Annotated in this window: 57 protein-coding genes (1 of these 57 only partly in view); 42 read left to right on the top strand and 15 right to left on the bottom strand. The window is 50.9% G+C overall.

Annotated features, from left to right (window positions below):
* A protein-coding gene (locus tag NFU03_RS11505) for an NUDIX hydrolase (protein WP_251638823.1) crosses the window boundary here: on the bottom strand, positions 1–265 show its 5' portion. The gene continues 167 nt to the left of window position 1, outside the view; 265 of the gene's 432 nt are visible here — the first part of the coding sequence; its start codon is at positions 263–265; its stop codon lies beyond the left edge, outside the window.
* A 323-nt stretch (positions 266–588) separates the two neighbouring features.
* Here NFU03_RS11505 and NFU03_RS11500 point away from each other — a divergent pair, with 323 nt between their 5' ends.
* The 11 genes from NFU03_RS11500 to NFU03_RS11455 all read left to right on the top strand — a co-directional run bounded on the left by NFU03_RS11500 (position 589) and on the right by NFU03_RS11455 (position 12,960).
* Entirely contained in the window at positions 589–1,938 is a 1,350-nt protein-coding gene (locus NFU03_RS11500) for a cytochrome ubiquinol oxidase subunit I (protein WP_251638821.1), read from the top strand.
* Positions 1,935–2,960, top strand: coding sequence for a cytochrome d ubiquinol oxidase subunit II (locus NFU03_RS11495; RefSeq protein WP_251638820.1), 1,026 nt, complete (start codon positions 1,935–1,937; stop codon positions 2,958–2,960). Before NFU03_RS11500 ends, NFU03_RS11495 begins: the two co-directional genes overlap by 4 nt.
* 12 nt (positions 2,961–2,972) lie before the next feature.
* Positions 2,973–3,092, top strand: a complete 120-nt coding sequence (gene cydS / locus NFU03_RS15785; RefSeq protein ID WP_398290270.1) for a cytochrome bd oxidase small subunit CydS family protein — start codon at positions 2,973–2,975, stop codon at positions 3,090–3,092.
* Positions 3,093–3,389: 297 nt separating this feature from the next.
* Positions 3,390–4,787: a 23S rRNA (uracil(1939)-C(5))-methyltransferase RlmD gene (gene rlmD, locus NFU03_RS11490; RefSeq protein ID WP_251638819.1), complete on the top strand. Its 1,398-nt coding sequence runs from the start codon at positions 3,390–3,392 to the stop codon at positions 4,785–4,787.
* Between the two features lie 297 nt (positions 4,788–5,084).
* Positions 5,085–5,486 carry an RrF2 family transcriptional regulator gene (locus NFU03_RS11485; protein WP_251638818.1) on the top strand — a complete coding sequence of 134 codons (402 nt, stop codon included), beginning with the start codon at positions 5,085–5,087 and terminating at the stop codon, positions 5,484–5,486.
* A gap of 91 nt (positions 5,487–5,577) precedes the next feature.
* Positions 5,578–6,150 (top strand): class I SAM-dependent methyltransferase, encoded by a 573-nt coding sequence (locus tag NFU03_RS11480; protein ID WP_251638817.1) that lies wholly within the window; start codon positions 5,578–5,580, stop codon positions 6,148–6,150.
* Positions 6,151–6,534: 384 nt separating this feature from the next.
* Complete coding sequence (locus tag NFU03_RS11475) at positions 6,535–8,805, top strand: ATP-binding cassette domain-containing protein (protein WP_251638816.1); 2,271 nt, start codon at positions 6,535–6,537, stop codon at positions 8,803–8,805.
* 249 nt (positions 8,806–9,054) lie between these two features.
* Positions 9,055–10,047 carry a DNA/RNA non-specific endonuclease gene (locus NFU03_RS11470; RefSeq protein ID WP_251638815.1) on the top strand — a complete coding sequence of 331 codons (993 nt, stop codon included), beginning with the start codon at positions 9,055–9,057 and terminating at the stop codon, positions 10,045–10,047.
* Positions 10,048–10,142: 95 nt separating this feature from the next.
* Positions 10,143–10,589: a GNAT family N-acetyltransferase gene (locus tag NFU03_RS11465; protein WP_251638813.1), complete on the top strand. Its 447-nt coding sequence runs from the start codon at positions 10,143–10,145 to the stop codon at positions 10,587–10,589.
* Between the two features lie 200 nt (positions 10,590–10,789).
* A complete protein-coding gene (locus tag NFU03_RS11460) occupies positions 10,790–12,265 on the top strand; it encodes a BCCT family transporter (RefSeq protein WP_251638811.1) in 1,476 nt (491 codons plus the stop codon).
* Positions 12,266–12,303: 38 nt separating this feature from the next.
* Positions 12,304–12,960: a hypothetical protein gene (locus NFU03_RS11455; protein ID WP_251638809.1), complete on the top strand. Its 657-nt coding sequence runs from the start codon at positions 12,304–12,306 to the stop codon at positions 12,958–12,960.
* A gap of 181 nt (positions 12,961–13,141) precedes the next feature.
* Here the strand turns inward: NFU03_RS11455 and NFU03_RS11450 are convergent, their stop codons facing one another.
* Genes NFU03_RS11450 through NFU03_RS11435 form a run of 4 tightly spaced genes read right to left on the bottom strand, consistent with a single transcriptional unit; the run spans position 13,142 to position 15,228 of the window.
* The gene (locus NFU03_RS11450) at positions 13,142–13,903 is read right to left on the bottom strand and encodes an STAS domain-containing protein (RefSeq protein WP_251638807.1); all 762 of its coding nucleotides are present in this window, start codon (positions 13,901–13,903) and stop codon (positions 13,142–13,144) included.
* The gene (locus tag NFU03_RS11445) at positions 13,890–14,552 is read right to left on the bottom strand and encodes a cobalamin B12-binding domain-containing protein (protein WP_251638806.1); all 663 of its coding nucleotides are present in this window, start codon (positions 14,550–14,552) and stop codon (positions 13,890–13,892) included. The genes NFU03_RS11450 and NFU03_RS11445 overlap by 14 nt, the downstream gene beginning before the upstream one ends.
* Positions 14,549–14,923 carry a hypothetical protein gene (locus tag NFU03_RS11440; RefSeq protein ID WP_251638804.1) on the bottom strand — a complete coding sequence of 125 codons (375 nt, stop codon included), beginning with the start codon at positions 14,921–14,923 and terminating at the stop codon, positions 14,549–14,551. Before NFU03_RS11440 ends, NFU03_RS11445 begins: the two co-directional genes overlap by 4 nt.
* Complete coding sequence (locus tag NFU03_RS11435; protein ID WP_251638802.1) at positions 14,923–15,228, bottom strand: antibiotic biosynthesis monooxygenase family protein; 306 nt, start codon at positions 15,226–15,228, stop codon at positions 14,923–14,925. The genes NFU03_RS11440 and NFU03_RS11435 overlap by 1 nt, the downstream gene beginning before the upstream one ends.
* A 222-nt stretch (positions 15,229–15,450) precedes the next feature.
* Here NFU03_RS11435 and NFU03_RS11430 point away from each other — a divergent pair, with 222 nt between their 5' ends.
* Positions 15,451–15,993 (top strand): DUF4256 domain-containing protein, encoded by a 543-nt coding sequence (locus tag NFU03_RS11430; protein WP_251638800.1) that lies wholly within the window; start codon positions 15,451–15,453, stop codon positions 15,991–15,993.
* Positions 15,994–16,036: 43 nt separating this feature from the next.
* Positions 16,037–16,672, top strand: coding sequence for an NUDIX hydrolase (locus NFU03_RS11425; protein WP_251638798.1), 636 nt, complete (start codon positions 16,037–16,039; stop codon positions 16,670–16,672).
* 62 nt (positions 16,673–16,734) lie between these two features.
* Here NFU03_RS11425 and NFU03_RS11420 read toward each other — a convergent pair whose 3' ends face one another.
* Complete coding sequence (locus tag NFU03_RS11420) at positions 16,735–17,649, bottom strand: D-alanyl-D-alanine carboxypeptidase family protein (protein WP_251638796.1); 915 nt, start codon at positions 17,647–17,649, stop codon at positions 16,735–16,737.
* Positions 17,650–17,830: 181 nt separating this feature from the next.
* Between NFU03_RS11420 and NFU03_RS11415 the strand changes: the two genes are divergently transcribed.
* Complete coding sequence (locus NFU03_RS11415; protein ID WP_251638794.1) at positions 17,831–18,331, top strand: LURP-one-related/scramblase family protein; 501 nt, start codon at positions 17,831–17,833, stop codon at positions 18,329–18,331.
* Positions 18,332–18,344: 13 nt separating this feature from the next.
* Complete coding sequence (locus NFU03_RS11410; RefSeq protein WP_251638792.1) at positions 18,345–18,548, top strand: transcription initiation factor TFIIIB; 204 nt, start codon at positions 18,345–18,347, stop codon at positions 18,546–18,548.
* Between the two features lie 480 nt (positions 18,549–19,028).
* Here NFU03_RS11410 and NFU03_RS11405 read toward each other — a convergent pair whose 3' ends face one another.
* From NFU03_RS11405 to NFU03_RS15780, 4 genes are all read right to left on the bottom strand, one after another.
* A complete protein-coding gene (locus tag NFU03_RS11405) occupies positions 19,029–20,645 on the bottom strand; it encodes a thiamine pyrophosphate-binding protein (protein ID WP_251638790.1) in 1,617 nt (538 codons plus the stop codon).
* A gap of 235 nt (positions 20,646–20,880) precedes the next feature.
* Positions 20,881–21,867, bottom strand: a complete 987-nt coding sequence (locus NFU03_RS11400; protein ID WP_251638788.1) for a bile acid:sodium symporter family protein — start codon at positions 21,865–21,867, stop codon at positions 20,881–20,883.
* Positions 21,868–22,076: 209 nt separating this feature from the next.
* Entirely contained in the window at positions 22,077–22,427 is a 351-nt protein-coding gene (locus tag NFU03_RS11395) for a hypothetical protein (protein WP_251638785.1), read from the bottom strand.
* A gap of 21 nt (positions 22,428–22,448) precedes the next feature.
* Positions 22,449–22,700 carry a DUF6036 family nucleotidyltransferase gene (locus NFU03_RS15780; protein WP_398290262.1) on the bottom strand — a complete coding sequence of 84 codons (252 nt, stop codon included), beginning with the start codon at positions 22,698–22,700 and terminating at the stop codon, positions 22,449–22,451.
* 90 nt (positions 22,701–22,790) lie between these two features.
* Between NFU03_RS15780 and NFU03_RS11390 the strand changes: the two genes are divergently transcribed.
* From NFU03_RS11390 to NFU03_RS11370, 5 genes are all read left to right on the top strand, one after another.
* Positions 22,791–23,210: a very short patch repair endonuclease gene (locus tag NFU03_RS11390; protein ID WP_251638783.1), complete on the top strand. Its 420-nt coding sequence runs from the start codon at positions 22,791–22,793 to the stop codon at positions 23,208–23,210.
* An 85-nt stretch (positions 23,211–23,295) separates the two neighbouring features.
* Positions 23,296–24,558: a DNA (cytosine-5-)-methyltransferase gene (dcm, locus tag NFU03_RS11385; protein WP_251638781.1), complete on the top strand. Its 1,263-nt coding sequence runs from the start codon at positions 23,296–23,298 to the stop codon at positions 24,556–24,558.
* A gap of 68 nt (positions 24,559–24,626) precedes the next feature.
* The gene (locus NFU03_RS11380) at positions 24,627–26,015 is read left to right on the top strand and encodes a Sau3AI family type II restriction endonuclease (RefSeq protein ID WP_251638780.1); all 1,389 of its coding nucleotides are present in this window, start codon (positions 24,627–24,629) and stop codon (positions 26,013–26,015) included.
* A gap of 169 nt (positions 26,016–26,184) precedes the next feature.
* Positions 26,185–27,300, top strand: a complete 1,116-nt coding sequence (ald, locus tag NFU03_RS11375; protein ID WP_251638779.1) for an alanine dehydrogenase — start codon at positions 26,185–26,187, stop codon at positions 27,298–27,300.
* 846 nt (positions 27,301–28,146) lie between these two features.
* Positions 28,147–29,370, top strand: coding sequence for a DNA cytosine methyltransferase (locus NFU03_RS11370; RefSeq protein ID WP_251638778.1), 1,224 nt, complete (start codon positions 28,147–28,149; stop codon positions 29,368–29,370).
* 17 nt (positions 29,371–29,387) lie between these two features.
* Here NFU03_RS11370 and NFU03_RS11365 read toward each other — a convergent pair whose 3' ends face one another.
* The gene (locus NFU03_RS11365) at positions 29,388–31,310 is read right to left on the bottom strand and encodes a Shedu anti-phage system protein SduA domain-containing protein (RefSeq protein WP_251638777.1); all 1,923 of its coding nucleotides are present in this window, start codon (positions 31,308–31,310) and stop codon (positions 29,388–29,390) included.
* Positions 31,311–32,380: 1,070 nt separating this feature from the next.
* Between NFU03_RS11365 and NFU03_RS11360 the strand changes: the two genes are divergently transcribed.
* From NFU03_RS11360 to NFU03_RS11330, 7 genes are all read left to right on the top strand, one after another.
* A complete protein-coding gene (locus tag NFU03_RS11360; RefSeq protein ID WP_251638776.1) occupies positions 32,381–32,542 on the top strand; it encodes a hypothetical protein in 162 nt (53 codons plus the stop codon).
* A 465-nt stretch (positions 32,543–33,007) separates the two neighbouring features.
* Positions 33,008–33,163, top strand: a complete 156-nt coding sequence (locus tag NFU03_RS11355) for a hypothetical protein (RefSeq protein ID WP_251638775.1) — start codon at positions 33,008–33,010, stop codon at positions 33,161–33,163.
* A gap of 309 nt (positions 33,164–33,472) precedes the next feature.
* Complete coding sequence (locus NFU03_RS11350; protein WP_251638774.1) at positions 33,473–34,540, top strand: DUF4236 domain-containing protein; 1,068 nt, start codon at positions 33,473–33,475, stop codon at positions 34,538–34,540.
* A gap of 48 nt (positions 34,541–34,588) precedes the next feature.
* Positions 34,589–34,789, top strand: coding sequence for a hypothetical protein (locus tag NFU03_RS11345; protein ID WP_251638772.1), 201 nt, complete (start codon positions 34,589–34,591; stop codon positions 34,787–34,789).
* 169 nt (positions 34,790–34,958) lie between these two features.
* Positions 34,959–35,105, top strand: a complete 147-nt coding sequence (locus NFU03_RS11340) for a hypothetical protein (protein WP_251638770.1) — start codon at positions 34,959–34,961, stop codon at positions 35,103–35,105.
* Positions 35,105–35,506 (top strand): type II toxin-antitoxin system death-on-curing family toxin, encoded by a 402-nt coding sequence (locus NFU03_RS11335; protein ID WP_251638769.1) that lies wholly within the window; start codon positions 35,105–35,107, stop codon positions 35,504–35,506. Before NFU03_RS11340 ends, NFU03_RS11335 begins: the two co-directional genes overlap by 1 nt.
* Positions 35,507–35,642: 136 nt before the next feature.
* Entirely contained in the window at positions 35,643–36,329 is a 687-nt protein-coding gene (locus NFU03_RS11330; protein ID WP_251638767.1) for a response regulator transcription factor, read from the top strand.
* Positions 36,330–36,409: 80 nt separating this feature from the next.
* On the opposite strand, the gene NFU03_RS11325 is transcribed toward NFU03_RS11330, so the two are convergent.
* Positions 36,410–37,603 (bottom strand): chromate transporter, encoded by a 1,194-nt coding sequence (locus tag NFU03_RS11325; RefSeq protein ID WP_251638764.1) that lies wholly within the window; start codon positions 37,601–37,603, stop codon positions 36,410–36,412.
* A gap of 414 nt (positions 37,604–38,017) precedes the next feature.
* On the opposite strand from NFU03_RS11325, the gene NFU03_RS11320 reads away from it, so the two are divergent.
* The 5 genes from NFU03_RS11320 to NFU03_RS11300 all read left to right on the top strand — a co-directional run bounded on the left by NFU03_RS11320 (position 38,018) and on the right by NFU03_RS11300 (position 41,969).
* A complete protein-coding gene (locus tag NFU03_RS11320) occupies positions 38,018–38,932 on the top strand; it encodes an ATP-binding cassette domain-containing protein (protein WP_251638763.1) in 915 nt (304 codons plus the stop codon).
* Positions 38,929–39,678, top strand: a complete 750-nt coding sequence (locus tag NFU03_RS11315; protein ID WP_251638761.1) for an ABC transporter permease — start codon at positions 38,929–38,931, stop codon at positions 39,676–39,678. The genes NFU03_RS11320 and NFU03_RS11315 overlap by 4 nt, the downstream gene beginning before the upstream one ends.
* A gap of 16 nt (positions 39,679–39,694) precedes the next feature.
* Positions 39,695–40,603 (top strand): sensor histidine kinase, encoded by a 909-nt coding sequence (locus tag NFU03_RS11310; protein ID WP_251638759.1) that lies wholly within the window; start codon positions 39,695–39,697, stop codon positions 40,601–40,603.
* 305 nt (positions 40,604–40,908) lie between these two features.
* Entirely contained in the window at positions 40,909–41,592 is a 684-nt protein-coding gene (locus tag NFU03_RS11305) for a YhfC family glutamic-type intramembrane protease (RefSeq protein ID WP_251638756.1), read from the top strand.
* Positions 41,589–41,969, top strand: coding sequence for a DUF3887 domain-containing protein (locus NFU03_RS11300; RefSeq protein WP_251638754.1), 381 nt, complete (start codon positions 41,589–41,591; stop codon positions 41,967–41,969). The genes NFU03_RS11305 and NFU03_RS11300 overlap by 4 nt, the downstream gene beginning before the upstream one ends.
* A 91-nt stretch (positions 41,970–42,060) precedes the next feature.
* On the opposite strand, the gene NFU03_RS11295 is transcribed toward NFU03_RS11300, so the two are convergent.
* The gene (locus NFU03_RS11295) at positions 42,061–43,206 is read right to left on the bottom strand and encodes a glycosyl hydrolase family 18 protein (protein ID WP_251638752.1); all 1,146 of its coding nucleotides are present in this window, start codon (positions 43,204–43,206) and stop codon (positions 42,061–42,063) included.
* A 370-nt stretch (positions 43,207–43,576) separates the two neighbouring features.
* Between NFU03_RS11295 and NFU03_RS11290 the strand changes: the two genes are divergently transcribed.
* The 10 genes from NFU03_RS11290 (at position 43,577) to NFU03_RS11245 (ending at position 55,095) form a co-directional block, all read left to right on the top strand.
* Positions 43,577–43,777, top strand: coding sequence for a cold-shock protein (locus tag NFU03_RS11290; RefSeq protein ID WP_251638750.1), 201 nt, complete (start codon positions 43,577–43,579; stop codon positions 43,775–43,777).
* Positions 43,778–44,147: 370 nt separating this feature from the next.
* Entirely contained in the window at positions 44,148–44,768 is a 621-nt protein-coding gene (locus NFU03_RS11285) for a hypothetical protein (protein ID WP_251638748.1), read from the top strand.
* A gap of 166 nt (positions 44,769–44,934) precedes the next feature.
* Complete coding sequence (locus NFU03_RS11280; RefSeq protein ID WP_251638746.1) at positions 44,935–45,492, top strand: sigma-70 family RNA polymerase sigma factor; 558 nt, start codon at positions 44,935–44,937, stop codon at positions 45,490–45,492.
* Positions 45,489–46,523: a DUF4179 domain-containing protein gene (locus NFU03_RS11275; protein WP_251638745.1), complete on the top strand. Its 1,035-nt coding sequence runs from the start codon at positions 45,489–45,491 to the stop codon at positions 46,521–46,523. The genes NFU03_RS11280 and NFU03_RS11275 overlap by 4 nt, the downstream gene beginning before the upstream one ends.
* A gap of 402 nt (positions 46,524–46,925) precedes the next feature.
* The gene (locus NFU03_RS11270) at positions 46,926–48,572 is read left to right on the top strand and encodes a serine hydrolase domain-containing protein (RefSeq protein WP_251638743.1); all 1,647 of its coding nucleotides are present in this window, start codon (positions 46,926–46,928) and stop codon (positions 48,570–48,572) included.
* A gap of 15 nt (positions 48,573–48,587) precedes the next feature.
* Positions 48,588–50,705, top strand: coding sequence for a glycoside hydrolase family 3 protein (locus NFU03_RS11265; RefSeq protein WP_251638741.1), 2,118 nt, complete (start codon positions 48,588–48,590; stop codon positions 50,703–50,705).
* 14 nt (positions 50,706–50,719) lie between these two features.
* Positions 50,720–51,979, top strand: a complete 1,260-nt coding sequence (locus NFU03_RS11260) for an exo-beta-N-acetylmuramidase NamZ family protein (protein ID WP_251638739.1) — start codon at positions 50,720–50,722, stop codon at positions 51,977–51,979.
* A gap of 265 nt (positions 51,980–52,244) precedes the next feature.
* A complete protein-coding gene (locus tag NFU03_RS11255; RefSeq protein WP_251638737.1) occupies positions 52,245–53,516 on the top strand; it encodes a RidA family protein in 1,272 nt (423 codons plus the stop codon).
* Between the two features lie 173 nt (positions 53,517–53,689).
* The gene (locus tag NFU03_RS11250; RefSeq protein ID WP_251638735.1) at positions 53,690–54,406 is read left to right on the top strand and encodes a dihydropteridine reductase; all 717 of its coding nucleotides are present in this window, start codon (positions 53,690–53,692) and stop codon (positions 54,404–54,406) included.
* Between the two features lie 233 nt (positions 54,407–54,639).
* Positions 54,640–55,095: a cupin domain-containing protein gene (locus tag NFU03_RS11245; protein WP_398290248.1), complete on the top strand. Its 456-nt coding sequence runs from the start codon at positions 54,640–54,642 to the stop codon at positions 55,093–55,095.
* Positions 55,096–55,202: 107 nt separating this feature from the next.
* Here NFU03_RS11245 and NFU03_RS11240 read toward each other — a convergent pair whose 3' ends face one another.
* Together NFU03_RS11240 and NFU03_RS11235 are read right to left on the bottom strand one after the other, a co-directional pair.
* The gene (locus tag NFU03_RS11240; RefSeq protein ID WP_251638733.1) at positions 55,203–56,228 is read right to left on the bottom strand and encodes a DUF4097 family beta strand repeat-containing protein; all 1,026 of its coding nucleotides are present in this window, start codon (positions 56,226–56,228) and stop codon (positions 55,203–55,205) included.
* On the bottom strand, positions 56,221–56,544 hold the full coding sequence (locus NFU03_RS11235; protein ID WP_251638732.1) for a PadR family transcriptional regulator: 324 nt from the start codon (positions 56,542–56,544) through the stop codon (positions 56,221–56,223). Before NFU03_RS11235 ends, NFU03_RS11240 begins: the two co-directional genes overlap by 8 nt.
* Positions 56,545–56,761 lie beyond the last annotated feature (217 nt).

The raw sequence follows: 56,761 nt of genomic DNA, 5'->3' as shown, positions 1-56,761 counted from the left end.
TCCGCTCCAATACTTCATCCTTATCTTTCGGGAAGAAATTGGTCTTATGCAGCTTGCCGCAAAGGACGAGCTCGTCGCGCTGGATGCCTGATTCCTCTTCGATCTCGCGATACAGCGCGTCGATCAGCAGCTCATCGCGCTCGATCGTCCCGCCGGGTACTTGGAGACCGGCTTCCGGGTAGTCCCTGTGTTCGAACACAAGAAGGTCCCGGTCCTCTTCTTCGCCGCGTGTAATATAGGCAAGTACTTTCCGTTTTAATTTCATTGTGCTCACCTCGCTTAATTGTACTAGTATACCATTCAATTCGAAATTATTCAATCATTTCGCAAACCAGTTGTACGAATTTCGTCAATTCTATATACCCGATCAGGGATATTTTAATCGTAAATAGGGAAACCACTAAGTGTAACCGGAGTTTTGACCGAAATCAGTGAAGATAGGAAGTGGCCGGATGTACAAAAAACAAGAAAAGGTTCTCATGTGGCTGGCGTTCGGTGTCGCAGGTATCATGCTCCTGTCCATACTCGGCCGCCTGTTCAGCTGAGGGCACCGGACTCATTGCATAACGACTTAAGGAGGCAGCTCAAATGGGAAACGAAGAAGCTGTATTTTTCTCTCGGGTACTGACGGAAACGACACTGTCCTTCCACATCATCTACGCCACGATCGGCGTCGGTGTCCCGCTCATGATCATGATTGCCCAGTGGGTGGGCATTAAAAAGAACGACGAGCACTACATCCTGCTCGCCCGCAGATGGGCGCGCGGATTCGTCATCACGGTGGCGGTCGGCGTCGTCACCGGGACAGCGATCGGACTGCAGCTGTCCTTATTATGGCCGAACTTCATGGAACTAGCCGGAAACGTCATCGCCCTGCCGCTGTTCATGGAAACATTCGCCTTTTTCTTCGAAGCGATTTTTCTCGGCATCTATTTGTATACGTGGGACCGTTTCGAAAACCAGAAGAAACACTTGCTGCTGCTGATTCCCGTCGCGCTCGGCGCTGCGTTCTCGGCGGTGTTCATCACGATCGTCAACGCGTTCATGAACGCGCCGCGCGGATTTGACATCGTCAACGGCGAACTCGTCAATATCAGTCCGCTGCTCGCGATGTTCAACCCGGCGATGCCGACAAAAGTGGCGCACGTCGTCGTGACGGCGTTCATGACTGCCGCGTTCCTGCTGGCAGCGATTGCAGCATTCCGCCTGCTGCGCGGCTCGGATCATGTCTATCACAAGAAAGCGCTTCTGCTGACGATGAAAGTCGGGTTCATATTCTCGATCGGGGCTGCCGTCATCGGCGACTTCTCCGGCAAATATCTCGCCGAGTACCAGCCGGAAAAACTGGCGGCTGCAGAATGGCACTTTGAAACGACCGACAAAGCGGAGCTGATCCTGCTCGGGGTGCTTGACGAAAACAACGAAGCGAAGTACGCCATCAAGATTCCGTACGGTCTGTCGGTCTTGGCTGCGAACAATCCGTTCGCGGAAGTGACCGGGCTCGACCAGTTCCCGGAAGATGAAGTGCCGCCGCTCTACATCCACTACCTGTTCAACTTCATGGTGTTCATCGGCATGTGGATGGCGTTCCTGTCAGGCGTATTCCTGCTCGGGAAATGGCGCAACTGGACATTCACTTCGACGAAATGGTTCCGCTGGCTCATCGTGCTCGGCGGTCCGCTGTCCGTCCTCGCCATCGAACTCGGCTGGTGGTTCGCCGAAGTCGGCCGGCAGCCGTGGATCCTCCGTGACATCATGAAAGTGTCGGAAGCCGCGACGACGAGCGGCCAGGTCGACCTCATGCTCATCCTGTTCTGCCTGCTCTACCTCGTGCTAGGTGTCGGCAGCATTGTCGTCCTGCGACGCATGTTCCACCGCAATCCGGTGGAGAAAGAACTGGAAGACCGCCATGCGATGAAAGGACGTGATGTGCGATGAACCTTGAAATCCTTGGGATCACCGTATTATGGACCTTCCTGTTCGGCTATATAATGGTCGGTGCGATCGATTTCGGCGCAGGCTTCTTCAACGCCTACAGCCGGATCACCGGGAAAGAGCGTATCCTCACGCGTGTCATCCAGCGGTATTTGTCGCCCGTCTGGGAAATAACGAACGTCTTTCTCGTGTTCTTCTTCGTCGGGATCATCGGGTTCTTCCCGAAAACGGCGTTCTATTACGGGACGACGCTCCTTGTACCGGTCAGTTTCGGTGTGATCCTGCTGGCGATCCGCGGTTCCTATTATGCGTTTGAGACGTACGGGGCGAGGGGCCACAAAGGCTATTCGTTCATGTACGGATTGGCGGGTCTGCTCATTCCGGCGTCGCTGTCGATCGTGCTGACCATCTCGGAAGGCGGGTTCATTGAAATGGTCGACGGCAATCCGGTGCTCGACTACTGGAAACTGTTCACGAGCCCGCTGACATGGTCGATCGTCGTCCTGAGCCTGTCCGCAACGCTCTACATTTCCGCCGTGTTCCTGACGTGGTACGCGAACAAAGCGGGGGATGCTGACGCAACGAGTCTGCTCCGCCGCTACGCGCTCACGTGGGCGGTTCCGACGATGATCGCAGCGGGCGGCATCATCGTGGAATTGCGGAAATACCAGCCGGAACACTACAATAACATCCAGACGTTCTGGCCGATGTTCCTGATCTCACTCCTGCTGTTCGTCGGGACGGTTTACCTGCTGTTCACGAAACGGCAGTACGGCTGGGCGTTCGCCATGCTCGCGGGACAGTTCGCGTTCGCCTTCTATGGATATGGCGCCTCGCATTATCCATACTTGCTGTATCCGTACTTGACGATCTACGACAGCTTCACGAACCCGGCCATGGCGATTTCACTCATTGTCGTGTTTGTCCTCGGACTGTGCTTGCTCATTCCGGCACTCATCCTCGTCATGCGTCTGTTCCTGTTCGACAAAGACTATGTCCAAGGCAAAGACGACTATCATGCATAAGGAGGCAATCGCATGGAACAATTCATCATCTTCTACGCACCGTTCATCGTCCTCATCGGGCTGATCATCGCCGCATTCGTCGTGGCACCGATGGACGGCTGGGTAGTGAAAAAGGAAAAGGAAAAGAAGTAAGGTGGAAAGGCTGCCCGCGGGCAGCCTTTTTTTCGGGATGAAGGACATGCGGGGGCGGCTGACCGCTCCATTCACTACGCTAAGCGATCAATTCTCTCAGGTAAGCGATCCATTCCGCCGTCGAAGCGATCCATTGCTCCAGCTAACCGCTCAATTCGGACAGGAAAGCGATCAATTCCCGCGGCTAACCGCTCAATTCTCCTAGCTGACCGCTCCATCCCAGCCCATCTCCCCAAGCCATAGAACCCCCACCTATGGTAAACTACAACTTAGACCACAAAACGGAGGCAACAAACCATGACGTATGCAGTACACCAAAACGACCGGCTCATCGTTCACATAGAAGATCTCACGCACGACGGCTCCGGCGTCGGCAAAGTGCAGGGCTATCCGCTCTTCATCCCCGGCGCGCTGCCGGGCGAGGAAGTCGAAGTGAAAGTCGGCAAGACGCTGAAGAACTACGGCTTCGCCAAACTGCTCAACATTCTCACGCCTTCGCCCGACCGGATCACCGGCCCGTGCCACGTCTATCCGGAATGCGGCGGCTGCCAGATCCAGCACCTGACGTACGAGGCGCAGCTGAAGCAGAAACAGAAAACCGTCCGCGACGTGATGGACCGCATCGCTAAACTCCCGGACGTTCCGGTCCACCCGACAATCGGTATGGACGACCCATGGCGATATCGCAACAAATCGCAGATCCCGTTCAGCGAGCGCGACGGCCGCATCGTCTCGGGCTTCTACCGCTCGAAGACGCATCATATTGTCGACACCGACACTTGCATCATCCAGAGCACCGAAGCAGACGACCTGATGGCGATGCTGAAACGCGAGCTGCAGATCCTCGGCATAGATGCTTATAACGAACAGACAAACAAAGGCTTCCTGCGCCACCTCGTCGTCCGGAAAGCCCGCGCGACCGGCGAGCTCATGGTCGTCCTCGTCACCGCACGCCGCAAATTCCCGGAAGCCGCGCAAGTCATCGAGGTCATCAAACGAACCGTCCCGGACGTCACGTCGATCATGCAGAACGTCAACACACAGAAGACCAACGTCATCTTTGGCGATCAAACCCTGTGCCTCTACGGCAAGGACGTCATCATCGACTCGATCGGCGGCACCGACTTCGAGATTTCCGCGCGCTCGTTCTACCAAGTGAACCCCGTGCAGACGGAAACGCTCTACAGCCAGGCGCTCCAATACGCCAAGCTTACAGGTACTGAAACCGTCATCGACGCGTACTGCGGCATCGGCACAATCTCGCTGTTCCTCGCGAAGGAGGCGAAAGAAGTGTACGGCGTCGAAATCGTCCCGCAGGCGATCGAAGACGCGAAACGGAACGCCGCGCTAAACGGCATCACGAACGCACACTTCGAAACCGGCGCATCCGAAGACGTCATCCCGAAATGGTACAGCGAAGACAAAACGTTCGACGTCCTCGTCGTCGACCCGCCGCGGAAAGGCTGCGACGAAAAACTGCTCGAGACGATCCTTACCCACAAACCGGGCCGCATCGTCTACGTTTCCTGTAATCCGGCCACGCTCGCCCGTGATTTGCGAATTCTAGAGGACGGCGGTTACCAGACGCAGGAAGTGCAGCCGGTGGATATGTTCCCTCACTCAACGCACGTGGAGTGCGTAACGTGGCTTGAATTAAGGCAGGCTGGCGGCAATGATGTTGTGATCTCTAGCTAAATAATGATGTATGTTTTATGTTCCCTCGAACGGATGGTTCGGGGGATTTATTGTCTGCCAGGGGCCTGCTTAAGGGCATTTTATTTTTTGGCTTTCCTCAAGGGTTTCTGTCTTCGGAAGGTGTCGATTTTAATTGATCATTGATCTGAATAACGACATGCCTAAACGTAATTTGGTGAATATCAAAAAGAGGAGTTATAAATCTTTACGTTGACTATCTGCATCGATCGTGATAGGTTTAATTTTATTAAGGATATCAAGAGTCCGTGATATCCGTAAATGAAAGGGAGGATATGTATGAAGTATTCAAACGCGACAAACTACGCCTTGCACACAATGGTGCATTTAATACTGCAGCCCAGGGAGAGCTTGGTGGGAGTACAGGAATTAGCCGAAATGCAACATCTTTCCCCGACGTATCTCTCTAAGATATTAACCAAACTTGCGAAAGCTGGGTTGATTGAGTCAACGCCAGGAGCGAAGGGAGGCTATAAAGTCTCCAGAACAAAACATGAAATATCCTTTTTGGATGTCATTCATGCGATTGAAGGAGATACAAGCTTATTCGACTGCTCCATTCATCATGAGGGCTGTGCAATTGAGAAAGTCATGTGGCAGGCAGAGGAAAATATGAAAAGTGAATTGAATTCAAAGCTCTTGATCGATATAGCTAAAGAAGCAGAATCCAAGCAGAAGTAACCGGAAGTTATTAGTACCAGCACTGACAGAAGAAAAATTCAACGAGGATAAACAGCATGCTTAAACAGCTGATTAGAATAGGAGGATATATATGCATCACCCACATGAGAAGCACAGCAAAGGAAAAGTATCGTACTTGGAGAGTCCCGGACGAAGAAAGGAATTCTCCCCGGAACAATTGCTGAGGATGATTCCACTAAAAGAAACGGACAGCGTCTTGGACTTCGGCGCTGGAACCGGTTATTTTTCCATCCCAGTGGCGAAGATGACAACGGGCAAAGTATACGCTTTAGATATCGATGCTGCAATGATTGAGATAATAATGGAAAAATCCTTGAAGGTACAGCTTGAGAATATTGTCCCGGTGCAAGGAAGTATGGAGGAACTTCCTTTACCTGATGGCACTATCGATATAATCATCGCTTCTCTTGTCCTGCATGAAATTCAGCCATTAGGGCCACTCTTACAGCAAATGAGAAATGTATTGAAAAAAGAAGGCTATCTTATCTGTCTGGAACTTGAACCAAAAGGAAGTCCCGATAAAGGACCAAGAATTAACTTGGAGGGAATGGAGCGAGAAATGAAGGAAGCCGGATTCCGGATAACGGGGAAACACTTCCCATCGGAATCGCTATACATGCTCGTTGCGCAGAAAACGAATTGACCGGTTCTTTTGTTGTTTAATTAGGGTCATTAAGTGTCTGTAAAATCTTTTATCCCTCGATCACCAGAGTATGCAGTTGAACTGCTGTTTGCTTGCTCGAGGGCAAAGGGTATATCACCTGAGGCTCATTGAATTGTGGCAGGCTGGCGGCAATGGTCTGCAGCTGTCAATAGAATAGAGAATTGTGTTTCATGTCCCCCCCGGACGAATGGCTCGGGAGGATTTTTCAGTCTCTTGGAGTGAATACTGAACAGTAAACGCGGACCGGATTCCGGGGACTCTAAGTGTTCATTGATCAACGTCATGGGTAAACAATTCATAAATCCGGTATGGTAGGGTATACAGAAACAAACCATCCAAACACGAAAGGAACGAAACCATCCCATGGCAGACACCAATGACCAAATCATCCTAAAAGGCCTCAAAGAAAACAATCTGAAAAACATTGACCTTACCATACCGAAAGAAAGAATAGTCGTGTTCACCGGACTGTCGGGATCGGGCAAGAGTTCGGTCGTGTTCGATACGCTGGCGACGGAGAGCCGGCGGCAGATGACGATGAACTATCCGCTGTATGTCCGGAACCAGATGCCGCGGTATGAACGGCCGCAGGCGGATCTGATGCAAAACTTAAGTCCGGTCGTCGTGGTGGAGCAGAAGCCGATCGGCAGCAATACGCGGTCGACGGTCGGGACGTATATGGATATCCATCCGCTGCTGCGGCTGCTGTTTTCGAGGATTGGGCAGCCGTCTATCGGTTCCGCTACTGATTTCTCGAGCCACAGTTCGTTCGGCAGCTGCCCGGAATGCGGCGGCTTCGGTGAAGTGATCGCGCCGGACGTCAATAAGCTGGTCGATTTCAATAAATCACTGCGCGATCGGGCGGTGCAGTTCAAGCCATTGTCGCCGTCCGGCTGGCAAGGGCATTGGATGATGACGTGCGGCCTGTTCGATCCAGATCTGCCGCTGAAGGATTATCCGGAAGAGACGCTCCACCTTCTATTGTATGGCCCGCGGGAGGGGGAACGGGCCTATGCGCCGTTCCATACAAAGAACGGGCCGCATAACGCCGAGTGGGACGGGCTGCTGCCGCGGTTCACACGGGTTTACATCAACCGGGATATCTCGAAGCTGAAATCCTTATCCCAGGAGGACGTGTTAGCGATGTCTACGCATGCCCCCTGCCATACGTGCCAAGGGTCCGGCCTCAATCCGGCAGTGCTGGCCAGCAAAATCAACGGACTCAACATTGCAGACTACGATCAGCTCGAGCTGCCTGAACTGCTCCGGGAACTGCAGGCCATCCAGGAGCCGATGGGGAAATCGATCGCCCAGCAGGCCATTCCGTTCGTCATCCAGCTGATCGACATGGGGCTCGGCTATCTGAGCCTCTCGAGGAAGATGGCTACTTTGTCTGGAGGGGAAGCCCAGCGTGTGAAGATCGCCCGGCATCTTGGCAGCAGTCTCAATAATATTACGTACATTTTCGATGAACCGAGTGCGGGGCTTCATCCGAGCGAAGTAGAACTGCTCATTCAGATGCTCCGCCGCATCAAAGAACAGCATAATACGGTCATCGTCATCGAACACAATCTGGCCGTCATCCAGATGGCGGATGAAATCATCGAGATGGGGCCGGGAGCTGGGGCGAACGGCGGGGAAGTGATCTATGCCGGAGATGCGTCGGGAATGAAAGAATCCCCGACCGCCCTTGCGCTTCAGCACCAACTGACCGTCAACAAGCATCCTAGGGAGCGGACGGGCAGCTTTTCGATCGAACGAGCGTCCAACAATAACTTGCAGCACGTGGATATCCACATTCCGAAAGGTGTTTTTACCGCTGTGTGCGGCGTGTCCGGTTCGGGGAAAAGTTCACTCATATTGGAAGCATTCAAAAGCCGGCATTCTGAATCGATCACGGTCGAACAAGGGGGCATCGGAATTTCCAGCCGCTCCACGATGGCGACCTATATGGGCATCATGGATGACATCCGCGCGACATTCGCAAAAGCGACCGGGCAGCCGGCTGGATTGTTCAGTTTCAACTCGCTCGGCGCCTGTCCCGTCTGCAAAGGGAAAGGAGTGCTGACGCCCGAAGTGGCATTTGCGGACCCGGTAACGATTTCGTGTGAAGCATGCGGCGGCACGCGGTACTCCGATGAAGCGCTATCCTATCGATACGAAGGGAAGAACATCGTCGAGATCTTGGCGCTGACGATCGAGGAGGCACGCGATTATTTCACGCAGCCGAAGATCCTGAACCGGGTGAAGACGCTGCAGGACGTCGGACTCGGCTACCTGACACTCGGGCAGACGACCAGTTCGCTGAGCGGAGGGGAGATCCAGCGGCTGAAACTCGCGAGCCAGCTGCAGAAGGAAGGCCAGATCTATTTGCTGGATGAACCGTCTTCCGGCTTGCACGCAGAAGATAGGAAGAAACTGCTCGACGTCTTTCAGAAACTTGTGCAGCGCGGCAACTCGGTCATCATCATCGACCACAATCTGGACATGCTCGCAGCAAGCGACTGGATCATCGAAATGGGGCCTGGCGGCGGAAAGCAGGGCGGTTCGGTACTGTTCGAAGGCACGCCGGCCGACATGCTGCTGGCGGACACAGCTACGGCAAAATGGCTGCGGGAAGCGGTGGAAGGGTGACAGGGCAGGCTGCCGGCTGATACTGCTTTCTGCTATTACGGATTAAAGCGGTGTCCCCGGATCTGAGATTTTCACCACAACCGCCGTCGGAATAGGTGCGGGACAAATTATGAACATCACTTTTTCATTCTACACTACGGGAATTCCCGTTGCGTTCCAGCTGGATTAGACGTACCATGGAATTTGTGTGTTTGCACAGGATGTATCCGTGCAGGCTGAATAAATTCCCATGTACAGGAGTCATTATGAATGAAAAAACTACACTATTTGATAGTATCGGCAACAATGCTGTTGCTGGCAGGCTGTACGGAGCCGGGGGAAACCGCTCAAATTGATGAGCAGGAGAGTTCACAGGAACAGGCGGCAGTCACAACAGACGCGGTGGATACGGAGGAGACAGAGACAACTCCCGCAGCAGAGCCGGCAGCTGAAGTAACTGAGCCTGAAAAATCCGAGCAGCCCGATGCCGCGGCCGCTGAAGCCCAGCAACAGGAAGAGCAGTTCGCCGGATACAGACGGATCGAAGTGGATGGCGGTGATCTGTCCGGACATCGCGAACCGAATGTTGTCGTCGACATCGGGTACGGTGACCGTGAATACTGGGGATTCACGAATGAGTACGGCCAGCTGGTGCGCGTGGTTGCAGACGAAATCATTCTACAAGACGACCGTACAGAGTCTATAACAACGGCCGGGAGATACTACTCGGATGAAGCCAAGGTGCCGGGTGTCGAAAGCGCCACGCTGGATGAAGGGCATGTCATCGCCGATTCGCTTGGAGGGGTGTCCAATGCGTATAATATCACCCCGCAAGACAGTACGCTCAACCGGCATGGTGACCAGGCCTATATGGAAAAAGTGATCCGGACCGCAGGCGGCGCCGAGCACTTTGAAGCGATCATTACATATCCGGATACAGAAACACAGATCCCTTCGCACTACCACTACACTTATACGGTGAAAGGCAACCAGGTCACAGATGATTTTGATAACCAAAACCCGGACGATGTCAACGAATCTCTCGGGCTTACCGGAACCAACAAGAACGAATCGAAACCCAACTCTGAACCCGCAAATTCTTCATCAGACGAAGGCGATCTTTCCAGTGTCGATACGAATGGTAACGGAATGGTGACCATCGCAGAAGCGAAAGCAGCAGGATTCAGTATGCCGATCACCAGCGACCACTGGTTATACAAATACATGCGGGACAATGATCACGATGGAATGGTAGGGGAATGACAAATCCCCTGACGCTCAGTGTGGTATAATCCCCCGTGTGTGTCGGCCTTGAGGTTGGCCGAGGATGAAGTGCCGTTAGGAAGGGGGCAGGACAAATGGAAGTACGACTGATGGAACCGCCGCAATTAGAGGACATGAAGACATTGTTTCTCGACGTATTCTCAAACGATCCGTGGTTTGACCAATGGACGGACGAACAGCTGGATGCATATATGGAGGATCTGACCGGCAACAGCAATTCACTCTCACTCGCTCTTATGGATGAGGACGGTAAGCTGATCGGCGGTTCGCTCGGGTATGTGTTCAACTGGTGGGAAGGCCGGGAGTATTTCATCCGGGAGTTTTTCGTCTCCCGCCAATACCAGAACCAAGGGGCGGGCAGCCGATTCCTGTCGCTGATGAACGGAATTCTGAAAGAAAAGGGGATTCGCCACATTGCACTCACGACGGAGAAAGACGTGCCGGCGTATCCGTTTTATCAGAAGAACGGTTTTCGGGATCTGGAACAATCTGTGTACTTAGTGAGGAAGGTGACAGAGTGACCGACTGACACAAAGAGCGGGTAACGTCAGTCCATGGAGTACCAGCCAGACTGCCTGATTTCCATGCAGCCGCGAAGCATTAGTAAATGCTGCGCACAAAATTGTCCGCGCAGCTGAAAAGGGGGTTTGTAGGGCTAAAGGATGTGGAACACTACACTATTGACACATCCGTGCATCATGAATAGAACGGAGGAGTTTGTTTGCATATCACAAAAGTATTCTGGTACGCGGTCGCCATCTGTACGGCGATTGTCGTCTGGGGGTTCTTCGCCCCGGACAATCTGAACAAGGTCACCGAGAAGACGACTGCCGTCATTTCCAATGACTTCGGCTGGTTCTATACGCTCGTCATCGTGGCACTGATCAGTTTCTGCATTTATATGTTGTTTTCCAAGTATGGAAGTGTGAGGCTCGGCAAAGATGACGAAGAGCCTGATTTCAGTCTGCCGGCCTGGTTCGCGATGCTATTCAGCGCCGGGATGGGCATCGGTCTGATGTTCTTCACGACAGCTGAAACCATTTCCCATGCGTTCATCCAGTCGCCGAATGCCGAGCCCGGCTCCGAGCAGGCGATCTTGGATTCTCTTCAATATACTTTCCTCCACTGGGGATTCCACGGATGGGGCCTCTATGCTGTCGTTGCGCTGATCTTTGCGTATTTCAAATTCCGTGTCGGCGCACCGGGGCTGATCAGCGCGACACTCGTACCGCTGCTCGGCCAAAAAATGATGCGGGGGACGCTCGGTCAGATCATCGATACGCTTGCCATCTTTGCCACGGTGATCGGTGTTGCCTCCACCCTCGGTTTCGGCTCCGCGCAGATCAACAGCGGACTGACGTTCCTGTTCGATGCGCCGAATGCGTTCTGGTTCCAAATGATCATCCTGGCCATCGCTACCGTGATCTTCATTGCATCTGCCTGGTCGGGACTCGGCAACGGCATCAAGTACCTCAGCACGGCCAACTTGTGGCTCGCGTCAATCTTGCTGCTGGCAGTCTTTTTCGTCGGCCCGACCGTCTACATCCTGAATATGTTCGTGACGTCATTCGGAAATTACATCAGCCACTTCGTGGAGATGAGCTTCGACTTGAAACCGGTCAATGAGAACAAACGGCAATTTGTCAACGACTGGACACTGTTCTACTGGGCGTGGTGGATCTCCTGGGCGCCTTTCGTCGGGATGTTCATCGCCCGGGTGTCGAGAGGGCGGACGATCCGCGAGTTCATCATCGGAGTCCTGATCGCCCCGACGCTCGTCACGTTCATCTTCTTCGCTGTATTTGGCGGGTCGGCGCTTAACTTGGAACAGCACGGCATCGCGAAGCTTTCCGAGCTTGCGACGGAAACCGTTACGTTCGGCATGTATACCCACTATCCGCTGGGAACCGTGCTTTCCATGCTGACGGTTTTAGTCATCGCCATTTTCTTCATCACATCAGCCGATTCCGCCACGTTCGTCCTCGGGATGTTCAGTACAGGCGGGCAGCTCAACCCTTCGAACGTCGTGAAGATTGTCTGGGGACTCCTGATGTCGGCGATGGCGGCCATCGTCTTGTACTCAGGGGGCATCAAAGGTTTCCAGAACATGCTCATTATAGCGGCCCTGCCGTTTTCCTTCATCCTGCTGGCCATGGTCGTCTCCTTCTACAGGACCATCCGGCAGAACGAACCATAAGAAACTGCACGTTATTTACTGAAAGGCGGGGATGAACCATGAAACTCGTAAACGTCCGGAAAGGCCAATTCGTCTACTACAAAAACAGACTGCACAAAGTCTACTCAGTAAAGCCGTTCTTCAAGAAGTCCGTCCACCTCATCCGGCTGGAGGACTTCAAGCAGCAGCTCGCGACCGCGAAAGAAATTGACTTCTACAAACCTCAGCACCTCGACAGCTTTATGTTCAACCACGTGAGGTACACATTGGACAAGACCGTCAAAGCGGAAGTCGGCAACTACATCATCGTCATCAACCCCAAACCTGATCCGCTCGACCAGCATCATCTGAACACGATCGAGGCCGTCTCCTCCGTTGAAGGAAACGGGGTCATCACCAATCACTCCAACGGTATCCGGTTCAATGAGTACTGGGTGATGGTGCCTGAGCTGCTTGAGGGCGCAACTGTCATCGACCGGCAGGATCCCGATCTCGAAACGGATGATCCGGACGATTCACCGGCAGCTGCAGCGAAGGAACGCTACCTTCCGGTCATCGGAGACATCTGCCATCGGCTGGGCAGTGAGCATGCATTCGAAGCGATGGTCATCGCCATCCATGGCGACGTCGTCCACCTCGGCGGGAACCTAGAAGTGTCCCTCGCGGAGCTGGCGGACGAAACGAAATGGAGTTTTGTGAAGAACGTCCGCTACTGACCCTTCTGCGTAAGAACAGGTGAGGGCGTACAGACCGGACAAAAAAAGGCGGCTGCCTGCAGGGATTCTGCAGGCAGCCGCCTTTTTTCTGTGCGCATCGTTGAGGATTGTCAGCGCGTTTCATATTAGGATGGTAACTAAAAACAGCGGATATGACTTTTCAAAAGAAGTTGTTGTGCCGCTAGCGCGAACCGGCTTGACGCTCAATCGCATCCCGCAACGTCTTCATGAACCGGATATCTTCGGAGAACTCGAGCTCGTTCCATTCCTTCACATGATTCGGATGGAGCCCTGACACAATGATCATGAAGCCGAGCAGGTCAAGCATATTGACGAGTTTGGCGAACCCGTCCAGACCGCCCTGCTCAATGCGGCCTACCGCTGTGAAGTCGATGATAATTGTCTCGACAGCTGACGAGTATGCCCGCTGGGTGATTGTCAGCGCGATGTTTTCCGACTTGCCCGCGTCGAGCGCGCCGAATATCGGAATGATGGCGACGGTGTCCGACAGTTCGATGAACGGCGAAGACAGCTTAGTATTCTGATGCAGGAGGGCTTCCGCTTCCTCCTTCGCTTCGAGCAGTTCGAAGTTGGTTTCCGTCAGCCGGCTGCGCAGCCTGCCGAGCTGCTCACTCACTTTCAGAATCGTCTGGTCCTGTTTGACGATGACTATTTCGCACTCCTGCTCATCTGTCCAGGAAGCGTAGAGGTCTGCGAGCAGCAGATCGCCGCTGCGGGATAGCACGGTAATCTCCACACTTTCCGCCGTCTCCGAATTGTTGAGATGCTTCTCCACTTTGCGGCGGCTGCCGGTATCGATGACATCGAAAAGGTTTGAACCGGAAGCCAATTGCAGCACGGCAGCTTCGTTCAGATCCGTAATCTGGAAATCACCATTTACGGTATACATCGGCAGCGGCATATGCGGATTAGAGTATGACATGTTTCGGTTCCATTCCCTTTCCGGCAGATGACAGCCAGTTGTGCAAATCGCTCAGCGCCGGCATGACGACGACCCCGCCGGGTGCTGCATCCACTTCGAACGATGTCATCGGAGCCATCCGTCCGCCGATCACGATCGTCGGCTTGCTGGCAGTGTCTCCGAGCACCTGCACGGATTTCTTCAACATCGGCAGACGGTACGAAAGGGCGGCCGACATGGCGACGACGTCAGGCTGCCACGCATTGGCGGCAGTCTCCGCATGACGCAGCGGCAGGTTCGGCCCCAGATAGCGGACAGTCCAGCCAAATTCACGGAACACGGCAGCAGCCATTTTGAGTCCAATGTAATGTTCTTCGCCTTCCACGCCGAACAGCATCACTTTCCCGCGATTTGCCGGCTCTTGCCGAGCGGATCGGAACTCGTAATCCGAGATGACATAATCACAGACAGCTGTCGCCAAGTGTTCGTCGGCAACGGAGATGTCATTCTGTTCCCACAGCTGGCCGATGTGCACCATGGCCGGGGTGATGAGGTCTTCGTACAAGTGCAGCCGGTTCTCTTCAGCCAGGACTTGCTGGATGAAGGAACGGGCCGCCGTTTCATCACCCGTCAGAAAAATGTCCGCCAGCTGTATGGAATATCCATTCATCGAACTCCTCCTCTCCCGCTCAGCTGATGCAACGTCATGAGTGCCTGCTGTAAATAATATAGAAACGCTTTTTCGCGCATGTCGTCCAGTTTACCGGGAAGAATAATTACCAAACGCTCGAAATTGTCGACAATGAGTTCCGTCCCGACATTCCGGCTCGTCAGTATGTCGTTAAGCCATTTGGTATAATCGAGGAAAAAACGAGGGTCGTCCATCTGAAACGCGGTTTCCAGATGATTCAGGTGATGGAAATTGTCCTCTGCCGTACGGAACCGTCCGTTATCCCCGAATTTCTCGGAAAGCCATGGATAGGCCTCATAGATCTGCCAGACGACCTCGTCGACAATCTGTTCCTTTGTTTCCTGATTCATCAGTCTGCCACCACCTTGTACTGGGCGACTTTCGGTATGATCGAGGCGAGTTCCTGATCGGGATACTTCTTCTCAAGCTCATGGATATCCTTGAACTCCTGGCTCCTTGCCCACGCCAGATAGTGCTCCCTTGTCTCCCATTCCATATGGACGACGAGCTCACCCGGCCGTTTCTGGTTTTGCAGCAGCTGGAAAGTGAGGAACCCTTGTGCTTGATCAACCCGTTTCGAGCGGCTTCTATAGATATGAATGACTTCCTCCGCCTTTTCTTCAGGAACTTGGAAAGTTGAATTGACGATATACATGGCAGCCTCCTTTACGGGCTTCTTCGAAATTCGAATTATCTAAGCCTAGTGTAACATAGCTGTGCAGTATAAAAAATTGATTGACCTATGAATTGGAAGCAGCTAAGTTAGAGATTAGAAGCGTACATGGCAGGCGTTGACCCGACTGAACCCGATACCAGAACGGGATGCAAAGGAAGAGGGCTGCCTGCTGAAAAACAGATATCACGGGGGGAATCGGAAATGGCAGAAGAAACGAAGGATCTGTTGGAACTCTTGCAAAAACGGTTCGAAGAAAATATGCACCGCCATCCGGGGACGGAATGGAAGGACGTGGCAGCTGCTCTTACAGCACAGCCGTCCAAGCTGAAGATTTTGCAGGCGATGGAAGAAACGGGCGGAGAGCCTGATGTGGTCGAGCTCGGTGCAGTGGAAGGGACATACACCTTCATCGACTGTTCACCTGAAAGTCCGAGCGGCCGCCGGAGCATCTGTTACGACGCCGCAGCACTCGAAGCGCGGAAGAAAAACAAACCGGCGGACAGCGCTTGCGCAATGGCAGCTGCAATGGGCATCGAGCTACTGGACGAAGCGCAATATCGCGCATTGCAACAGCAAGAACCATTTGATAAAAAAACATCCAGCTGGATCAAAACCCCCGAGCCGATCCGCAGTCTCGGCGGTGCACTGTTCTGTGACCGCCGCTATGAGCATGTCTTCACGTATCACAACGGCGCGGATTCCTACTATGCGGCCCGCGGGTTCCGCGGAATGCTCACGGTATAAGGCGTGCCGACTTCGATAGGAAGCTTCCGGAAAGGGGAACACGATGGAAACTGAGATGCTGAATATTTTCACTCAAGACGGGAGACCACTCGGCACGGCGCCGCGCGACGAAGTCCATCGGCTTGGATACTGGCATGAAACGTTCCATTGCTGGGTCACCGGAACGCAAGACGGAGAGGACGTTGTGTACGTGCAGCGAAGGAGTCCGGACAAGAAGGATTACCCCGATCTGTTCGACATCACGGCTGCCGGACATCTCACTGCCGATGAAACCGTAAGGGACGGCACGCGGGAGATGGCGGAAGAGATCGGCCTCGAAGTCGATTTCGACGAGCTGCAGCCGCTTGGTATCATCCCGTACAGCATCCGGCAGTCGGAGATGATCGACAACGAGCGCGCCCATGTCTTCCTCTATCATACCGGCCTGCCGCTTGAAGACTTCCGCGTGCAGCCGGAAGAAGTGGTGGGCTTAAGTGCAGTCGCCATCCGCGACTTCGCGGCTCTCTGGCGCGGCCAGCAGGACACAGTTCCGAGTCGCGGCTTCGTCCTGAACTCCGACGGAAACTCCCGGCCAGTCGCACAGCAGCTCAGCAGAACGGACTTCGTGCCGCATCCAGATACCTATTACAGTATTGTCCTGAAAGGTCTCGAAGAGGCAGAGCGAGCGAGACGCAGCTAATCCGGAAAGCCCCCTGCCGATAATACCGGCAGGGGGCTCCACTTATTCATTCATACATCAACTCACTTGAAACCGCCTGCCACGGCCTGGCCCAACAGTTTCAGCGTATCCCGCTTCTGGGCGAAATCGGGATGGCTCACATCCTCGAGCGGTGCGCCCATGACGACATTAATGTACTCACGTCCGTCCGCGGTGCTGAGCGTCGCCCAGCATTGTCCGGCTTCGTACGTCGTGCCGGATTTGCCGCCGATGATTGTAAATCCGTGCTGCTCTTCCGGGTGGAGGGAAGAGAGCACCGTCGATTTCAGCTGGATGCCAGCCGGGTGATCCGCCGTCGCGGTTGTCGTGAACGCCGGCTTCGTGAAAATCGCCCGGAAGTTTTGATTGCCCAGCGCATGGTCGAGCAATTTCGCCATGTCCGCCGCAGTCGTGTACTGTTCCGGATCGTGCAGCCCCTCAGGATTACTGTAGTGGGTCTTTGTCATGCCGAGTGCCGCAGCTTTTTCGTTCATGAGCCGGACGAATTTTTCCCGGCTGCCGGCTACGTTGATCGCGAGCGAATTCGCTGCCTCCCCGCCGGACGGCAGCATCGTTCCGTACAGCAGATCCCGGTATGTCACCGCCTCACGTCCGTAGAACCCCGCCATCGACGCATTCTGCGCCACCATTGCCTGATATGTCTGGACATCGACGGGCGCACCTGCCGACAGATCATCGATATGCTCCAGCGCGACAAGCGTCGTCATGATCTTCGTCAGCGACGCAGGGTACGCTTTCGACGTTGCATCTTTTTCAAAGACTGCTTTTCCTGAATCGCGGTCGAGCAAGTAAATATGCTGGCTCGCATACCCGTCCGAATTGCCGCTGCTGAACAGCTCTTTCACATTCCAGTCACTCTGTCCGGTAACGAGCAGGGCGACGGACAGCACCACTGCCAGTAACACAATATTGCGGATGAACCTCATCATTTTTTTCATAAGTCCTCTGCCTTTCATTCAATCCTGTATGTAATTCCGGTTTCATCTTCTCCAGTATAAGGGAGAAATCTGTAGGAATGTATAGACAACATCTGAAGGTTTTCTTAAGAAAGAAACGAAACCTTCCGAACGGCTGCCGCGTAGAAGTATGTAACAAGACGAGAATCAGGGGGGATGGCACATGAGGGAACTGTACATTAAACAAAAGTTGCTGCGGCTGAATGGCCAATTCACAGTGAAAGACGATCAGGAACGCGACGTCTACGAAGTGGAAGGAAGCTTCCTGAAAATCCCGAAGACATTCACGATCCGGGACGCGGACCAGCTGGAAGTCGCATGCATTACGAAGAAGACGTTCAGTTTCCTGCCGACATTCTACGTGGAGGTACAAGGTCAGGAGACGGTCACCATCCACAAAGAGTTCACTTTCCTGAGACCGAAATACACGATCGACGCAGCCGGAGTGGAAGTGAACGGCAACTGGTGGGAAATGAGCTTCGACGTGCTGAAAGATGGGCAAGTCGCCGGAACCGTCGACAAGAAATGGTTCCAATGGGGCGACAGCTACCGCGTACAGGTTTTCGACGAATCCCTCGAGACACTCATCGTCTCCCTCGTCATCGCCATCGACTGCGTCAAAGCCGACCAGGGCGGCGCCGCGTCAGCCGCGTCGTTCGGATAAGGAGGAAACCAGCATGGAGTTCAACCAAACACCCACAGCCTGCCCCAAATGCGGAAGCCAAGAGCTTGGCAGAGGCAAACAGAATGGCTACGCGGTCATGTCCCCGGTAAGCAAAGTACGTTTCGGATCCGCCGTCGAATACTTGCTCTGCACCGATTGCGGCTATATCATCGAGTCGTATGTGAAAAATCCGGAAAAATTCAAAGGCACGTTATAACCCCATTGACTTGTGTGCTCCGCCGCGGCGGAGCATTTTCTGTTCGAGCGGGCGCGGGCCAAGTGACCGAGGCGGAGGAGAAGGTAGGGGAACGGTCACTTGGGGGCGTCTCTAGTGCCCGGTGTGTCGGATATCTGTGTGAGTCGGTCACTAGGGAGCGTCCTTACTGACCGGGGCAGTCCGTAAAGGCGTGCACCGGTCAATAGGGCATGCTCTTTCTGCCCGTGCCAGCCGAGCAGCATGCCTCCTGGGCGTTAAAGGGCAATCCTATTTTTAAGTACCAATCCTTTTTTTATGTACCTGTGCGCCAAACAAACGTGTTTGTTTGAACAATCGCGACAATTAACCGCCCGGAAATCCCACGGATCGCAGCTGCATACCTTATTCCACACGGCTACTTCGCTGCGCCAAGTGCTTTTCATCAATCCAACCAACAAAAAAAGCGGCAACCGGACACCCGGTCACCGCTCATTCACTCATTCACTCCGTCTCCGGGAAAAACGCCTGCGCTGTCCGGACATCGACAAGCGCCGGACCTTCAATACCAAGCGCATCCTCCAGCACGGCCTCCAGATCATCCTCCGCACCGGGACGGAACCCTTTCCAGCCGCACGCTTCCGCCACCTGCACGAAATCAGGATTCGTCAAATCGGTTCCGATACCTTTAGCGCCAAGCACCTTAAGCTTATCGACTTCCATCTGCAGCGACTCATTGTTTAGCACGACTACCGTAATATCGAGCCCATACCGGGTCGCCGTCAAGAGATCGGCGAGTACCATCTGCAGTCCGCCGTCACCGACGACCGCCACGACTTGCCGGCCTGGCTCCGCCAGTTTGGCCGCCATCGCTGCCGGTAGTCCGAAGCCCATCGTCCGCCAGTAGCCCGACACGAGAACCGTCTGATCCGTCTGCCGGAAATTACGGTTCATCCACACCGTATTATCGCCTGTGTCGAGTGCCAAGACGGCATCTGCCGCAACCGTCCGGTCAAGCGCGCGCACGATACGCGACGGATGGAACGGGAATCCGTCCGTGCTGCCTTCCTCCTCGTTCTGGCGATCCCATTTCGCTTTCACATCCGAACAGCGCGCCAGCCAATCATCCGATCGGGTGAAACCGCCAAGGCCGTCCGCCAAAATCGGGAGCACGTCCTCCGATTTACCGGTGATCCCGAGATCCACAGGAATCGTCTTCTCGATTTTATCGAACTGACGGTCGACTTGGATTACCTGGGCGTCTGTCGGCACATATCCTTCCGGCCACCACGTCGTGCCCGCGAGCAGCACGACGTCCGCCTCCTTGAACAGGTCAGCCGCAAACGGGTTGCCGCCCTCGCCGATGCCCTGCAGCATCTGCGGAAACTCCGCTTCCACCAAGCCCTTGCCGCCAAGACTCGCCAGGATGCCGGCGCCCCAGTTCTCCGCCAGCCGCTTCAGATCGTCCACAGCACCAGCAGCACCGGCACCCGCGAGGATCATCGGTCTCTTCGCCGACTTCATGACCGAAACCGCCTTCGCCAAACTATCCTCCGTGAAGACGGCAGTCCCTTCGATGACATCCGCAAGCGGCCGCGGTGCAGCTGATGTCTTCGCCATGAACAGGTCCTTCGGTACGGACAGATGCGTGACACCGCGCTTGTTCAGCGAAGTCGCCGCAGCCCGTTCCAGAAGGTCGATCGCCGCATCAGCACTCGCCAGATTATCCGAATAGAGGGCGAACGGCTTCATCAGATCCTGCAGATTGACGTACTGCTGAAACTCGGTCCCGATCTTTTCCGTCGGTGCCTGTCCGGTCAGCGCGAGCACCGGGACATGATCCGCGTGCGCATCTCCGAGGCCGTTCAGCAGATTCGTCGCACCCGGCCCCATCGTCGACGTGCAGACGCCGAGCCCGCCGGTCAGTTTCGCCTCCGCGGATGCCATGAACGCCGCCACCGACTCATGCTTACAGGCGATGAATTCAATCGCATCCTGCCCTGCCAGCGCATCGATCAGCCCGAAACTCGCATCGCCCACCACCCCGTAAATCCGCTTCACACCATACAACGACAGCTGTTCCAGCATCACTTGTGCCACTGTTTTCTCTGCATTTGCCACAACTTCGCCCTCCTCGATTGTCATATATCTGAATGACTCCAGTAATCCTCAATCTTCCCTCGATAAAACCCGGACAAACGCTCCGCATCTTAAAGTATGGAAGGGAAGGGGGGAATTCTGTTCACACAAGCTGGACTATCCTAAAAAAAATGAAAGGAGGAGGAGCAAAACAAAAAACGGACAACCAATTGAATGGCTGTCCGGTACACACGTATTCAGGTAAAGCATTATACGATCACAGCGTCTCCACCCGCTGCACAGGCACAGTATCCGGCTCGGCCTCCGGTGCCATTTCCACGGCCGGCTTCTTCGACCAGATCGTCGCGAGGATCGGCCCTGAAATGTTATGCCAGATCGCGCCCCATACACTCGGCAGCGCTGCGAGCGGGCCGAAGTGAGCTGTGGCAAGCGCCACGCCGAGCCCCGAGTTCTGCATGCCGACCTCAATCGAAATCGCACGACGGTCGTTCTCGTTCAACCCGAGTCCGAGCGCTGTCAAATACCCAAGCAGCAAGCCAAATCCGTTATGCAGGAACACTGCCGCAAACACGACGAACCCGGACGAAATGACGTTGCCTGCGTTCGCCGACGTCACCGCAGAAACGATGATCAAAATCGCGAGCACCGAAATGAGCGGCACGACCGACACGCTCTTCTCGACTGCACGAGGGAAGAAGCGGCGGATCAACAAGCCGAGCACGATCGGAACGATGATCACCTGCACGATTGACTTGAACATCGACAGCGGATCGACCGGCAGCCATTGGCCCGCGAGCCACAACAGCAGCACCGGCGTCACGACCGGCGCCAGCAGCGTCGATAGCGACGTCATCGCCACCGACAGCGCCAAATTCCCCTTCGCCAAATACACCATCACGTTCGATGCCGTCCCGCCCGGCACACACCCAAGCAGCACAAGCCCCGCCGCCAGCTCAGGCGGCAGCCGGAACACATACGCCAGCGCAAACGCCACGAGCGGCATGATCACGAACTGCGCCGCCACCCCGATAATGACCGGCAGCGGCTTCGTCGCGATAATCTTGAAATCCACCGCCTTCAACGTCAGCCCCATCCCGAACATGACGACGCCAAGCAAAATGGAGATATACGCCCCAAGCCCTAAAAACGGCGCAGGAAACAAAAACGCCACCGCCGCCGCAATGATGACCCACACCGCAAAATACTTCCCCGCAAACGAACTGATCGACTCCAACACTCTCATCCGGCAAGCCCCCGATTTCTGAATTAATGAAGGAAGGGAAATATGATAACCTCTTCCTAATGAATAAAGCTAATTATACCCAATTATCAGAACATTGCAAGATATATTTCATATCACGTATGTATTCGAAAAGGATGCCAGTTGAGACATATAAAAAAGACACCGTTATAATCACGATGTCTTGGAGCCGGTTATTTAACACGCCGACACTACTCAGCTTTTACGAGCGATATCTTCCTACGGTTTGCTCTGCGAACTGCTAACTGTTCTTGAAATTCAGGAGTCATGAGTTTTTCCCGACGACACATGGCATAGGCGACTGTAAGGGCCTTTGCGACGTCGTCGATCCGTTCATCGTCTTCGGTTGCAAAAATAGCTGAAACATACTGCCGTGCATGCGGTCTGTTGCTGAAATAGGAGGTGCTGTCGGCAGACTGAAGAGCCTGGAATGCCAGCTCGGCCGTGCGGCGACGATAGGCGGTAGCTCCCTCATGAAAATAATCAACTTCTTGTTGAAGTACGTATTCAAGTTCTTGAAGAGATACCAACGCAATCACCATCTTTCATAAGTAATACAATAATTATATACCCTTTTGATCCGGAATTGAGCGCAGTTGGTGGTAGTTCAAGTCAGGGTCTTCAGGGTTTAACATATAGCCAAGATATTCATCCGCCATAGAGAGCAATTCCTGCTTATCACAAAGTAAAAGTAAGTCAGTGTCTCGTAAGTCTTGAAGATCTTTTTCACGCTTGGAAAATATCTTAGTACAAGCAAGTAATTCTATGGACGGAATGTAAATCTCAATGTTTGTAAGTACAATATATATTATCATGTCACGGACTTATTTCTTCTTGCACTTACTCGATAGTTGATGTTTGTTCACTATGAAAGGGGGAAAGGTTGACGTAAAAGGATGATTATCATGCCGGACATCATGTCGAAAGAACAACGAAGCAAGACCATGAGTAAAATCCGTGCGAAATCGAAGCTTGAAGATATATTTGCTAGCGCTCTTTGGAAGCGGGGAATCCGTTTCAGAAGGAATGTCAGGAAGTTGAAAGGCACCCCTGATATAGCTATCAAGAAATACAAGATTGTCATATTTGTGGATTCATGCTTTTGGCATGTCTGCCCGGTACATTTCAAACGTCCGAAGAGCAACCAAGAATTCTGGGATAAAAAATTTAAAAGGAATGTGGAAAGGGATAGGGAAATAGATTCTTACTACAAAGAGGCCGGTTGGAATGTGAAACACGTCTGGGAACATGAAATAAGAGGAGACTTGGAAGCGACAGTGGATGATACTGTAGCTTTCATAAATCATGCGAAGAAAGACCTTTAAAATTATTATCCAAGAGCCTGAAGACCCTTGGATTTTTCGTTGGAAAGTGTATAATGGAACAAATAGACCGAAAGGGTGTTCGGAAATGTCAGACAGCAAAAAGATATCTGTAATTGAATTATTCGCTGGAGTTGGTGGATTCCGCTTGGGGTTGGAGCAAGCCAATGCAGACCTTTTCGAAGTGATCTGGGGAAATCAATGGGAACCTTCACGTAAAGCCCAGGATGCCTTTGATTGCTACACCCGGAACTTTGAGAATGGTATTCATAGTAATGAAGATATCGCCACCGTACCTGATGAGGTGTTCCAAGATATTGCACCAGATATGGTAGTAGGAGGCTTCCCTTGCCAGGATTATTCCGTCGCTAGGACCTTATCTGGCGGGAAAGGGATACAGGGGAAAAAGGGTGTCCTGTTCTGGGAGATAAAACGTATATTGGAGAACGGAAGTCCCAAGTATGTTCTGCTGGAAAACGTGGACAGGTTACTCAAGTCCCCTTCCACACAACGTGGACGCGACTTTGCAGTGATGCTTGCAACATTCAGGGATTTAGGATATACAGTGGAATGGCGTGTTCTAAATGCGGCTGAATACGGTTTGGCACAGCGCCGCCGGAGGGTCTTCATATTCGCATATAAAAATGGTATCCCGTTCGAAACTGAGCAGAGGGACATTGACGGTAATACTATCCTTTTTGAGAAAGGGTTCTTTGCTAAACCGTTTCCGGTTGAAGAGACTCCTTATAAGGAACGCGTGAACCACACTAAGCTACCACTTGATATCGTGGATATTTCCGATGAATTCTCTTTTGCTTTCCATACTGCGGGCATCATGCGCGATGGCGAAATACTCACTGCGCAACCAGTGCCGATTCCGCATTCACCGACTCCGTTATCGGAAATCATTCTGCCGGAGGAGGCGGTTGATGAGAAATTCTATCTTAGTCCCGAGGCTGAAGCGAAATTCAAGTATTTAAGGGGTCCTAAGAAAATTGAGCGTGTGTCTGCAGATGGCCACAAATATAACTTTTCGGAAGGCGGCATGTCACTTGTCGATGAGTTGGACAAACCGGGAAGAACAATGCTGACAAGCGAGGGATCGATAAACAGGAGTACCCATATTGTCCAGTTAGGCGACAGGAAAAGGATGCTTACACCTATCGAATGTGAGCGGTTGAATGGGTTTCCTGATAACTGGACGGCTGGAATGTCCGATAGGATGAGATATTTCTGTATGGGTAATGCATTGGTTGTCACTCTGATTGAGAGGATGGGGAAAAGAATCGAGGAAATCGAATCCTTGGAGAGTGAATATAGCCCAGCAATTCAAATGAATTTAACTTTTTGACCGATACTATAGTATCGGTTTTTGTGTTTTTGTGGTAGAATTTATTACCAATTATAGGAGGGGTGTAGATGATATACAAGAGTCGAAGTGACTTGATGTTGAAGGCGGCAGAGGCTGAAGGGATGACTTTTGGAGATATTGATAAAAGCGGCAGAATACTGAATGAGCGGGCTAAGGGCCACCTTGGACAAATAGTAGAAGAGAGTTTCTTTGAATACAAGGTGAACTCCAAAAGCGAAGCGGACTTTGCTGAATTAGGTATCGAGTTGAAAGTCACACCGGTCAGAACTAATAAAAATGGCACGTTATCATCTAAAGAGCGTCTTGTCCTGAATATCATAAACTATATGGATGAGGTGGATAAGGAATTTGAGACATCAAGCTTTTGGCGAAAAAATAAAGAATTGCTAATAATGTTCTATGAATGGTTGCCAAAAGTCAAACGAGCGGATTACAAAATCATAAAATCTTATCTGCATGAGTTCGAAGAATCAGATTTGAAAATCATCAAGAAAGATTGGGAAGTGATTGTCGGGAAAATCAAAGAAGGACTGGCTCATCAACTTTCCGAAGCGGATACAAATTACCTTGCGGCCTGTACCAAAGGTGCAAATAAAGCCTCCAAGCGGGAGCAACCTTGCAGTGAGGAACTCGCAATGCAGAGAGCATACTCATTGAAGCAGAGCTACATGACCGCCCTCGCCAGGAAAATCATCTCGAAGCAGACTTTGCAAACCATAACCAACGGGAAGGAGCTCGAGAACTTCACTTTTGAAGAAATCCTGGTGAGCAAATTCGAAAAGTATGAGGGGAAGAGCTTGGAAGAGATATCCCGAATGGCAGGAATAGTCCCCAGGATAGGCTCGAAAAATTTCTTGCAGGTTTTCATCAGTGGGCTTCTTGGAATCAAAGGGACGAAACTGGATGACATTGATGAGTTTGCAAAGGCTAATATACAGTTTAAGACTGTGAGGCTGGAACCGAATGGCATACCAAAAGAAAATATGTCATTCAAGAATATCAATTTTACAGAATGGATGAATGAGGAGTGGGAAGATAGTTGGCTGGAAAACTATTTTTCATCGACCAAGTTATTATTCGTGGTTTTTGAATATAAAGAAACGGAGAAAGAAAATCCTGAAAGAGAATTGTTCTTCAAAGGCATCAAGTTGTGGAACATGCCCCTTACAACCATAGAAGGAAAACTTAAACCTTTTTTCTATGAGCTCCAAAACCTGATAAAGGAAGGGATTGAACTACGACCGACTGTGCAAAAAAAGCGCACCATAGTTAACAACAACCTCCCAAAAGCCAAAGCGAATGGAATATGCCATATACGTCCCAAAGCGCGAGATGGTTCGGATAAAGTTGCTCTTCCGGATGGCAGGATGATAAGTAAACAAAGTTTTTGGCTTGACAAAGAATATATCAGTGTAATCATCCAAGAAAACAATTAAACATTTTACATTACGCTTCATAGCACAATATCCGTGAAAATAAACCTGACATTCGATTTGCATATCAGGTTTTACAGCAATGTTTCCGATAATTTGCTATGATTGTTGAGAAAACGTCTGAACGGTACATACTGAACAGCCGGACACTATCACTAGGGAGGAACAAACTATGCGTATTGGAGTACCTAAAGAGGTCAAGAACAATGAAAACCGTGTCGCGATGACACCAGCGGGCGTCTTCAATCTGAAGACCGCAGGCCACGAAGTGCTGATCGAAACCGGTGCAGGCGTCGGCTCGAGCTTCTCGGATGAGGACTACCGGGAAGTCGGCGCGACGATCGTCGATTCCGCTGCGGAAGCCTGGGGGGCGGAGATGGTCATGAAAGTGAAGGAGCCGATCGCTTCCGAATACGGCTTCCTGCGCGAAGGGCTCATCCTGTTCACGTACCTGCACCTGGCACACGAAGAGGAACTGACAAAGGCGCTCGTCGAGAACAAAGTGACGTCAATCGCTTACGAGACTGTCCAGCTGCCGAGCGGACTCCTTCCGCTGTTGGCTCCAATGAGTGAAGTGGCCGGACGGATGGCGACCCAGATTGGTGCACAGTACTTGGAGAAGATGGAAGGCGGCAAGGGAATCCTTCTGTCCGGCGTACCGGGTGTTGACCGCGGTAACGTGACGATCATCGGCGGCGGACAGGCCGGCACGAACGCAGCCCGCATCGCAATCGGCATGGGCGCGCGTGTCACAATCCTCGACCTGTCTGTGGAACGCCTCCGCCAGCTCGATGAGATCTTCGGCAAGGACGTCCAGACACTCGTGTCGAACCCGTTCAACATCGCGAATTCCGTCAAGGATGCGGACCTCGTCATCGGCTGCGTCCTCATCCCGGGCGCCCGCGCACCGAAACTCGTGAGCGAGGAGATGGTGAAATCGATGTCACCGGGCTCCGTGCTCGTCGATATCGCAATCGATCAGGGCGGTATCTTCGCAACGACCGACCGTGTGACGACGCACGATGATCCGACGTACGTCAAGCACGGCGTCGTCCATTACGCTGTCGCCAACATGCCGGGTGCTGTTCCGCGCACATCGACGATGGCGCTGACGAACGTCACGGTGCCATATGCATTGCAGATCGCGAACAAAGGCTACAAGCAGGCATGCCGCGACAACGAAGTATTGCGCAAGGGCCTCAACACGATCGACGGTCACGTCACATACAAAGCGGTGGCGGAAGCACAGTCACTGGAATACGTACCGGCGGAGTCCCTGCTCGGCTGAATTATAAGATTTCCAGGTCCTTTAGCTGGGGCTCTAATAATAAAGGAAATATGTACATTTTATAAATGTACTAAACTAGATGAGCTGAAACAGCAAATGGCCGTCTGGCTATCGGAATGTTACCAGTACAAGGTGCGCAACGCCCTTGCGAGTCGAACAAATACGTATCACTCCCTTCCGTAGTGACAAGCACCCGCTCTGTATGGTGACCGCGAAGCAGCTCGCGACAGCTATCCTTCATTCGGAGACAAGGAAAGTTGATTAATCGAGCTGTATCAGTTTTGATAGCAGAAAATATGAGTAGGGTTGAATTTCATCAGCTGTATAGTTGAAATAACGTACACGCCAGCTAAAGTCACTGAGTTGATTGTAGACTTCGAAGAATATCCATTCTAGACGGCGAAAGAGTTTGTTATTAAAGGGTAGACAGGCAAACGGTCTTCTCTGTCTGAGGAAATGACGAAAGCCATTGTCTGGAAACCGCGTCTCCTGAAGGGAGCGTGTGAGGCAATCCATCAATACACCAGAGGTTCATTTCAACTCATCAACAAACTAGTCACTTAATGCCTTCTATATGGAAAACAGCACAGCTATCGGATAATCGATGAATGGCTGATAGAGAAAGTGATTGAGGAGAACTTGTATAAGTTCTCCCTTTTCTATGAACAGAGCCTGGATGAGTATGTCAAAGTTTTTGGACAAATGACGCCATCTAGCCTTGGTCATTTTTTCTTGTCATGAATACCCTTCCTATTGTTTAGATTGACTTTTATTCCAAATATGTCTGACTGCATATTGTCTTATGTAATTAACTTGGTATACTTTTTAATGAGGAGTTGAATAAACTTGAAGGTCATCGATATTTTTGCAGGTGCAGGAGGATTGTCCGAGGGATTTCGTCAAGAAGGATTTGATATTGTTGCACATGTAGAGATGGACAATCATGCTTGTGATACTCTTAAAACAAGGGAAGCCTACTATTATCTCAAAGAAAAAAATCAGCTGTATATTTATAAGAATTATTTATTAGGAAGAATAACGAGAGAAGAATTTTACAATCTAATTCCACAACAAGTACTAAGTAAGGTAATTGAGGCAGAGATAAACAACAGTACTATTCCAAAGATATTCAATGAAATCGATAGACAATTAGACGGGGATTCGATTCAATTCATTATTGGAGGACCACCGTGCCAAGCTTACTCTACTGCCGGTATTTCAAGAGATCCAAACAGAATGAAGGATGATCCAAGAAACTATTTCTATCGTTACTATATGAGGTTTTTAAAAAAGTATAAGCCTAAGGCTTTTGTTTTCGAAAATGTTCGTGGAATTCTAACCGCCCAAGAGGGAAGGGTCTTTAAAAACATTAAAAGAAACATGAATATTGCGGGATATAAGATAGACTATCGCATTCTAAATGCTAAAGATTTCGGTGTATCACAAGACAGGGAAAGAGTTATTATTATAGGTTGGAAAAAAGAGATTGAATTCTCTTATCCACACTTTAACAAAAGTGAATCGCCTTTAAGTATAAGGGAGCTGTTTTCAGATTTACCAAAATTACATGCAGGGGAAGATGTAAATGGTATAGGAAAATATATTTCAAATATTCCTGCACTAGGACAAATAAGAAATCCTAGTTGGGACATTCTAACATACCACATTGCTAGACCGCACAATAACAATGACTTGGAAATCTATAGATATGTAGTAGACGTTTGGAACAATGAAAATCGTTTAATAAAATATAATGAACTGCCAAAGGAAGTTCAAACGCATAATAATAAAAAAACTTTTTTAGATCGCTATAAAGTACTAAAGCTTGAGGAAGTTTCTCACACTATTGTCGCTCACATTTCGAAAGATGGACATTATTACATACATCCAGATATAAAACAAAACCGGTCAATAACAGTTAGAGAAGCAGCACGTATACAATCGTTTCCAGATGATTTCTATTTTGAACGCTCTAGAACGGCGGCATTCAAACAAATTGGAAATGCGGTACCTCCCATGATGGCTAAATTGATAGCGAGTGAATTAAAAAAGATAGAATCCGAAAATTAGTCTTCGGATTCTATCTTTTATGATTGGAACGATTCGTCTTTTGTTTTTTCAATATCTTCTTGCAACTGAATAAAATGCTTGTGATATTCTTTTGCTTGATCAAGCAACTCTGTATATGTTTTTATGACTAAGTCACCGTTTTTTGAGAGTGCATTATATAATGTTTGCTCAGTTCTATTTAAATCATCTCTATTGCTAATGAGAAATGTTTTAAGTGATTTTAAATCTTCCCCACGCTTTTCACGTAAAAAGCTTGAATAATCAACTGCTTGGTTTATTTCCTTCGTTGTAATTTTGGTATTCGGACGTTTTAATTCGATAATAATCACATGCCCATTTGTATTAGAACAAATGAAGTCTATCCTTCTATTAGGTTCTTCTAAATCTGCATCAGGAAACCTTTCTTTTAATAATTTGCTGTAGGTAACCTCTCTGTCGAATGTTGTCATCCTTGGTTCTAGAATCCACGGAAATTTTTCTAAAAATGGTTGTATGAATTTTGTTTCCGAAGCGTTGCTTTTTATAAAATTTTCGAATTTTCTAATAGTTTCAATTCGACCGACCGCCAATTTAGCCATTTCATTCACTTCAATAGTTTCCCAGTCTTGGCTTAACTTTTGCATATTCTCTACAGTTATATCTTTATCGTTCAATTCACTAACATAGTCTTTAAAAGTATCAAATTTAAATTGATTCTTGAGCGACTTCAGCAAAGCCACCATTTTTTTAGCATCATTCTCAGTAGGAAGGTTCTTAATCAATTGGTTTTCAATATTTTGAACTATTTTCCTGTCTGGACCTGACAAGTCATTATAAAAATTTGGTGGTAAGAAGCTTTCTATTTCGCCTCTTCTTTTTTTAGCTCGTTCTTGTCTCCACTCATGGGATATGTATTTCAAAATAAAATCTAATGATCTTTCTAATCTGATTAAATCGTCATTAGAATCCCAAAGGATAGATTTTCTATCCGTGGCTACGATGTCATCTTTGTCTGATTCGTCAATAAAGTCGGTGTGAAAGTAGCCAGTCACATAAGTATTGAACAAATCATTAGAACGATCGTTAAAGAATCCACGCTCTTGAACCAATTTTTTTCGAGCATAAATGATGATACCGCTATGTTTTTGTGGAAGGGGTGTTTCTGCAGTGATAATCTGTCCAGTTACATTCTCTTCTTCTAACCATTGCAAATCCGAGTTTGTCTTAATAGGTTCTTTGAAATCATGGGGGAAGTTCCAAATGAACTCAGTCCGGAGGTTATTGAAAAATTCTTCATTGGTTACTACGACTTCCTTATCCTCTGTGAGATCAACAATTTTCACTACAAAATCTTCGTCGAAAATTTGGAATCTCGAAGACAAACCCTCTGCTAATTTTTCGATTGGTGTAATTTTTTGTTGGTGAATATTAATTAATTCAATTAAGGTTCCGTTTGTTTCATCGGGTGCTTTTTCTTCATGGCTTAAAAGTTTAGGTTTATAGATACTAGATGATTCTTTAATAACACCGTAATTCATTAAAAAGCTATTTTTAACATTTTCTACTGTAGAAGTAATAATGATTTCCTCTGTTATGCCGAAAACTGCTAATTTGCCCAAGCCTTTTTTTCCTGTAACTTTTCTCTTCTTATTTCTTGACCACCCTGATTCTTTATGAGTTCTTCTGTTTCTTCCAATCACTAAGAACTCATTATTTATTTCATCTAATGTCATTCCGTGGCCGTCGTCTTGTATCATTGCTTTCTTAGCTTCATAATCAATAAGAATTGTTACATTCTTAGCTTCGGCGTCATAGGAATTGGATACTAGTTCTGCAATGACTGGAGGGAAAGTATTGTATAGTTTAACCCCTAAATGATCAATGGTATTCAAATCGAATGTCATCTCTAGGGGGTTATTAATAGCAACTTCGGCTTCTTCTAATGAACGATTCATTGACATTAAAATTCCTCCTCGCAAATGTGTGTGACATTAATTTAATATTGTATACTTTAAGCGATTTTTTAACGAATAGATGGATGAGTTTTTAATAATCTCACTTAAAACGCTTTATCTTTTCCGGATTATCACGTAATGCTGTATCCGCATCCAACTTATGATTAAAGCTTAATTGAATACTGTTACGAACTAAATCGCCCGGTAATAAAGAGAAATCGGAGATGTGGAAAATCGGCATCACCTTGTCCAGCGCTGCTTCGTATATTTCCGGTTAGGGATTTTGCATGAACAGGTAGGCGGCCATGTGTCACTTAAAAATGTACGGTTGCCGTGCTGCTGGTAAGCTACATGACCTAGTGATCATAAATATAGCAGGACTCCCAGTCTGGTAAAATTTTCCTCTTAATCGAAACGAATCCCTCCCTAAAATCGTTTCCAAGTGGTCATAATCACAGGAAATGGAATAGGCGTCGAGTATAAAGGCTACGTGAATTGATAGGCAACTGCTGTTATACAGAAAACTAGACAATAATTTAATACCACGTTGTTTCTTAAATTGCTCTTTTATACGAATACATAGAAATCAGTAAAGTGAGGGGTTCTTAAAAAACTCCTAATACATAGCATAATAAGATATCTTGGTATTATATTACCATCTTATAACTAGTAAATCTAGCTGGAATTCGAGTTACTAGTACATTATCTTCCTGGAAACCACCCCTACTTGCAATAAATTACACTGCAAAAAGGCTTACATAAATCCTAGGTGGGAGTCGAACCTGCGAACCACAGCTAAGGAGGCAGTTCTATAAGATACTTTAGGCTATTTGTTATTATACAGAAAATAGGAAATCGTTAAAAGTAGATATTTTCCATTTCTGTGAATTATCATTTTCGGATTTCTATGTGAAAGATTACGGTCGGACATATGCTTGCTTTAGAAATGAAACAGAGGTGTCCGAAGAATTCAAAGTGACTATGAATATATCATTGCAAAGCGAATTCATTCTCTCTGCTATTTAGGCTCAGTTGACCTGATTCGTTACTATTTAGCGTATTTATCTAGAGGAAGAATGGATGCGGTAGAGCAGCAGCTGATGATTGGAATGCTGTATTACTCCTCCTTTACCAAGCCACCTGAAAAATTGGGATTTTCCAGTATGGAAGATGGATTGCAGCAAATGCTGTCAGGCGAGGAATTGAAAAAGGAAGTGACTGAGGTACTCACGATTTGACAGAGACGTATCAAAACGGTAGAGAAACAATCGCCATTCTCATATGTATCCCCTTTGCGTGTGCATGCCCAGTATTCATCTAATCAGGTATTATCGGCATTTGGCTACTTCAATGAATCAGCATAGCCGGCATTTCGAAAAGGAATCAATTACTTGGAGGATATTTTCTTCATTACACTGAATAAAAATGAAAAGGATTTTTTTGTCTACATAAAATATAAAAACTATGTAATCAACTAGCACCTGTTCCATTGGAGCGGGGCAGGCGGGGATGATTGGCAGGAGTTTGGGGGAGGTGTAAAGTTCAGATATAATTGGAGGACATCCCTGGTTTTTTATAATAATAGGTTTGTGATTGGTCGTATGGTTTGATGTTAAGGCTGATAGAATTGTAGGGTGCCCGAAATAGTTGGGGTGCATGGTTGGTGCTTTTCCCCTTCCTTAGTGGAAAGGGAGGTGTTCAACATGGAGCTGTTTCTTGAGCTTGCAAAAGAAGTGCTGACAGGGATTGCGCGCGTAGTCAGTGCACGTCTCTTTCAGAAAACCTTATTAAACAAGAAGAAAGACACCCGCGCCGTCGCACGCATAAGAGTGGTTTCCAAAACAAACTATAAGTTTTGACAACCATACCCTTGACGGGAGAGGAGTTCAAGCTCTTCTTTCCTTTACTACCTATCCCCATTCTACGAGGAAATTATACGTGATTCAAGGGCACGAGTTCTGTTCAACGGAGCCGACGTATGTGGTGAATCCTGTTTATATGAAAAATCGTGATTCTGTCCATCTAACATGAATTTTTCCACGAATTCGATTGTTTCGTACACAGATACGCTTTTTTTATGTTTGTATTTACGTAATAAGACAGCCGCCCAAATCCAGTTAGCCGATATGCTATAATTCTGTAAAACACAATGAAAGGGGACATGGATGATGGGCTTCAGGTTCCAGCGGCGCATTAAGATTGCGCCGGGTGTGCGGGTCAATATCAGCAAGAGCGGGGTGAGTACGTCGATCGGGCCGCGGGGCGCTTCGGTGACGGTGGGCAAGCGGGGCGTGCGGGCGCATGTGGGCATCCCGGGGACGGGGCTGTCGTATTCGGAGCAGCTGACGAAGAAGCGGCGGCCGGCGGGGAAGTCCGCCGGCACAGGTGCGAGCCGTCCTGCAGCGAGCCGGACAGCTGCGGGAGATCCGGCTGCGCTGAAAGAAGTGGCGGCGTATACGGCGTATGTCAATCTGCTGCGGACGGTCCATCTGGAGACGGTGCCCCCTGTCGATTGGGCGGCGCTCGCGGCGGACTCCCCGGCGATTTCTGGAGATGGACCTAAGGCGGAAATCGCACGGCGAACGCTTGAGGCGTACAAGCCGTCATGGGTGTCCCGGCTGTTCCGGCGGGAAGCTGCGGAACGGCAGGTGCTCGAGCAGGCGCTGACGGATGCGGAAGCGGCGGATGCTGCGCAGGTGAAAGAGCGAGAAAAGCTGCAGCGGCTTGCGGAGCGTGTGCTGGCGGGTGACCGGGATGCTCAGGAAGAAGCGCTCGGACGGTTTGGTGCTTTTGGAGAGGTCCGATCCTTCGGAAATACGGTGCGGGTGCAGCTGACCGGCGCCAGTCCGGTTCTGTACGTCGAGATAATCGGGGAGGACACGGTGCCTGCGGAGGTGCTGTCGCTCACGGCGAAAGGGACTCTGTCGCGCAAGGTGATGGGCAAAACGAATTATCACGCGCTGTATCAGGACTATGTGTGCAGCTGTCTGATCAGTGCGGTGCGTGATCTGTTCGCAGTCGTGCCGTCTGACGAGGTCCTCGTCCATGTGTATGGCATGGGACAGGCGGATGAGCCACCGGTGAAAGGTTGTCTCGTGTCGGCGCGCATCGAACGGGCGGCGCTCGATGACGTGTTCCTCGACCTGGCCGACAGTTCGGAGTTCGTGAACGCGGCGGAGCACCACATGAACCATTTGAAGACGAAGGGATTCCGGCTGGTGGAGGAGCTGGCGTGATGACAGGCAGTCCTGCTTTTATCTTTAATTGCATAGGAGGTGTGTGACATGAAAAAGAAAGTACATACGTACACGATCACGATGGCGAATGGGGAGCAGTTTCCGGGTGTCCGGCTCGACGGACCGATCAGTCACTGGCTGAGTGGGGTCGCGCAAGTGTTCCTGCAGATTGAGACAGAGACGGGGCAGACGGTCGAGTTGAATAAATATCAGATGGTGAAGGCGGAGTTGACGGATGTGGAGGAGTGAACTGCTGTTAAATACAGTCTGCAGCCCCCTTTATTTATTGGAAATGAAGGATAAATGAGATCGAAGGTTTGATTGAACTATGATAGTATAGGGTATAGTTGATTAACCTCTTCTATTTTTGACCAGATTACCATATATACTACCGAACGCATATATGGAGGTCGATCAAATGCAGAATAAAAAGGAGGATTCAAATATGCAAGCTACAGACAAAAAACAAACTGAATCCACAAAGCGAAAAGAAATGATTAAGGCAAGCTACGAAAAAGCAGTGAAAGAAAACGGGAAAGCTTTGGAAAAGCTTAGTAAGAACTGATGACGCCGGATTATCTCGATGTCGAGGATGTCATCATGCTCCATGATCTGGCGCTGCAGGATTATGAGGGTTTGCCAGGTGTGGACTTGAATAAACTGGATGCAAAATTAGCTTTGCCTAAAACAAACGTCTTTGGTCACGAAAGGTACCCTTCCGTTGAAGAGAAAGCTGCCTGTTATTTGTATGAACTAGCCAGTGGTCATTGTTTCAAAGATGGAAATAAGCGAACCTCCTTCTTGGCGGCCTTTACCTTCTTGGACATTAATGGCTACCAATTGAGCGTTGAGGACGAGGAGGTCTATCGGTTTGTAATTCTGGTGGCCGACAGTGCAACCCGTCCGGAATTTCAGGAAGTTGTTAATTGGATAACGATTCATTCCCATAAGAAAGTGTCAATATAGAAGATAGAAGAGTCAACCATCCCGCCTGCTTATTAGAGCAGATGAGGGTGGTTTTTTTATTCCCCAAGTCCTCCCACTCTTCCCGCTCGTTACTGTATACTCAAACCAACACAACCCAAAAGACAGGTGACCCAACATGGACAAGAAGAAACGGATACTGATCATCGAAGACGATCCGGATATCAGCCGGCTGCTGCAGGTTATGCTGGCGGCGGATGACCGGGAGATTGTGGCGGCGTATTCGGGGACGGAAGGGCTGCTGCGGCTGCAGGGACAGGGCGCGTCATTCGATCTGGTGCTGCTCGATCTCATGCTGCCGGGAATGAGCGGGGAGGAGCTGATCCGCGAAATCCGGCGGGACAGTACTGTGCCGATCCTGGTGATATCCGCGAAGGCGGGTGTCGCGGATAAGGTGGCAGTGCTGCAGATGGGGGCGGATGACTACATGACAAAGCCGTTCCATCAAGAGGAGGTGGCGGCGCGCGTCGAAGTGCAGCTGCGCAAAAGTGCTGTGGCACAGGCGCCGTCCGTGCAGCTTGAATGGCGGGATCTTGCGCTGCATTTGGACAAGCTGGCGGTGACGTTACACGGACAGGCGCTGTCGCTGACGAAAGCGGAACTCGATATACTGACATTGCTGCTGCGCCATCCGGAGCGCGCGTTTTCGAAGAAGGAGATCTACGAAAGCCTCTGGACCGGTCCGTATTATGGCGATGATAATACGATCAGCGTCCACATGTCGAACATCCGAAAGAAGATCGCCGCTGTGACGGCCGAGGAGTATATCAAGACGATTTGGGGGATCGGGTTCATGCTCGTGTGAGCTGAATCGGAAAGAAATCCTGTTTACCGTCCCCTTGTCTTAATGGCGAAGGGATCCCCTATCCGCTCTTCCTGAGTCATTTACATGATTGTCAGAAGGGATCCCCCTGCCGCTCCGGCAACGACAACGATCCAAGGCGGCAGTTTCCAATAGGCAAGCATGCTGAATAGAACGGCAGCGAGCGCAAAGTCAGCAGGTGCCAAGATGGAACTTGTCCAGATCGGAAAGTAAAAGGCAGATATCAGGATACCGATAACGGCTGCGTTGACGCCCAATATTGCGCCGCTGATCTTCGGGTTATTACGTAAGCGATCCCAAAATGGCAATGCCCCGACAATCAGAAGGAAGGCAGGCAAGAAAACTGCGAGCGTTGCGACCATTCCTCCCTGCCAGCCTTTCATCACAGTTCCTAAATAGGCTGCAAACGTAAACAGAGGACCAGGCACTGCTTGTGTCGCGCCGTATCCTGCGAGGAACGCCTCTTCGCTTATCCATCCAGTCGGCACAAGTTCCTGTTCCAATAGAGGCAAAACGACATGCCCTCCGCCGAAAACTAATGAGCCTGAACGGTAAAAGCTGTCAAACATCGCCACCCAGCTGGAACCGGTCACTTCCCGGATCACCGGCAACAGAAATAACAGACCGACGAACAGCGACAGGCAAATCACCGAGATCCTTTTAGTGACCGGGAAGTGTGTGCGAGTCTCTTTCACTTCATTGTTTTTATTGAATAAAAAGAGCCCTAAAATCGCTGCTGCTAAAATGACGCTCACTTGAGTGAACGCGGATTGCCAAAGAAGTGTGGCGAGCAAAGCGAACAGCGCGATGGCCTTTCTTTTTAAATCAGGCGTCAAGTTTTTGGCCATTCCGACAATGGCTTGTGCCACGATGGCGACTGCCACTATTTTCAATCCGTGCAGCCAACCTGCATTTCCAACGTCGAAATCAGTGAGCAGTAGAGCAAAGAGGATGAGCGCAATCACGGAGGGGAGCGTGAATCCGATGAAAGAGATTATCCCTCCTGCTACGCCCGCCCGCATAACGCCAATACCGATTCCCACTTGGCTGCTGGCAGGGCCCGGCAAAAATTGCGACAGAGCGACTAAGTCCGCATATGTCTTTTCATCCATCCATTTTCTTCTTCGTACATATTCTTCATGGAAATACCCTAAATGAGCTGTCGGTCCGCCGAAGGAAGTGAATCCGAGTCGCGTCGAAACTATGAGTATTTCCAAAAGTGATTTAAGTCCCCTTGCAGGGTTAGCAGGGTTCATTGCTGCCTCCTTTGAATTAGTCTTGATTTCTTTGAATTAGTCTTGATTTCTTTGAAGAGTTCGATTGCCTCTTTTCTGACTTTGATTAATCGAAATTCACTATCGACATCCGATATTGAAAGCGTATAGGAAGCCCTCCTTAGTTTCAATATGAAACGGATGGTTTATAAAATCTTTACACTCCTGTCATGGTAGTTTCTTGTAACCCCTAATATTGCGCGATTATCAAGTGGAAGTTTCGCTTGCGCGCATATGTACAACCACTAGGGAGTCTCTGAGAGGAGTCCGGCGCAAAACAGGGGATCCTGTCCAAGTTGGTGTGATCCTTATGATTTCCTTACGTTTTGCTTAAAGGTTTTTAAAACACCCTTTGCTAGACTGGAAGTAGTAAAAGAAAGCGAAGGAGTGAGGACGATGGAGACGGTCATCCAGACCCATCAATTGATGAAAACGTTCAAGGACGTGCAGGTGATCGAGCCGCTCGATTTTACGCTGCGGCAAGGGGAGATCTGTGCGCTGATCGGTCGGAACGGTGCTGGGAAATCGACGATCTTCAAGATGCTGTCGGGGCAGCTGATTCCGACATCGGGTGAGATCCGGCTGTTCGGAAAGACGGGGAATGCGGCAGGGGAGATGCGAGGGAGGATGGGATTCCTCGTCGAGACACCCGCGTTCTTCCCGAATTTCACGGCGGTGCAGAATCTGGAATATTACCGGCTGCAGCGGGGGATCGTGGAGAAGAAACGTGTGCGGGAAGTTCTCGGGATTGTCGGCCTGGCGCATGAGAAACGGAAGAAGTTCAGGGAGTATTCGATGGGCATGAAGCAGCGGCTCGGCATCGCGCTCTGTCTGCTGAGCCATCCGGACTGCCTGGTACTCGATGAGCCGATCAATGGTCTCGATGTGGAAGGGATCCGTGAGATCCGCAATCTGCTTGTACGGCTCAATGAGGAACAGCAGATCACGATTTTCATCTCGAGTCATATCTTGGCGGAGCTGCATATGCTTGCGACCCGGTTCGTGTTCCTGAAAGACGGGGCTATCGTCGAGGACGTGAGCAAGGAGACGCTGCAGACGAAAAGCCGCAAGCAGCTCGTTGTGGCGATGGATGATTCGGCGACGGCTGCCCGGCTGCTTGAACAGGCATATCCGGATATCGATTACCGGGTGCTGCCGGACGGCGTGCTTGCGATCCACAACCATATTGATCAAAGCGGGGATATTAACCGGCTCCTGCTGACGAATGGTGTTTCCGTTACCGAGTTCCGAGTCGAGGCACGCAATCTTGAGGAGTATTTCCTCGGGTTGGTCGGAGGTGAGCCGGCATGATGAATTATATGAAGAGTGAGCAGTACCGGCTTTTGCGGAAGAAATCGCTTCATTTGACGAGTCTTGTCTGCCTGGCGTTGATCGCTGCGGCGGCTGCTGTATTGGCCTACTTCCAGCGGACCGACCCGACGTTCCCTTATGGAACAGCGAGCTTCTACTATTCGAATCTGCTGGGCGGTACGGTGCTCGTGCTGATCGTCATCTTCCTGTTCAACTCCAGTCTGACAGGCCGTGATACGGATGTCTTGAAGAACGCCGTGTCGTTCGGCATCCGCCGGAGTACGATCTACTGGTCCAAATTGCTGCTGACGCTCGGCTATTTCCTGATCATCAGCGTCGTCGGTGTCGCACTCATGATTGCGCTCGGTGAAACGATGCTTGCTACGGACAGCGGATCGGTGCGGAATTTCCTGACGGCACTCGGCAATATGGCGCCGATTGCTTTGAGTGCGTTCTTTTTCATCCATTCGATGAAGATGATGAAGGTCGGGGATGTGTATGTATTCATCGTCCTGCTGGTGGTCTATGGGTTCTCGGGGTATTTGCTGCGGATCGGTGCACAGAAGCTGGACGCGTTCCGGACGCTCTATGACTATGCGCCGGATACACTCCTCGGACAGAATATGATGGCATTCATGGGTCAGACTGTACAGTTCAATGCTGCCTGCTGGGTGACGGGGGTGATTTTGTCGGCTGCGGCCATCGTAATCGGCGTCACGAAGTTTTCGAAACAGACGATCGACTGAAGGAGGGGGATGGCGTATGAGCGGCTGGCTGATAGCGGTGGTGGTGGTGCTTGCGGGACTGCTGGTGGCGGCGTGCAGCTGGGTGCTCGTGCTGCAGGTGGAACTTAGGAAGATGACCCGGCAGCTTGACGGGATTATCAGCAATCCAGGAACCAATGAACGGGTGCGGACGAACACGCAGAGCCGGCCCCTGTCCCGCTTTGCGGCGGCCGTCAACCGGCTCATCGAATCCTCCAAGCAGGAACAGCAGCAGAGCCGGAAAGCGGAACTCGACCTGAAACGGGAGATCACGAATATCTCGCATGATCTGCGGACGCCGTTGACTTCCATCAAAGGCTTCTCGGATCTGCTCAGTTCATCCGCTGTTTCGCCAGACGAGAAAGCTGAGTATTTATCGATTGTCCAAAAGAAGATCGACCATCTCGTCGGGACGGTCGATCTGTTCTTCGAGTTGTCGCAGCTTGACTCGCTGGACAGCGGGCCCGTACTTGAAAACGTGCCGCTCGATCAGATTATCATCGATACGATGCTGACGTACCACAAAGCGTTTGAAGAAAAAGGGTTCGAAGTGCGCATGGGCAGACTGACGGCGGCCCCTGCACTCGCTGACCGGAAAGCGGCGGGTCGCATCGTTGTGAACATTATCCAGAATGCGCTAGCTTACGGCAAAAACTATATCGCAATCGAGCTGATCGAGGACGCAGAGACCATGCGTCTGCGCGCAGTCAATGACACCGACGCCTTCGATGCTGAAGAGCTCGAACGTATCTTCGACCGCACCTACCGTGTGGATCCAAGCCGTGGGGGCGGCCAGCTCGGCCTCGGCCTGCACATTGTCCGTCAGCTTGCGGAGAAGCAGGGCGGCAGTGCGGCAGCATGGATGGAGGACGAGGACTTTGTGATTGAAGTGACATGGAAAAAATAGCGTACCTGTGCACCGAACAAACACGTGTCGTTGAACAATCGCGTTTGTTTCATGTACAGGTACGTTTTTTTGATTTCCTGAAATATGGAACCGAACGGCAGGTGGTCCGTATAGAGAGTAATGAGGGCGACCGATTATCTGATGGGAGGATAGGCGATGAAGCAAGCAAAGATCTATTTTGCCGGCACTTATGTGCTGTTTCCCTCCGTTTTTTTTTGGTCAGTCCGTTCTTTGTGAGCCGGGTCAACTGACATATCTGTGCACCAATCCAACGCAACGTTGAGTCTGAAAAGGGGAGTCGGAATATGGCTGGAGAATTGACTGCAGTGACGGTCGGCCTGATTTTGCCTGCCGTCCTGTTCATATGGGCGCTGATGAAGAAGTGCTGGATCCCATTCGTGCTCGGGCTGCTGGCATTTACAATAGCGCAGCTGTTGATCCGGCTGCCGCTGCTGAGCTGGCTGAATGCACACAGTACAGGCTACCTGATGTGGAGTACGCTTCATCCGGTCGCCTTTGCCTTGTTCCTCGCATTGACCGCCGCGCTTGCGGAAGAACTCGCGCGATTTGTCGCCATCCGGTTTTTCATGAGGCAGCGCACTTGGCTGTCCGGTGTGTTCTTCGGAGCGGGGCATGGTGGCGTGGAAGCGGTCGTCCTGCTCGGGATTCCCGCTGTCGGTCTGCTTGCGGCAGACGCACCGTTTGCGGGTGGTACAATGCTTGCAGTCGGGTCACTGGAACGGATATTTGCTATCACGCTGCATATCGGATTGTCGCTGCTCGTACTGCAGTCGGTGAAGGAAAGACGGCTCCGTTTCCTGGCCGCTGCGATTGTTATCCATATGCTGGCGGACGCTCTCGTCGGCATTCTGCCCATGGTCGTTCCACCTGAATGGCAGCTGCTGGTGACGGAGTCGGTGATTGCTTTGATTGCCATTGTTTTATTTGTGTTTACACTTCGATTGAAACGAAAGGATGGATGGACATGAAGAGATGGGTGGTTGTGCTGCTGGCGGCTGTCATGCTGCTGGGTGCGTGCGGCGATAAGAAAGTGGAAGGTGAAACCGCGGATCGCTTTATTCAGGACGCAGAGCAGGTTGTGACGTTATTGAATGATGGAGATACGGAAGGTGTCCATGGAATGCTCGATGCTACGATGAAAGAGCAGCTGACCGCAGACCAGCTCGACGAAGTGGTCGGGATTATCAAAGAGTCCGGTGAGTACGAGCAAGTGGATAAATCATCTGTCGAGAAGAAGGATGAGTACTACACGACGGTGCTCGTCGTCAAATACAGTGAACAGAAGCGGGTGTTCACTATCACGTTCAACGAGCAGGACGAAGTGGCGGGTTTGTATATTAAGTGAGGTACGCAGAACGGACAGCGCACCGTTGCACCAACCCGACATGAGTGTTTAAACACTCTCGGTTGTTTGGTGCACCGGTGCGTTTATTAATTTATTTTAACCTCTTCCGGACCGTAAAGTTATCCTCCAGCAGCAGCCAGTTCTGCGGGAATGGATAACCCAATACCCAGTAGCTGATACCGCGCAGTTTATATTGCTTCACGAGATCGAATTTTGCCTGGGCGCTGCGGGCGTCTTCGAACCAGACTTCATGCGCCTTGCCAGCCGCGTCGGTGTACCGGTAGAACGGGGACTGTGCAACTGGGTCGTATTGGATGGCGGCCTGCTGCTGGACGGCGCGGCGGACCGCTTCCTGCGGGCTGAACGTTTCCGCTTCCTGTCCGCGGACGAACGGCAGCTGCCAGTCGCGTGCGTAGATCTGGAATCCCATCATGATCTTATCGCGCGGGATGACGGTGACGGCGTAATCCAGTACTTTTTTGATTTCATTCAGCGGGGAGATCGCTTGGGCGGGGCCTTTCCGGTAGCCCCATTCGTATGTCATGAGAACGACGAAGTCGGCGATCCTGCCGTGGGCTTCGTAGTCATGGGCTTCGTAAAGCAGGCCTTTCTGGTCGCTGCTCGTTTTCGGGGCGAGCGCGGTGGAGACGAAGTAGCCTTGTGGGTGCAGGCGGTCGACGGCGAGCTGCAGGAATTGGTTGTAGGATTCCCGGTCGGACGGACGCACATTCTCGAAGTCGATGTTGAGCCCTTGGTAGCCTTTTTCTTTCATGACCGCGAGTATGTTGGTGATGGTTTTCTCCTGGAGCTCCTTGCTCGACAGGATCGTGTGGGCAAGGGCGGTTCCGGACTCCGTAGAACTGAAGTTGGTGATCGCCAGCACCGGCACGACGCGTTCGGCCGCGGCGGACTTGAGCATTTCCTTATCATCGAGTGTCGTTAACGTACCATCATCTTTCACGCTATAGACGAATGGCATCCAATAGGTCAGATGACGGCCGACCTCCTGGATTTCCCGTGCGCCGCTCTCCCCGGCGTTGATCGTATAGGCGTTGACGTCGATGACGGGTTTCGGACGGGTTGTGCCAGAGGCAGTAGGAATGACGAGTGCCTGGCCGACGACCAGTGCATTCGGGTTGTCGAGCCCATTGGCCGCTGCAATCTGATTGGCGGTGACGCCGTAAGCTTGAGCGATCTTCCATAAGGTATCTCCTTGTTTCACTACGTAGATCTGCAATCCGCTTCTCTCCTTCTTGTTCGTCATCCTCACTGTATTCGGAGGAGGGCTGGCGTGTTATCACTTTCAGCGGAACCCGGTCAACCAGGAAAGTCCAGAAAGTCCGGAAGGTACCTGTGCAGCAAACAAACATGAATGTTTAAACATTCACGATTGTTTGCTGCACAGGTACATAAAGAAATAGGATGTGAAAACTTCTTTATAGAACTTCAATCGTTATGGTTGCAATTTCGAGGAAGGCATGTTATTCTTAAGAAGTATTATATTTGTTCTTTTCAAATTGAGAAAAAGTTTTTGATTTTCGTCTAAGGTATTTGAGCAAGCATAGTAACAACACGTGTGGAACACCACACCCAGGAGGCAAAACACTATGGAACAAGGTACAGTGAAATGGTTTAACGCAGAAAAAGGTTTCGGTTTCATCGAGCAAGAAAACGGAGAAGACGTATTCGTACACTTCTCAGCAATCCAAGGCGAAGGTTTCAAATCTTTAGACGAAGGTCAAAGCGTCACATTTGATATCGAGCAAGGACAACGCGGTCTTCAAGCTGCTAACGTTCAAAAAGCATAATCGCCTTAAAAAGACCCTGTTCGCAGGGTCTTTTTTATTTGCCTAAAAACGCATCCGCCGCCTTCGCCTGATGCCTGGAGGGCAGGTTATTCTGCTTCTTTTTACTGCGAAGCCCCCGGTTTTCTGTTACGCTGATTCGTAAAGATGGCGATAGGGGTGCTGACATGAACTGGACACTGCCGATTGGGATAAGCATCGGTACATTTGTAGGCCTGTACTTGTCGAATCGTTCTGTGGCGTCAAGTGTATTTGGGGCAATCGTGGCGTTTGCCGTCAGTTCCATACTATCCATCGTGTGGACGAAACGGGCAAATCGCAAGTGAGGGAAGGGGGCAGTTGGCGGCTGTCCTGCTGAAAGGTGGAAATGGGAATGATGAAAAAAGTGTTGATGGGGATTGGTCTGGCGGCTGTCATTTTTGCGGTGGTTCTGATCTCTGATAAACAAGAATATGAAAACAGGGACCCAGAGCCCACTCTCGACCCCGTGAAACTAACCGAACCGGGTGAGGTATCTGATTATATCGATCCGCCAGGCTTGGGAGAGCATCAGGTGGCCCTGAACCATCTGTATGTGGAGATACCCTATGAAAAGCAGAACGTGAACCTGAGGAAACGGACGACTGAGACAGACGTATTTGTTGATATTACCGATAAAACGACTGGTGAGCGGCTCTATACGTATGGGGAGTCACACGTGTTAAAGGATGATTGGCGGGTGTTCCGCGAGCTCCCGACCAAGAAGGGTAAAATGATCCTGGAAATGGTGGTGGAGATCGACTCGGAGGAAGCGCTCATTCAGGAAGTCATCGGAGCGGGTGTATGGTATGATCCGATGCCAGATCGTGTCATTTCGGATGTGGTCGATACAGGATCGCGTTCAGGTGAGTTCCCGGCTGAGAAGGTGGAAGTCCTGGCGCGGGTCGACTTGGATTGGGACGGTGACCAGGAGAGTCTATATAAAGGGTTTGTCATCGGAGTACTTGAGAATTGATTGTTATGAACAAAATTAGTGAGCGTGCCTGTGCGCGATTCCATCATGGAGGCTATCCTAACATGATGGAGTCGTGCATCGGTTCGCTTTTTTCAGTAATTGTGAGAATAATCAACGCTTCCATTCGTTGTAGTCAGTGAGAACAGCTTTTTGGGGAGACAGGGATATGAAATCGACAGAGAAGAATTTCATCCGCCGGCTGAAGCGGCAGAAGGAAGATGCAATCGAATTCGTCATTGACACTTACATGCCCGTCGTCAAGGCGGTCGTCTGGAAGGTTCTGGGACCGACAGACGCAGATCATGAGGAATGTGTCAGTGATGTGTTTCTGGCGGTTTGGGACCATGCAGATCAGTTCGAAGGGGATGCGTCCGAATTCAAGAAGTGGATCTGCATGGTGGCGAAATATAAGGCGATCGATGCCTATCGCCGTGCCATGAAGCGTAAGGGACGTGAGCATGGGATGGAAGACCTGACATTCATTCAGGATCGGCAGGACGTCCTGCTGGTAAAAGAAGAGCAGGAAGAGCTTTTGATGGCGATGAGCCAGCTAAGTGAGGTGGACCGCGATATTTTCACGATGAAGTATTTCTTGGAAATGTCGAACGGAGAGATAGCCGAATCGCTGAATGTCACGAAGGCGTCCGTCGATAATCGGCTATACCGAGGGAAGAAGAAACTGTCGGCTGTCCTCAAAAACGAATGGAAGGAAGAGTGTGTATGAAATCCTTATACAAGCGGTTGAACGAGATGAAATCGGATGAGGACATCGAGCCGATGGATGTATCACCGGAAGAGAGGAAAGCCATGAAACAGCGGGTCCGGAGGCAGATCAACCGGCAGCGGCGTGTTCCGAAAGTGTGGCGCCATACCGCAGCAGCAGCTGTCATTGCGTTCGCCTCCCTCGCGACGCTCGGCTTCGGATTCCCGACACTTGCCAGTCAAATTCCGCTCGTCAGCAATATCTTTTCCATCTTCAACGAAGACCATGACGGTTTTTATACAGCCTATGAGAACTTCGCAACGGATGTCAGCGAAGCGCAGACGAGTAATGGTATTACGATTACAGTCGACCAGGCGATATATGACGGTAAGACGGTGACACTGACTTATTCAGTTGAAACTGAGAAGGAACTTGGGCAGAATAGCGGTGTGAATTCGTTACTTGATGTTGACCATGCGACGGGTGCAGGCGGCACATCTGCAGCCCTGCAGGAAGTCGGTGATGGAAAGTATGTCGGTATGTTGACGACAACGCCAAATTTCAATTCACCGCAGGATGTTATCCAAGTGAGCTGGAAGCCAGAGAGCGTCGACAATTATGATACCTTGAAAGAGTTAAAAGGGGATTGGAAATTCGATTTCAAGCTGCATGCCATTAAGGGTGCTGCTCAAAACGTGAACCAATCTACTGAAGGGAACGGGATCAAAGTCAGCATCGATTCAATTCAATATACGGATATCTCGACAGTGATCGAGTACAGCCAAGTGGTCGACCCGTTTTTGCTAAAGCAATGGGATTGGGTAACAGCTCAACTTCTGATTAAAGATGATTTGGACAACGAATATATGCCAAATGGCAACAGTGGTTTTAGCGATCACGGGCAGAATTATCAATGGAACACGACGGTCAAGAACATCGACAAACAGGCATCCGTGCTGAAAATTACGCCACAACTCACCCTCGACAATGAAAAAACAGGAATGCATAAAACGCTGTCTCTCGACCCGGTAGAAATTAAATTGCAAAAATAAGTTGTAGGTGACATGCTTGAAAAAGCCATGTCTTGTACATGATGAATCATAAAAGGTTCCGATGAGTTCTGGCTTGCATTCGAAGTAGTAGGTGAACTGCGACCGTAGATGAAATGGAAGAGATTTAAATCATATAGGTCTTGCGGTTCTGACAACAGGTAGCCGAAAAGCCGTATTACGAACACTTTCCATGTCATGTGGGAGGTGTTTTTTGTCGTTATATTTCAGAATATGTTGAAACCGATCTGAATATTAATTTCATTTATCAGACAATTATACTAGTTGCTCTCTGTTCTTATTTCCCAGATTTACTGGCAACATTTGCCCTTCGGTCGTATGGCGGCTGGTGTTTTTATTGGGTACAGTGAAAGGGCTTACATAATGACGGGAGGAGATGGACTGATGGTGAAACCGAGGAAGAGGTTTGTGGCGGCGGTGATGGCAGGGGCGCTGACGGGAGGATTGGTCGTGTCAGGCACAGCGGAGGCGTATGGGAACCAAGTGCCGCCCAAGGCATGGAACGATCCGGGGCATGGTGCGCCTGTGCTCCACCCGGGCTCTGCAAATGGAGCGGGGATGCGACAGGAACCGCTGCGGAAAATCGACGGCGTCCTGGAGAGTGCGATTGAGGCGAAGACGGTGCCGGGGGCGGTTGTCCTCGTTGCGCGCAGCGGGCATATCGTGAAGCAGGAGGCGTACGGGGATGCGGCGCGATATGTGGATAATGCATTCACGGAGATGGATAACCCGGTCGCCATGCAAAAGGATACGATTTTCGATATTGCGTCCATCAGCAAGATTTTCACGACGGTCGCTGCGATGAAGCTGTATGAGAACGGGAAGCTGGACTTGGATGAACCTGTTGCTTCGTACATCCCGGAATTTGCGGCGAATGGCAAAGAGACAGTGACGATCCGCCAGCTGATGACACATACGTCGGGCTTTACGGCGTGGATCCCGCTTCATTCACAAGGGACGTCCCGGGAAGACCGGCTGCAGCTCGTGTTTACACAGCCGCTTGCCGCTGAGCCCGGCAGCCGGTATACGTACAGTGATTTGAACATGATCACGCTGGGTGCTGTCGTCGAAAAACTGTCAGGGAAACGTCTCGACCAGTTCGTGAAAGAGCAGATCACGCAGCCTCTCGGCATGACGGATACGATGTACAATCCGCCGGCAGCGCTCAAGAAGCGGATCGCCGCAACGGAATACCAGCCTGAAATCGGCCGGGGGCTCGTCTGGGGAGAGGTCCATGATGAAAACGCGTGGTCGCTCGGCGGAGTAGCCGGGCATGCGGGCGTGTTCTCGACAGCGAAAGACTTGGGCATTTTCGGCCATATGATCTTGAATGAAGGCCGGTATGGGGGCAAACGGATTTTGAAACCGGAGACGGTGCGGCTGCTCGGGCAGAACCAGATCCCGGAATTCCCTGGCAATGATCACGGCCTCGGCTGGGAACTGAACCAAGGCTGGTATATGGACGCGCTTGCAAGTCCGTCGGCAGCCGGGCATACCGGTTTCACCGGGACGAGCCTCGTCATCAGTCCGGAAAACCAGACAGTCGCCGTGCTGCTTACGAATCGGGTGCACCCGACACGGAATACGATTTCGCTGAACGGGGTGCGGCGTGACTTCGTGCGCCAAGTGGCAGATGCGATCCCGGCTCCGGTACCAAAGAAGGCGGATGCCTGGTTCTCGGGTTATGGAGATAAGTTGGATCGCACGCTGCTCATCCGGAACGAGAACAAGGCCCGGAATATGACGTTCGGCACGTGGTACGAGCTTGAACAGGATTCCGATTATGGATTCGTCGAAGTCTCGCGCGACGGCATTGCGTGGGAGAAAGCCGGAGCTGCGCTGACGGGGACGAATTCGAAGTGGCAGGAAGCAACCGTGCCGCTGCCTGAAGGGACACAATTCATCCGGTTCCGGTACTCGACGGATGCTTCGGTCAACGGACGCGGCTGGTACGTGGGCGATGTGAAACTGGACGGCAAGAAGGTGCACCCTGGGAAGGATTCGTCCGGCTGGGAAAAACAAAACTACTAAAGGAGTGAAGAGTCGATGAGGAAACTGCGCAACTATTTGTTTATTCCCGTGTTAGCTGGGATTTTAGTGCTGACGGCTGCATGGAGCGGTCCGGCCGCTTTTGCAAAGAAGCCGGGCTCGTCTGAATATGATCTGATTCTGCTGCAGAACGTGCCACAGTCCAAAGTGGAAATCGGGGCAGGGAAGCTGCAGCTGGAAGCGCTGCATGTATACAAGGACGGCCATTTCACGAAGCCGGCCGGGAATCAGAAATGGACATCCGCCAACCGCGGGGTCGCTTCGGTCGACCAGAACGGCGTCGTGACGATGACCGGCAAAACGGGTTCTTCTGTCGTCCAAGTGAGTGAAGGACGGCTGTCGGATAAGATCATCGTGTCGGCGAAGCCGGATAAGTCCGGCGGGAAGAAACACGGGAAACCAAGCGTCCGATATGAGGTGAAGAAGATGAACGGGAAACGGTATGACCTGATCCCGAACGCGATTCGCAACATGACATTGGAAGAGAAAGTCGGCCAGATGCTCATGCCTGACTTCCGCACGATGGACGGCAAGGACGTTACGGAGCTGACGCCGAAAATCGAAGCGCTCGTGAAGAAGTATCATCTGGGCGGCGTGATCCTGTTCCGTGAGAACGTCGTGACGACGGAACAGACCGCGCGTTTAGTTGCGGACTATCAGAAAACGTCCGAGAAATACGGGATGCTCATGTCGATCGACCAGGAAGGCGGCATCGTCACTCGGCTGCAGTCAGGGACGGACATGCCGGGCAATATGGCGCTCGGTGCCGCGCGTTCAGAAGAACTGGCGCATCATGTCGGTCAGGCAATCGGTGAAGAGCTGCACGCACTCGGCATCAACATGAACTTCGCACCGACGTTCGATGTCAACAACAATCCGGACAATCCGGTCATCGGCGTCCGGTCGTTCAGCGAGGACCCTCAGCTGACCGCTGCCCTCGGTGTCGCGTATACGAATGGCTTACAGGGTACCGGAACATCCGGTACCGCGAAGCATTTCCCAGGGCACGGCGATACGGCAGTGGATTCCCACTTGGGGCTGCCGGAAGTGCCGTATGACAAAGAGCGGCTCATGAAAGTTGAACTGTATCCATTCCAGAAAGCGATGGAAGCAGGTGTCGATGCGATCATGACAGCGCATGTGACTTTCCCTAAAATCGACGGGACAACAGTGGTTTCACAAAAGGACGGTACGGAGATCAACGTACCCGCCACGCTGTCGCACAAAGTGCTGACGGAGCTCATACGGGACGAAATGGGTTATGACGGCGTCATCACGACGGATGCGCTCAATATGAAAGCGATTGCCGATCATTTCGGTCCTGTCGACTCGGTGATCCGTGCGGTGCAGGCAGGGACTGATCTCGTCCTCATGCCAGTCGGATTGGAAAGCGTAGCGGACGGGCTGCTCGAAGCCGTCAAGTCCGGTGAAATTTCCGAATCACGCATCGAGAGCTCTGTGGAGCGGATTCTCGCGCTCAAATTGAAGCGGGGGATCGTTAAAGAGGAAGAACCGGCACCAATCCATGAAGTGATCGCGAATGCCGAACGGACAGTCGGTTCGGCTGAACACAAGCAAGTCGAGCGGGAAGTGGCGGAGAAGTCCGTGACTCTCTTGAAGAATGAGAACGTTCTGCCGCTGCAAGCTGCAGACTCAGACAAGATTGCTGTCATCGGAAGTTCGTATATCGACGACTTGTATGCAGCGGTGAAGAAAAATCATGCAAACACAGTATTGATTAAAAATGCGGAACCCCTAACAGACACAGAACTCGCACAACTTGCGGATGTCTCGGCGATTATCGTCGGCACCACAACTTCGACAGTTGCAGGCAGGGCCCCGTCCCACCCGCAGATGAAGATGGTCAATGAATTGATCGGAGCGGTGGACGTACCGGTCATTGCGGTCGGCGTGCGAAATCCATACGACATTATGGCATATCCGGATGTCGATGCATACCTCGCGCAATACAGTTTCCGGACAGCAAGCTTCGATGCGACGGCTTCCATCCTGTTTGGTAAGGAGTCACCGCAAGGGAAACTGCCGGTGACGATTCCGAACCCGGTGGGAGGCACGCTGTATTCGTTCGGTCATGGATTGTCCTATAACAATTAAAAGGAGGGATCGCGATGAAAAAGTGGATGATGGTCGTCGTGACAGCACTGCTGATTATGACGACCTGCACGGCGGCACTTGCCGATAATCACTATAACAACGGCAGTCAGAAGAACAAAGGGAACGGCAAAGGAAATCCGTCGGTCACCGTCGGGGCAGAAATGCTGCTGAACAAAGAGAAGAAACTGCTGAAGGGCAAGCGGGTCGGTTTGATCACGAATCCGACTGGGGTTGACAGCCAGCTGAACAGTGTCGTCGACTTGCTGAATAACGACCCGGATATCGAACTGAAGGCACTCTACGGGCCGGAGCATGGTGTCCGAGGGGACGCACAGGCGGGTCAGTACGTCGAGTACTATATCGATGAGGTGACCGGTCTGCCGGTCTACAGCCTGTACGGCAAGACGCGGAAACCGACACCTGAGATGCTTGAGGGCATCGATGCACTCGTCTTCGATATCCAGGACGTCGGCACAAGATTCTATACGTATATCTACACGATGGCGCTGTCGATGGAAGCAGCAAAGGAAAAAGGGATTCCATTCATCGTCCTCGACCGTCCGAACCCACTTGGCGGTGACAAGGTCGAAGGGCCGGTCCTCGATCCTGAATTCGCCTCGTTCGTCGGCCAGTACGCAATTCCGTTACGGCATGGTATGACGGTCGGGGAACTGGCAAAGCTGTTTAACAAGGAGTTCGGCATTGGAGCAGATCTCACCGTAGTCAAGATGAAAGGCTGGAAGCGGAAAGCCTACTTCGATGAAACCGGCCTGCCATTTGTCATGCCGTCTCCGAATATGCCGACGCTGGATACAACACTCTCCTATCCAGGAGCAGCTCTGATCGAAGGTACGAACGTATCCGAAGGGCGCGGTACGACGAAGCCGTTCGAGCTGATCGGTGCACCGTTCGTCAGCAGTCCGCAGCTCGTGAATCAGCTCAACCAACTGGACCTGCCGGGTGTAACATTCCGTGCAGCGTCGTTCACGACGATGTTCTCGAAGCATAGCGGCAAGCTGTCCCACGGCATCCAGATCCATGTGACGGATCGCGACAAATATGATCCGGTCGTCACGGGACTGTACATTGTGAAGACATTGAAAGACCTGTATCCGGAACAAGTCCAGCTCACCTCGTTCTTCGATAACCTGATCGGCAACGGCTGGATCCGTGAAGGCATCAACAACGGTATGACCGTGGAAGAAATGCAGGAACGCTGGGAGAAAGACTTGAAACAGTTCAAGAAAGTGCGGAAGCAGTACTTGTTGTATTGATCGGTGCCTGTGCGCAAAACAATCGTGAATGTTTAAACATTCACGATTGTTTGCTGCACAGGCACTTTTTTTATCTGCTGGCATCCGCCATTCCCGTTAAAAATGGCGAGATCCGCCTTGCAATTTCGTAAACGGGGCAGTTTGCCGGAATATCCATGATAAGATTAGTTAGCAAAGCCGGTATTGCATTGTTGTGAATATTTTCACTTCACGGAATGTCGCATACACGGCGACTCTATTACATCATTTAAAAGGGGATTTTTTTATGAGCAATTATAATGCAGTTTCAGCAAGCAACACGGAAAACGCACCAAGCGGCAACGGTCTTTATTCACAATCTGCAGCTTTTTCCCATTACAACAACTTGTCCGCTCAATTGCCGATCAATCCGAAAACGGGTGAATTGGTATCAGGCGGAGTTCGCGAGCAGGCGGTACAGTGTTTCGAAAATATCAAAGCGATCGTGGAAAACCTCGATCACGTCATGAGCGACATTGTGCGGATCACTGTTTTCGTTACAGATATCCAAGACGTGGACACTGTGGATGAAGTGTACAAAACGTACTTCCCGATGTATGTGCCTTCACGTACAATAGTAGCTGTTTCGGCTTTGCCGAAGGATGCGTCCGTACAAATCGAAGCACTTGTCTCACATGGTGAAGGAACGATTCCAAACGCACCACAAGCCGGCGATCTTATCAAGCTGGTCAATAATACAAGCAATGCGCCGGTGAGTCCGCTTTCTGCACAGACGGTTTCTTTCTCTCATTACAATAACCTGTCCGCTCAATTGCCGATTGACCCGAAAACCGGCAGATTGGTAGTTGGCGGGGTGCAAGAGCAGACAGCACAATGTCTGAAAAACGTGAAGGCAATTTTGGAAAGCATCGACGTTCCGTTTGACGATATTGTCCGGATGACGGTATTCCTGACAGACTTGTCCGATCTGGAAGCGGTCAACGAAGTCTACTCAAGATTCTTCCCGGACTCAGCGATCGCCCGGGCCGTTGCGTACGTGCCGGCACGGACAACTGTTGAAGCGGCCGAACTGCCGATGGGCGCTCGGGTGCAGGTCGAAGCAGTAGTATCTCACGGAGACGGCACGCCGCCGCAGGAGATCGAAGACCGTCATGGTATCGTGATATGGGCGAACAATACGGACAAGGCGCCGAAGGATTCCCTGTCGACACAGACCGTTGCCTTCTCCCATTACAACCACCTGTCCGCTCAATTGCCGATCGACCCGAAAACCGGGAAGATGGCAGCGGGCGGCGTCAAAGAGCAGACGGAACAGTGCTTGAACAATATTAAAGCTATCGTAGAGAGCATTGATCATGTATTGGAAGACGTCGTAAAAGTGAACATCTTCGTGAAAGACTTGTCGGAAATGGACGCTGTGGATGAAGCTTACAAAGCATTCTTCCCGAACGGCACACCAGCACGACGGACAGTCGGTGTATCCGCTTTACCGAATAATGCGTTGATCCAAATCGACGCAGTCGTCGGCAATGCGGAAGGTACTCCTCCGAAAGCATAATAATGTGGGTGCCTGAAAATCCGGTACCTGTGTGTCACACAACTTGGGAACAATTCTGAATCGTGTCTGAATTGTGTGACGCACAGGTACCTCTTTTTATGTTTAATTGATAACGGTTATCAGTTAAGGTATAGTAGGATTGATAGGGAAATCGGTGGGAAGGGGAATCGATCATGCAAATCTATTGGACGAAGATCAATAAGATTATCGAAGAAACGCCGGAGGTCCGAACGTATCTGCTCGACTGTCCGGACGGCTTTGTTTGGGAAGAAGGCTCCCATACTCATTTTGCGCTGGAAGGGTTCAATGCCGGGGAAAAACCGAACCGAAGCCTGATCCGTCATATGTCCATTTCGACGCTGCCGCATGAGGGGGCAATCGGTATCACGACGCGGATCAGGGAGCAATGTTCCGAGTTCAAAGCCATCTTGCGGGGTATGGTAGTCGGCGAGGAAGTTGCGATCTTCAAAACACACTCCAATGTACCGTTGAAGAGGGAAGGGAAGAACGTCTACTTACTGTCGTCCGGGGTTGGTTTGGCAACATTCCGGCCGCTTGTATTGGATTATTTGGAACAGGCGGATGGTGTGAATCACATCCATTCGCTGAATGTCGATTCGTCGAAAGAATTTTTATTCCCCACTGTGTTCGAGTCTGTGCCGAAGAAGAAGTTCACGGCCCGGTTCGTCGATAACCGCTCTGACTATTATGGAGAAGTGGAAGATCTCGCAGCCGACAAAGACGGTCTTTTCTATGTTGTCGGCAGTGATGAGTTCCTTACGCAGAACATCGAGCTCTTGCGGGAACAGGGCATCGGTCCGGAACAGATCATGCTCGATAAACGGGAACAGCAGCTGGCAGAGTTTTTTCAAGCGGATCTGACTGTGTAAGAGAATGGCGGGTGCCTGTGCGCTGTTGGGATTGGACACTCTCCTAGGTTTCATCTCGCCTGAAAACTTGCAGGGATGACGAATGAAAAGCGCCTTTCTGCATGGAGTTGCATACAGTACAGTGTAAATCGTGTAAATACAGTATAGAAGGGTTGAGATGAGTGTTCGTCATTCCATATACGTTTTTCTGTCCCGTCTGTCTGCATGCCGCACGGCCATCCGCAGAGCGGGATATGGAAAGACTACCGCAGCCGCAGCCGGAAATGGGAGTATGCGTTTCACCTGTAGCAAGTTCCTCGCATGACGACGGGAAGCAGCCGTACGTTTTCAATATTCATGAAGCGGCGCGGAACAATGCGACGTACCGGACGGCAGTTTGGACAGGAGATCACTTGCAAGTGACCTTGATGAGTATCCCTCCTGGTGACGATGTCGGCTTGGAGATCCATCCCGACACGGATCAGTTCCTGAGGATCGAAGAGGGGCGTGGGCTTGTGCAGATGGGGAATAGTGCCGGACAGCTGTCGTATCAGCAGGAAGCAGGCCCCGGTTCCGCGATACTCATTCCAGCAGGCACTTGGCATAACGTCACCAATATCGGGTCGGGACCTATGAGACTCTATTCCATCTACGCGCCGCCCCATCATCCTTTTGGAACCATTGAAAGGACGAAAGCGGACGCCGACTGACCGGTGCCTGGACTAACCGGTGCCTGTGTGATACACAAATTAGACGCGATTCAGAATTGTGTTCAAATTGTGTGACGCACAGGTACCGTTTTTCCCCGTTTTTCTTATCAGCGCACGGTGATTCTTCCGTTCGCTGATTTCAATTTGATAGAGTTTTCTCCCGGGCCGAATATGGTGCGGGAATTTTTTTCGCCAAATATATCGATCCGGCCGTGGTCGGTTTTCGCTTGGATCGTGACATTGTGCGGCTCGTCGTCCGCCTGGATGAGGATGCTGCCATTGTCGGTTTTCAGGTCGATGTTGCGGTCCAGAATGTCTGTCATCAGCTCGATGCGTCCATTGTCGGTTTCACCGGTGATGTGGCCGTCGACGTGGTGCAGCTCGATCCGCCCGTTGTCTGTTTCGACAGAGAGGGTCTCTGAGTCGACGTGATTCATCTCGATCCGTCCGTTATCCGTCTTCGCATGGACCCGGTCGGCTTGTGTGTTGGCGATCCCGATCCGCCCGTTATCTGTCGTGACAACCAGCTGGCGTGCAGCCGCTTCCCGTAAGAGGATACGTCCGTTATTGGATTTCAGGCGCAGGGATTGGCAGAGGATCTTCTCAGCGGCGATCCGCCCGTTATCCGTCTTGAGCCCAATCGTCCCGTATAACTTTTTCGGGAGGGAGACCTTGACCAGCACGTCTTTGCCGATGAATCCGAACATCAGGAAGCGGGGACGGAGGCTGGTCAGTTTCACTTGGAGTGTGCTGCCGATCACCTCGGCCGTAAGCTTGACCTTGTCGTTCCCATTCAGCAGTTCCACGGTCGTGACGTGATTGTCGGAAGGGGAGACGAGAAGGGAACCGTGATGCACATCCATCGCGATGTCTTGATAGTCGCTGTTTTCGATTCGGATGGATTCGGCCGTGTCAGGATGAACAGTCTGGCTTGGCTCCGGGTAGCCGGCTAGAAGTTCCTGAGCGATGGAGAGCGGTGATCCGAGAGATGCCGTGATTTCCTCATCCGACTTTCCATCCAGGTGCCCGTCAGCAAAGTATTCGCGGATATCCTGCACGATGTCCCGCTGTTCATCCGCCGGGAGCCGGTCCAGCAGCCGTTCCAGTTCGGCAATGTATCTATTTTCAGTCATTAGTGAGCCCCTCCTTAATAAGTGTGTTGACGCCTTGTGAAAAGTGCTGCCATTCCTCCAGCTGTTCGTGAAGATAAGCCCGGCCGGTGTCTGTCAGGCTGTAATACTTTCGCGGTGGTCCTTCTGTCGATTCCTTGACGTATGTCGTGAAGTAACCTTCTTTGGTCAGCCGGCGCAGGAGGGGATAGACGGATCCTTCCGAGATGGCGATCTGGTCTGAGATCTTCTGCACCAGTTCGTAGCCGTAGTGGTCCTGCTTGTCGAGAAGAACCAGGACACAGAGGTTAAGCACTCCTTTTTTAAACTGGACGTTCAATTGCATGTCCTCCTTTCACTACTGTTCATAGTATAGTACTGATGCACAAGAAACGCCTTACCGAGAACTATACCATTCGGTAGTGTTTATTGCAAGGTACTGTTCTTTGAATGGTTGTTAAGATAAGAAGCTTACCATCTTTGAAAGTCAAAAATACTTCTAGAGATGAGTTTCGCCCTCGCTTCATTCTTCAGGTAATGAATTAATGACAAATTTA

The organism is Sporosarcina sp. NCCP-2716, assembly GCF_023707985.1.
In the GTDB taxonomy this organism is placed as follows: Bacteria; Bacillota; Bacilli; order Bacillales_A; family Planococcaceae; genus Sporosarcina.
The sequence above is the reverse complement of the archived record's forward strand: the minus strand, read 5'-3'. Positions and strand labels throughout refer to the sequence as shown.

What these genes read in the sequence shown, in the direction of transcription:
- NFU03_RS11265 (WP_251638741.1), top strand. Translation starts at nt 48,588, where the DNA reads ATGAGGAAACTGCGCAACTATTTGTTTATTCCCGTGTTAGCTGGGATT.
- NFU03_RS11305 (WP_251638756.1), top strand. Translation starts at nt 40,909, where the DNA reads ATGGCTGGAGAATTGACTGCAGTGACGGTCGGCCTGATTTTGCCTGCC.
- NFU03_RS11415 (WP_251638794.1), top strand. Translation starts at nt 17,831, where the DNA reads ATGAGGGAACTGTACATTAAACAAAAGTTGCTGCGGCTGAATGGCCAA.
- NFU03_RS11500 (WP_251638821.1), top strand. Translation starts at nt 589, where the DNA reads ATGGGAAACGAAGAAGCTGTATTTTTCTCTCGGGTACTGACGGAAACG.
- NFU03_RS11325 (WP_251638764.1), bottom strand. Translation starts at nt 37,603, where the DNA reads ATGAACCCTGCTAACCCTGCAAGGGGACTTAAATCACTTTTGGAAATA.
- NFU03_RS11475 (WP_251638816.1), top strand. Translation starts at nt 6,535, where the DNA reads ATGGCAGACACCAATGACCAAATCATCCTAAAAGGCCTCAAAGAAAAC.
- NFU03_RS11285 (WP_251638748.1), top strand. Translation starts at nt 44,148, where the DNA reads ATGATGAAAAAAGTGTTGATGGGGATTGGTCTGGCGGCTGTCATTTTT.
- NFU03_RS15780 (WP_398290262.1), bottom strand. Translation starts at nt 22,700, where the DNA reads ATGATAATATATATTGTACTTACAAACATTGAGATTTACATTCCGTCC.
- NFU03_RS11245 (WP_398290248.1), top strand. Translation starts at nt 54,640, where the DNA reads ATGGAAAGACTACCGCAGCCGCAGCCGGAAATGGGAGTATGCGTTTCA.
- NFU03_RS11335 (WP_251638769.1), top strand. Translation starts at nt 35,105, where the DNA reads ATGACGCCGGATTATCTCGATGTCGAGGATGTCATCATGCTCCATGAT.
- NFU03_RS11350 (WP_251638774.1), top strand. Translation starts at nt 33,473, where the DNA reads ATGGGCTTCAGGTTCCAGCGGCGCATTAAGATTGCGCCGGGTGTGCGG.
- NFU03_RS11365 (WP_251638777.1), bottom strand. Translation starts at nt 31,310, where the DNA reads ATGTCAATGAATCGTTCATTAGAAGAAGCCGAAGTTGCTATTAATAAC.
- NFU03_RS11445 (WP_251638806.1), bottom strand. Translation starts at nt 14,552, where the DNA reads ATGAATGGATATTCCATACAGCTGGCGGACATTTTTCTGACGGGTGAT.
- ald (WP_251638779.1), top strand. Translation starts at nt 26,185, where the DNA reads ATGCGTATTGGAGTACCTAAAGAGGTCAAGAACAATGAAAACCGTGTC.
- NFU03_RS11250 (WP_251638735.1), top strand. Translation starts at nt 53,690, where the DNA reads ATGCAAATCTATTGGACGAAGATCAATAAGATTATCGAAGAAACGCCG.
- dcm (WP_251638781.1), top strand. Translation starts at nt 23,296, where the DNA reads ATGTCAGACAGCAAAAAGATATCTGTAATTGAATTATTCGCTGGAGTT.
- NFU03_RS11480 (WP_251638817.1), top strand. Translation starts at nt 5,578, where the DNA reads ATGCATCACCCACATGAGAAGCACAGCAAAGGAAAAGTATCGTACTTG.
- NFU03_RS11360 (WP_251638776.1), top strand. Translation starts at nt 32,381, where the DNA reads ATGGATGCGGTAGAGCAGCAGCTGATGATTGGAATGCTGTATTACTCC.
- NFU03_RS11430 (WP_251638800.1), top strand. Translation starts at nt 15,451, where the DNA reads ATGGCAGAAGAAACGAAGGATCTGTTGGAACTCTTGCAAAAACGGTTC.
- NFU03_RS11495 (WP_251638820.1), top strand. Translation starts at nt 1,935, where the DNA reads ATGAACCTTGAAATCCTTGGGATCACCGTATTATGGACCTTCCTGTTC.
- cydS (WP_398290270.1), top strand. Translation starts at nt 2,973, where the DNA reads ATGGAACAATTCATCATCTTCTACGCACCGTTCATCGTCCTCATCGGG.
- NFU03_RS11450 (WP_251638807.1), bottom strand. Translation starts at nt 13,903, where the DNA reads ATGTCATACTCTAATCCGCATATGCCGCTGCCGATGTATACCGTAAAT.
- NFU03_RS11240 (WP_251638733.1), bottom strand. Translation starts at nt 56,228, where the DNA reads ATGACTGAAAATAGATACATTGCCGAACTGGAACGGCTGCTGGACCGG.
- NFU03_RS11455 (WP_251638809.1), top strand. Translation starts at nt 12,304, where the DNA reads ATGAAACTCGTAAACGTCCGGAAAGGCCAATTCGTCTACTACAAAAAC.
- NFU03_RS11270 (WP_251638743.1), top strand. Translation starts at nt 46,926, where the DNA reads ATGGTGAAACCGAGGAAGAGGTTTGTGGCGGCGGTGATGGCAGGGGCG.
- NFU03_RS11300 (WP_251638754.1), top strand. Translation starts at nt 41,589, where the DNA reads ATGAAGAGATGGGTGGTTGTGCTGCTGGCGGCTGTCATGCTGCTGGGT.
- NFU03_RS11330 (WP_251638767.1), top strand. Translation starts at nt 35,643, where the DNA reads ATGGACAAGAAGAAACGGATACTGATCATCGAAGACGATCCGGATATC.
- NFU03_RS11470 (WP_251638815.1), top strand. Translation starts at nt 9,055, where the DNA reads ATGAAAAAACTACACTATTTGATAGTATCGGCAACAATGCTGTTGCTG.
- NFU03_RS11435 (WP_251638802.1), bottom strand. Translation starts at nt 15,228, where the DNA reads ATGTATATCGTCAATTCAACTTTCCAAGTTCCTGAAGAAAAGGCGGAG.
- NFU03_RS11390 (WP_251638783.1), top strand. Translation starts at nt 22,791, where the DNA reads ATGCCGGACATCATGTCGAAAGAACAACGAAGCAAGACCATGAGTAAA.
- NFU03_RS11355 (WP_251638775.1), top strand. Translation starts at nt 33,008, where the DNA reads ATGGAGCTGTTTCTTGAGCTTGCAAAAGAAGTGCTGACAGGGATTGCG.
- NFU03_RS11485 (WP_251638818.1), top strand. Translation starts at nt 5,085, where the DNA reads ATGAAGTATTCAAACGCGACAAACTACGCCTTGCACACAATGGTGCAT.
- NFU03_RS11280 (WP_251638746.1), top strand. Translation starts at nt 44,935, where the DNA reads ATGAAATCGACAGAGAAGAATTTCATCCGCCGGCTGAAGCGGCAGAAG.
- NFU03_RS11340 (WP_251638770.1), top strand. Translation starts at nt 34,959, where the DNA reads ATGCAGAATAAAAAGGAGGATTCAAATATGCAAGCTACAGACAAAAAA.
- NFU03_RS11345 (WP_251638772.1), top strand. Translation starts at nt 34,589, where the DNA reads ATGAAAAAGAAAGTACATACGTACACGATCACGATGGCGAATGGGGAG.
- NFU03_RS11260 (WP_251638739.1), top strand. Translation starts at nt 50,720, where the DNA reads ATGAAAAAGTGGATGATGGTCGTCGTGACAGCACTGCTGATTATGACG.
- NFU03_RS11310 (WP_251638759.1), top strand. Translation starts at nt 39,695, where the DNA reads ATGAGCGGCTGGCTGATAGCGGTGGTGGTGGTGCTTGCGGGACTGCTG.
- NFU03_RS11395 (WP_251638785.1), bottom strand. Translation starts at nt 22,427, where the DNA reads ATGGTGATTGCGTTGGTATCTCTTCAAGAACTTGAATACGTACTTCAA.
- NFU03_RS11275 (WP_251638745.1), top strand. Translation starts at nt 45,489, where the DNA reads ATGAAATCCTTATACAAGCGGTTGAACGAGATGAAATCGGATGAGGAC.
- NFU03_RS11315 (WP_251638761.1), top strand. Translation starts at nt 38,929, where the DNA reads ATGATGAATTATATGAAGAGTGAGCAGTACCGGCTTTTGCGGAAGAAA.
- rlmD (WP_251638819.1), top strand. Translation starts at nt 3,390, where the DNA reads ATGACGTATGCAGTACACCAAAACGACCGGCTCATCGTTCACATAGAA.
- NFU03_RS11320 (WP_251638763.1), top strand. Translation starts at nt 38,018, where the DNA reads ATGGAGACGGTCATCCAGACCCATCAATTGATGAAAACGTTCAAGGAC.
- NFU03_RS11440 (WP_251638804.1), bottom strand. Translation starts at nt 14,923, where the DNA reads ATGAATCAGGAAACAAAGGAACAGATTGTCGACGAGGTCGTCTGGCAG.
- NFU03_RS11255 (WP_251638737.1), top strand. Translation starts at nt 52,245, where the DNA reads ATGAGCAATTATAATGCAGTTTCAGCAAGCAACACGGAAAACGCACCA.
- NFU03_RS11400 (WP_251638788.1), bottom strand. Translation starts at nt 21,867, where the DNA reads ATGAGAGTGTTGGAGTCGATCAGTTCGTTTGCGGGGAAGTATTTTGCG.
- NFU03_RS11425 (WP_251638798.1), top strand. Translation starts at nt 16,037, where the DNA reads ATGGAAACTGAGATGCTGAATATTTTCACTCAAGACGGGAGACCACTC.
- NFU03_RS11410 (WP_251638792.1), top strand. Translation starts at nt 18,345, where the DNA reads ATGGAGTTCAACCAAACACCCACAGCCTGCCCCAAATGCGGAAGCCAA.
- NFU03_RS11290 (WP_251638750.1), top strand. Translation starts at nt 43,577, where the DNA reads ATGGAACAAGGTACAGTGAAATGGTTTAACGCAGAAAAAGGTTTCGGT.
- NFU03_RS11420 (WP_251638796.1), bottom strand. Translation starts at nt 17,649, where the DNA reads ATGAAAAAAATGATGAGGTTCATCCGCAATATTGTGTTACTGGCAGTG.
- NFU03_RS11380 (WP_251638780.1), top strand. Translation starts at nt 24,627, where the DNA reads ATGATATACAAGAGTCGAAGTGACTTGATGTTGAAGGCGGCAGAGGCT.
- NFU03_RS11465 (WP_251638813.1), top strand. Translation starts at nt 10,143, where the DNA reads ATGGAAGTACGACTGATGGAACCGCCGCAATTAGAGGACATGAAGACA.